The organism is Corynebacterium sp. Marseille-P8863 (assembly GCF_946902955.1).
Taxonomy (GTDB): domain Bacteria; phylum Actinomycetota; class Actinomycetes; order Mycobacteriales; family Mycobacteriaceae; genus Corynebacterium; species Corynebacterium gottingense.
In genome coordinates, this window is the sequence record NZ_CAMPQC010000004.1 from 56,790 (window position 1) to 113,076 (window position 56,287).

Consider the following 56,287-nt stretch of genomic DNA (forward strand, 5'->3'; position numbering starts at 1 on the left):
CGGGGTGGTGAGCTCCTTCCGTGTGCGCAGGCACTGGAAGAGGGCACCGTCGCAGCCCGCGCGGGAGAAGATGAAGACGATGGCCGGGAGCATGTCGCGGCTTCCCAGCGCTGCGACGACCTGCGGGCGGCCGACGGGTTTGACCTTGTCCTGGGCGCGCTGGGCGCCGCTGCGGCGGCCGGTCGAGCGGGCGCGGAAGCTGCGACCCTCCTTGAAGTCGCTGCGTCCCTCGTCGCGGGAGCCGGACTCGATGCGCTCGATCGCGTGGACGAGGGCGCGGTTCACTTTCCCGCCCTCTGTGTCATCGGTACCGCCAGTGTCGGGTTCGAACAGCGGGAAGATCTTGCGGCCCACCATCATGTACTGGCTCAGCGGGACCGGGCGGTGCTCGGAGACGATCACGCGGGTATCACCGCGCACCGCGTCGAGCCACTCGCCGAACTCCTCGGAATTGGACACGGTGGCGGACAGCCCGACGAGGCTGACGGACTCGTCCAGGTTGAGGATGATTTCCTCCCACACGGCGCCGCGGTCCCGGTCGGCGAGGTAATGGATTTCATCCATCACCACGTGCGAGAGCCGGTCAAGCTGCCGGGAGTCCGCGTAGATCATGTTTCGTAGCACCTCGGTGGTCATCACGACGATTTCGGCGGACCCGTTGATTGAGGTGTCGCCGGTGAGGAGGCCGACGGCGTCCTCGCCGTGCTCGGCGACGAGGTCGTGGTACTTCTGGTTGCTCAGCGCCTTGATGGGCGTGGTGTAGAAGCACTTCGTGCCTTGGTGCAGGGCCAGCGCAACGGCGAACTCGCCAACAATCGTCTTGCCGGAGCCGGTCGGTGCGCACACGAGGACGCCGTGGCCGCGCTCGATGTCTGCGCAGGCCTCCACCTGGAAGTCGTCGAGTGGGAAGGGCTTAGCGTCGCGGAACTCCGGCAGAAACGCTACGGGGGCGGAAGCCTCAGTGGCCCCTGTGGTCTCGGCGGTGTTGTCCTCCGAAAGACTTTGGTTGTCTGACTGTGAGGGGGTAACGCTGGAATCCATGCCCCTTACAGTACGTCGTTGAATGGATCTCCGTGACCGTAGGTGTGCGAGCCACCGCGGCCCGGGGCGGGCGGGGCGCTCGGGGCCGCCGGCGGTGCCGACGGGGAAACCCTCGACGGCGCGCTTGGCCGGGAAGTCGCGCCGACGGGCTGTGCGCGCCCGATGGAGCCGGAGGAGGTGACGGGGCCGGACGCTTGCTCGTCGTCAAGGTCCATCCACTCCGGGCGCGACTGGTTCGTGCGCTTGTCATGAATGCGGCAGAACTGGAAGGCCATCTCCACTAGCACGGTGATGGACAGCGCGAGCGCGACCATGGAGAACGGATCCTGCCCCGGGGTCATGATGGCGGCGAAGATGAAGATGAGCACGATGATCAGGCGGCGCTTGCCCGCGACGTGCTCGTAGCGCAGCACGCCGACGAGGTTGAGCATCACGATGATGAGCGGCAGCTCGAAGCTCACGCCAAAGATGACGATCAACGCGAGCAGGAAGCTGTAGTAGTTGCCGCCGGTGAGCGCGCCGACTTGCACTTCGGTGCCGATGGACATGAGCACGTACAGGCCCTTGTCCAGCACGAAGTACGCGAGCACAGCGCCAGCCACAAACAGCGCGACCGCCAGCGTGACAAAGGTAAAGGTGTAGCGGCGCTCGTTCTTGTGCAGCCCCGGGGTGATGAAGTTCCAGATCTGCGTCAGCCACACCGGGGAGGCCAGGACGAGACCGGCGAGGGCGCCGACCTTCAGGCGCAGCATGAACATCTCGAACGGGCTGGTGGCAAGCAGGCGGCACTCGCCGTCGCCGGCCAGGTCTACGCGCAGTTCGCTGGGCAGGTTGCAATAGGGGCCGCGAATGATCTCGCCCAACGGAAAGATGCCCGGCGGGGCGGTCTGATACCAAATGAAGCCGACAATAGTGCCCACCAAAATTGCGGCCATGGACACCATGACGCGCCGGCGTAGCTCCTGGAGGTGCTCCACCAGGCTCATCTCACCGGTCGGGTTTTTCGGCTTCCTCGCGCGCTTGAGCTTCAGCGCCAACGCTTTTCCCCTCTCTGTCGCGAGCGGTTACTGCTGCGCGGGCGGGGTCTGGTTGCGCTGGTGCTCCGGCTTGTCCCAGAAGCTCTCCGGTTGCGCAACGGACTGGGTCTCCGCGTTGCGGCCGGACTCGATCGCGTTCGGCTGAGCCTTGGGTGCCTCGCCCGCGTCGTCGTGCTTCATCTCATCGACCTCGGACTTGAAGATGCGCGCGGAGCGACCCATCGATCGCGCGAGGTCCGGCAGCTTGTTTGCGCCGAACAGCAGTAACACGATGACCAGGATGATGAGGAGCTCGGTCCAACCAATGTTTGGCATGGTTTCTCTTTCCACGGGTATCGGCGATGCCCTGCAACGAAAACATCGACATCGAATGTTTGAATTTCTGAATATCTAACGCGTCATCTTAACGCGTCGAGCGCGCGAAGTGAACGCTCGCGCACCGTGTCCACCAAGCTTTCCGGTTCCACCAGGCGCAGTCGGTCCGCGTGGGCCAGGCAGAACCTCACCAGCCAGTCCTCACTGCCAAAGCGAAACGTCGCAGGCACCCACGCTCCGGTGCCGCCCACCTCGTCGATCTCCAGTTCCCAGTAGTCGGCCATCCACGTCGCGTCGCTGCGCACCAGCAGTTGCGCGAGTGGCGCATCGGCCAGTCCGAAAGGGTTGTCGGGGTCAAGGGGCGCGACGCTTATCGACGCCTCCGCGTCCCCCTCCCCCTGCCTGACCTCACGAATTCGGTCGAGCCGGAAGGACTTGACGCGGTCGCCGTCGAGCGCCTGCAGGTACGCCTGCTCATCGCGCTGAAACACGCCGACCGGGGAAACGGTTCGCTCGGTCACCCGGTCCGAGGAAGCGGAATAGTAGCGGAGCTCGAGCTGCTTGCCGGCGTCGATTGCCTGGCGGATCTCCTGCGTGACGGACCCCAGGCCGCCGACCTGGTCCACGTCCGCTACCCCGCGCTTCCGGTTGACGCGGCGGATCTTGTCCGCGGCGGAGCGCACGGCGTCGACGTTGACCAGGCCGGGCAGCGTCTCGAGCGATTCGAGCAGGAGCAGCAGTGCGTGGGCCTCGGTGGGCTTGAGGTGGAGTGGCGCGGTGAGACCCTGGTCATCCAGGACGGTCACACCGCGCCAGGTGTGCTCGAGGTCGAACATCTCGCCCGGGCCGCGCCCGACCCCGGAAAGCAGGAGCCGGTTGAGGTCGTCGCGGACCTCGTCCACGCTGGACCCGAGGTCGCGAGCGATCTCCATGAGCGATTTCCCCTGGTGCCGCGTGATGTACGGCAGGAGGTTGAGGAGGCGGACGAGCCTGGTTGACCCGGTGGAGTTTGCGTGACCCGCGGGGTGCTTGCTCCCCGATTCCTCCGGCGACGGGGCCTTGTCGCTCGTTGCGCTGCGGAGCGGGGCGTCGTGGGGCGTGGCGGATTGTTTGAGTAGGGCGATGACCTGTTCGCGGACCGCTTCCGGCTGCACGGCGACCAGGTCGGCGGCGTGGGCCGCCGATGTGCGCACCACCCAGTCGAACTCGGCGTCGTGCAGACGAATCTCGTCGCGGTCCGCACGGGAGTCGCCCCGGGCGCCCGGCGCGCGAGTGCCGGCGGCGGCGAGTTCCTCACAGGTGCCGCGGCGTACGGTGACGATGGCGTCGGTGACAGGTCCGCGCAGCACGTCGCGAACCAGCTCCCCGGTGTTCTCGGGCGACTGGTGGAAGTCTTCGGTCTCGCGCACGAGGGTCACGTTGGCGACGCGGACCAGCCGGAAGATGCGGTCGGCGTCGCGCTCGATGTCCCATCCTACGAGGTAGGCGCGGTTGTTCAGCGAGACGATGTCCCACGGGTCCAACGTCCGGCGCTGCGGGTGCCCTCCGCCGGCTGGGGTGAAGTCGAACGAGACTCGCTTCTGCAGCTCAATCGCGGCGAGGAGGTTGTGGAATGCCTGCGGGTCGATCCGGTTGGCGTCGCCGGCCGCAGAGGTCAACGGCGCGCTGTCAAACACGCGGGTCGCGCCGGATGCCGCGAGCTTGGTCCAGCCGGAGCGGGCAAACGCGCCGAGAGAGCCGCCGGTGCTGAGATCCACCGCCAAGCCCACGGCGCTTGCCTCTTCTTCGGTGAGGTCAACGGGTTCCAGCTCGTAGCGGTCCCGGTCCATGGTGAGGGTCCCGCCGGAATACGAAATAGGCACTCCTGCCCGGCGCAGCGCCTCAACATCGCGCCGGATCTTCACGCGTAGCGCTTCGGTCTCCAGGTCTTGGTAGCCGTCCACGTTGCGGGCAACCCACTCCGATTCGCGGTCGTGCGAGGACCCCAGCATGGCAAAGGCCAGGTTCGCCTGCCGGACTTCCGGTTCGAGCTCTGCCACGTAACTGCCTTTCTCCCTCGTCCCCGGTCCGGCTAGTCGGCGGCGCCCATCGCGCGGATCTGTGCGATGAACTCGTCGACACGCTGGTCCTCGGTAGCGAAGGGGTCGAGCAGCTCCAAGGTGCGGGGTTCCGGGCGGTTGGTTTTCAGGTGGACCCAGTCCACATTGTGGTCCATCCCCGCCGAGCGCGCAGCGCTGAGGAACCGGCCGCGCAACGACGCGCGCGTCGTCTCCGGCGGTGCCGTCGCGGCGTGGGAGATCGCTTCGTCGGTGGTCCACCGGCGCACGAGGCCCTTGCGCTCCAGGAGGTAGAACAGCCCGCGCTCGCGGTTGATGTCGTGGTAGGTCAGGTCGATCTGCGCGAGCTTTGGATGGTCCCACTCAGCCCCAAGCTTGTCTTTGACCTGGAGCAACAACTTTCGCTTGATTACCCAGTCAATCTCTTGGTCCACGCCGGAGAAGTCTTGCGACGCAATCGCGTCCAGGGTGCGCTGCCACAAGTCAATGACGCGTGCCATTTCCTCGTTCGGCGTGCCCTCGTCCGGCCGGGACTCCAACCAGCGCCGTGCGGCATCCAACGTGGCCTGCTGGACCTCGAGCGCGGTGACTGTGCCCCCGCTCTTGAGCGCGAGTGGCGTCTGGCCCGTGGGGTCCGCCGCGATGTCGCGGATGTGATCGATGGCGTTGTCGAGCGTGAAATCCGGGAGGTCGAAACCAGCCTCGAGCATCTCAATGACCAACAGTGTCGAGCCGACCTTGAGCGCGAACGTGGGCTCCGCCATGTTCGAGTCGCCGACGATGACGTGCATGCGCCGGAAGCGGTGGGAATCGCCGTGGGGTTCGTCGCGGGTGTTGATGATCGGCCGGGTACGGGTGGTGGCCGAGGAGACGCCCTCCCACACCTGGTCCGCGCGCTGCGAGAGGACGAAGCGCCCCTTCTTGATCATCCCGGCCCCGCAGAGAAGTTGGCGGCTGATGAGAAACGGCAGCAGTTGCATGCCGAACGACTTCAGGGCGAGCTCGCGGCTGATCAGGTAGTTTTCGTGCGTGCCGTAGGAGTTGCCCTTCGAGTCCACGTTGTTTTTGAACAGGAAGACTTTGCCACCCACACGGTCCCGCTCGAGCGCCTGCTCTGCTTGCGTGGCGAGGTCGCTGAAGATGACCTCGCCAGCCTTGTCGTAGTTGAGCAGCTGGGTGATCGAGTCACATTCGGCGGTGGCGTACTCGGGGTGCGAGCCAACGTCGAGGTAGAGGCGCGAGGCGTTGTCGGTGAAGATGTTGGAGCTGCGGTGCTCGGCGACGACCGGGCGAAAGAGGTAGCGGGAGATTTCCTCGGGCGTCAGCACGGCCTTGCCGCGCTCGAACGCGGTGACGCCGAACTCGGTCTCCACGCCCATGATGCGGCGGGGGTAGACGGTGGCCATGCGGGTTACTGCCCGCCCTTCTGCACGAACGAGCGCACGAATTCCTCGGCGTTGGTGTCCAGCAGGGCGTCAATCTCGTCGAGGATGTCGTCGGTGCCAGAGGTGTTCAGCTGGGCCTGCCCGGCATCAACGGCGCCCTCGTCCGCGCCGTCGTCGCCTTGGTTGCCACCTTGTACAAACTGCTGCTTAGACATGTCAGACATGGTGCGATTCTAATCCTTTCAGTAGTGATTCGACGGTCTCGGCGCGCTCGATAAGCTCGCCGACCTCCGCCCTGGTCAAGCCGTCGACCTCGTCCATGGGGAACCGGATCGGCTGGTCGCCCACCGCAAAGAGGACGGACTGCCAACTCGACGCGATGATGACCTCGCCGAACTTTTCGCTCACCTTGCCGCGGAACCACGCTCGGGAGTCCTCCGGCGGCACGGTCACGGCGCGGCGGATGACTTCCTCGTCCACGAGCGTGCGCATCTGTCCCTTGCGCACGAGGGCGTGGTACAGCGACTTCGCGGGGTCAATGTCGGCGTATTGGATGTCAATCAGCTTGAGCTTCGGGTCCGAGATGGGTACGCCGCGCTCCAGGTACCGGCTGATGAGGGCCCACTTCGCCGTCCAATCGAGGCGGTCCGCGGTAGACAGCGGGTCGCGCTCGAGGTCGTCGAGCACCTCGCTCCACAGGCGCAGGACCTTTGCATCGACCTCGTCAAGGTCCGGGAGCGCTGCGGCACGCTCGCGGTACTCGCGGAGGAGCTCGATTGCGGTGAGCCGGCGTCCGTCGACAAGCAACAGGCGATGGGTGCACGTTGGGTCGTGGGAGACCTGCTTGATCTCGTCGACGGCGTTGGCGAGCCGCAGGTCGCTGAAGTCGACGTCAGCCTCGATGCAGTCGAGCACGAGCTTGGTCATCCCCAACTTGAGAAAGTTGGAGAACTGGCTCATGTTCGCATCGCCAACGATGACGTGCAGGCGGCGGAACTTCGTGGCCAGTGCGTGCGGTTCGTCGCGCGTGTTGACGATGCCGCGGTTGAGCGTGGTTTCCAGCGAGACTTCCTGCTCGAAGTAGTCCGCGCGCTGCGAGATCTGGAAGCCGTCGCGCTCTGACTCCTGACCAATGCCCACGCGGCCTGCGCCGATGATGACCTGGCGGGTGACAAAGAACGGGACGAGCGCCTGGGTGAGCCGCGAGAAGTCCGTCTGGCGGGAGTACTGATAGTTCTCGTGGCTGCCGTACGACTGGCCTTTGCCATCAACGTTGTTTTTGTAAAACTTCAGCGGCGGGCACGGCGCGGTCTTGTCCAGCACGCTGACCTGCTGCTCCCACAGCTCGCGGATGTCCGCAGCGGCCTTGTTGAGGACGTAGTCCCCGGCAGCGTCATAGATCATCGCGTCCCATGCGTTGGACACCTCCGGCGAGGAGTACTCGGGGTGGCCGTGGTCGACGTAGTAGCGCGCGCCGTTGGTGGTCACCACGTTGGCCACGCCCATCGCGTTCGGGTCCACCACGGGAACCGTGCGGTAGCGCTGCAGATCGAACCCGCGGGTGTCTTTGAGCGGTGCTTCCTCCTCGTAGTCCCAGCGGGAGCGGGCGGCCGTATTCATCGCGGCATACGCCACCACCGCGTGCGTCGAAGTGAGCAGCGGGCTTATCGACGGGTCGTCCGGGGTCGTGATCCCGTACTCGGTCTCGGTCCCCATGTAACGTGTCATACTGAACTACCGTACTCGTTGGTATGCCTATTTGTGTGAAAAATGCATACTGGCGTATTTTATTTACATGAGTTCTGAGACCCTCGCAAGCGACCCAGGTGTAGTGCCGAAGGAACGTAAATTCTTCGGTCAGCCCTGGGGACTCGCTAACCTCTTCGGCATTGAGCTGTGGGAGCGCTTCAGCTTCTACGGCATGCAGGCCCTCCTGGCCTTCTACATGTACTACTCCACCACTGAAGGTGGTCTGGGCATTGACCAGACCACGGCGCTTAACCTCGTGGGCGCTTACGGTGGCTTCGTCTACATGATGGCGCTGGTCGCCTCGTTTGTGGGTGACCGGTTGCTTGGCGCGGAGCGCACACTGTTCTACTCCGCGATCCTGGTGATGGTCGGACACATCGTCCTCGCCCTTGTGCCTGGCGGTCTAGGCCTTGCCACTGGCTTGGTGTGCATCGGTATAGGCTCCGGTGGAGTCAAAACGTCCTCGCAGGTGGTGCTCGGCGATTTGTACTCGCGTGAGGATCCCCGCCGAGACGCTGGCTTCTCCATCTTCTACATGTCGGTCAATATTGGTTCCCTATTTGGCCCGGCGTTGACTGGCCTAGTGTGGGGCAAGGCCGGTTTCCACTGGGGCTTTGGGCTTGCCGCGATCGGAATGGCAATGGGACTGACGCAGTACATCATCATGCGGAAGTCTTCCATCGGCGCTGTCGGATCTGAAGTTCCAAATCCACTGCCGCGCGAGCGGCGTGGTGTGTGGGCGATTGGTGCAATTGCTGTCGTTGTTGTCGTAGTCGCGCTGCTGGTCACCGGCATTGTTCCGCTCGGATCGCTGTCGTGGATCGTGTTTGCTATCGCTCTTATCGCCACGATTTACCTGTTGTGGGAAATGTTCCACTCTGATGAAGTTACCCCTGCTGAGAAGTCGCGTCTAACCGGCTACATTCCGCTCCTGTTTGGTTCTGTGGCGTTTTTCGCGATCTTTCAATCCCAATTCACTGTGGTCGCGGTCTACTCCGATCAGCGCGCTAACCTGAATTTCTTGATGTGGGAGCTCACGCCGGCCCAGGTACAGGCGTTTAACCCTTTCTTCATCGTGGTCTTCTCCCCCATCTTTGCAGCCATGTGGACTGCGCTGGGGCAGCGCCAGTGGTCATCTGCGGTGAAGTTTGGTGTGGCAAACTTGGTTACAGGTAGCGCGCTCTTCTTCTTCCTGCCGTACGCGGGTGGTGGTCCGAAGTCGACGCCGCTGCTGGTCTTGGTGCTTATCCTCTTTATGTTCACGATGGGCGAGCTGCTGTTGTCTCCTGTGGGCAACTCGCTGGCAACGAAGGTAGCACCTGAGGCGTTTAAATCTCGGCTGTTTGCTGCCTGGTTGATGTCGCTGTCTATGGGCACGGCGCTATCTGGCGTGCTCGGCTCGCTGTACAACCCTGATGATGCCTCCGCCGAGCGGACGTTCTTCATTACGCTGTCGGTGATCACCATTGTGCTTGGCGTAGTGTTGATCTCGATTCGTCGCTGGGTGCTGAAGAAGTTCGTCGACGTGCGCTAGCGCGCCTCGCTTCACGACGCCACCGCGTCCCCATCCCAACCAAGAAAGCCGGCCCCTTGGGGCCGGCTTTCCTCGTTACCTCAGTGCCGCGACGAGCGGGGCGTGCGCTACCAGCCGCGCTCTGCCAGGCGGTGCGGCGCGGGCAGGTCAGCAACGTTGATGCCCACCATCGCCTCGCCCAGGCCGCGGGACGCCTCGGTGACGACGGCGATGTCGTCCCAGTTGCGCACGGCCTTGACCACTGCCTTGGCGCGTGCCTCCGGGTTCCCGGACTTGAAGATGCCGGAGCCGACGAAGACACCGTCGGCGCCGAGCTCCATCATCAGCGCGGCGTCGGCAGGCGTTGCGACGCCGCCGGCGGTAAACAGCGGTACCGGCAGCTTGCCGTGTTCCGCGACGTAGCACACCAGCTCGTAGGGTGCCTGGAGCTCCTTTGCGGCGACGTAGAGCTCGTCGCGGTTGGCGTTATAGGTGGCTTGCAGCGCTGCGATCTCGCTGCGGATGGCGCGCATGTGCTTCGTGGCTTCGGAGACGTCACCGGTGCCGGCCTCGCCTTTGGAGCGGATCATCGCGGCGCCCTCGTTGACGCGGCGCAGCGCCTCGCCGAGGTTGGTGGCGCCGCAGACGAAGGGGACGTCGAAGGCGCGCTTGTCCACGTGGTGGGCGTAATCGGCGGGGCTGAGCACCTCGGACTCGTCGATGTAGTGGATGCCCAGGTGCTCGAGGACGCGCGCCTCCATGGTGTGGCCGATGCGGGCCTTCGCCATCACCGGGATGTTCACGGCGTTCAGGATGCCCTCGATGAGGTCGGGGTCGGACATGCGGGCAACGCCGCCTTCGGCGCGGATGTCCGCGGGAACGCGCTCGAGCGCCATGACTGCCACGGCACCGGCCGCTTCGGCGATCTTCGCCTGCTCCGGCGTGACGACGTCCATGATCACGCCGCCTTTGAACGAGTTGGTGAGTTCTGCAAACTTGGTGAAATCTGTCATAGTGCTCCATTGTCTGGGCGCAACTGGTAGATTCCAAGGTCCAGTATCATTTTCATTCCTTGTACCAGTTGGTGATCATGTGCTCCTCAGCGTCTCCCCCGAGCTGCCTATCCCCTTGCCCACGCAGATCGCACAGCAGATTCGGCTCGCGGTTACCAACGGCACGCTGCAGCCCGGAGACACGGTCTCCAGCACACGCGCACTCGCCCGCCAGCTCGGAGTCTCCCGCGGCACGGTCGTTACCGCCTACGACCAACTCATCAGTGAGGGCTTCCTCCTCGCCGCGCAGGGCGCACCGACGCGGATCCACCCGGCGCTCACGCTTGCGCCACCGGCGCAGGGGCCGCAGCGCGACACGCGCCCAAGGACGACACCCCGGGCCCGGGTCTCATTGCGGCCGTCTGCGGGCAGCGCCGGAGCAGTTCGACCGGCCGCGTGGCGCAAGGCCTGGAGGGACGCCCTCAACGCGGACGGTGCCAGCCTGGATAAGACCGGAGAACCAGAACTCAGAGCCGCCATCGCCGAGCACCTGCGCCTCGCGCGCGGCATACAGGTCGACCCCGCACACGTGGTGGTCACCGGAGGATCGCGCGAAGGGCTGCAGCTCATCCTGTACACGCTGGGTTCGGGGCTGCGCGTGGGTGTTGAAGACCCGGGCCACCCCGGCCTGCGTCGCGTGATCCCCCTCGGCGGACACGAGGTGGTCCCCTGCGCCACCGATCCCGGTGGGGTGGTCGTCGGCGAGCTTTCAGACCGCCTCAACGCGCTCTTGGTCACTCCGTCCCACCTGTACCCCTTCGGCGGTGCGATGAGCGCCTCGCGCCGCTCCGCACTGCTCAACTGGGCGACGCGGACCGGCGCCGAGCTCATCGAGGACGACTTCAACACCGAGCTGCGCTACCTCATCTCGCCGCAGCCCCCGCTCGCGGCGCTGTCGCCGGGGGCCGACGTGCTCACGCTCGGCACGTTCTCCACGCTCCTCTCCCGCAAGCTCGCCGCGGGGTATGTCGTGGCCTCCCCCGCGCTCGCTCCCGCGCTGCGGGAGACCCGAGAGCTCCTGGGAATGCCGGTGGCCACGGTGACGCAGCGCGCCATCGCGCACCTCCTCGACCGCGGCTACGTGCGCCGGAACGCGCGTGCAGCGCACAACCGGCTCGCGCGACGTCGCAAAGCCGTTGCCGCCACGGTGGTCCCCGCCCTGGAAGCGCGCGGCGCGCGAGTGACCGTGCCGGAAGCAGGCGGCGCAGACGTCACCGCCGAGTTTCCCACCGTTGCACTGCGGCAACAGTTCGAGGACCAACTTGCCGCCAGCGGCGTGGAGTGCGGCCACGAGTCCAGCCTGTGGTCGGGCGGTGGGGATGGGCTTGTCCTGAGCTTTTCGCACCTGACGGATGAGGACTTCGAGTACGCGCTCGGGGCCATCCACCAGGGAAAGACCGCCTGACTCAGCCCCCTGCGGCCGCGACCTCAGCGCGACGCGGGGGCTCGCCGGCAGGGGCTCCCGTCTTCCGGCGAACCGCCCAGGCGAAGATCGCGCCGGTGATGTTGTGCAGTACCGCGGCGACCGCGCACGGGGCGAGCAGCGTGGAAACGCTCGTCATCGCCACGGATAGCGCCACATCGCCCTTGGCCAGGTACGCGATCACGTTCGAGGAGGTGCCGCCGGGAACCGAGCCCAGCATGAGCAGCCCCACTGCGAGCGCAGGGCTCAGGCCCAGGAGCTTGACCACCGCGACCGCGCCGAGCGGCATGATCACGAATTGCGCGACGACGCCAATGGCGATCGGGACGGGCCGCTTCGCCACCTCCTTGAAGTCCGGGATGGTCAGCGTGAGCCCCATACCGAACATGATGATCATCAGGAAGTACGTGATGAAGCTGGTCAGCGGGAGGAACGGCCCTGGCGCGACAAACGCGAGCACCGAACCGAGTAGAATAAAGGCCGGGAACGCGGCGACGGCGATGGCTGCCGAGCGATCTTCCTGTGTGCTCATGGCGAACTCCTACTCACTCTGTGGGATGAAATTCCGCATAACGAAATATGGGTGAGTATAAGTGATACCGCGCACACTTTTGGGCGTTTCGCCCGATTGCTACCCGACGACCTCCGCGGCCACCACTCGCTTGCCCTGCCGGCCCGAGATGCGTGCCCACTCATCGGGGTTCGCCGTGTTTGGCATATCCTCGCTCTCGTCCTGCTCAGCGCGCACGGCCGCCCGGAGATGCTCCGCGGTAATCCCCTTCTGCACCGCGCCGGGCTGCTTATCGACGCCCACCGCCCCGATCCAGTCCTTAATCGCCAGCTTCTTCGCGCGGTCCACCACGTTGGCGATCATCGCGCCGGAGATGAAGTCGGAATAGTGGAGGAGCTGCGATGTGCCGTCGACAAGCTCCAAGCGCACAAACGGACGCGGGGCGAACATGGCGTCGGCGGCCGCGGCGATGAGCTCCTCGGGTGCCGCAGCGAGCGGGATAGCTGGCGTGATGTAGCGGGCGAGAATGTCTTCGGCCTCCGCGCGGTTCGGGCGCGAGACGCGGACCTTGATGTCCAGGCGTCCGGGGCGCAGGATGGCGGGATCGATGAGCTCCTCGCGGTTGGTTGCGCCGATGACGATCACATTGGCGATACCCTCGACGCCGTCGATCTCGGTGAGCAGCTGCGGCACCACGGTGGTTTCCATGTCGGAGCTGACCCCGGAGCCGCGGGTGCGGAAGATGGACTCCATCTCGTCGAAAAAGACGATGACGGGGCGGCCGCCCTCGGCCAGCTCGCGGGCGCGCTCGAAGATAAGGCGGATGCGTCGCTCGGTCTCACCGACGAACTTGTTCAGCAGCTCGGGGCCCTTGACGTTGATGAAGTGGGCCTGTCCCCCGTCGCCGATGCGCTGCGACAGCGAGTTGGCCACGGCCTTGGCAATCAGCGTTTTGCCGCACCCGGGCGGACCGTAGAGCAGAAGCCCCTTCGGCGGGGTGAGGTCGAACTCTCGATAGAGGTCCGGGTGCGAGAACGGGAGCTCGACCGAGTCCTGGATCATCTCAATCTGCGAGCTCAGTCCGCCGATGTCGGCGTAGGTGACGTCCGGAACCTCGTCGAGGGAAAGCTGGTTGACCTCGGTCTTAGGGATGCGCTCGAAGGCGTACCCGGCGCGGGTGTCCACCAGGACCGTATCGCCTGCGCGTGCGTGCTCCCGGAGTGGCTGCGCGAGGTAGACCAGGTGCTCGGCACCCTGTTGGTCCGCAATGATGGCGCGCTCTGTGCCGATCTTCTCGGACAGGGTGGCGAGCTGACCGACGGCTTCGTACCCGCAGGACTCGACGACGATGGCGCCGTCGGCCAGGCGGACCAGCGTGCCCGGGCGCAGCGCGTCCGGCGACACGGTCGGCGCGACCTTGACGCGCATGCGGCGTCCGGAGGTAAACACCTCGGCCTCGTGGCCGCGCGGGGATCCCTCGAGGAACACCCCGTACGTCGACGCCGGCTCGCCGAGTGCTTCCACCTGCGCATACAGGTCGTTGAGCTTGTCGCGGCTCGCTTTAAGCAGCTCCGCCAACTTCTTGTTCCGCGAGCTCATCGCCTGATTCTCGCGCTTGAGTTCCCGCAGCTCCGGGCCGAATGCGTCGTCGTTGATTGTGTTGCCAGCCATACCCACCACACTAGTGGGTGCCGGTAACAGCTACTTGCGTGCCCGGCGTTGCGGGCGCGGCGGCGTGACGCCGTCGGCAAGCCTGCGGGTCCACACGAGAAATGCCGTGTGCGCGTTCATGCGGTGCTCCGGACGGGTGGCCAGGCCCTCCACCTTCCACTCACGCAGCAGCGTTTCCCAGGCGCGCGGCTCGGTGAAGCACTTCGCCTCGCGGATCGCTTCCATGATGTTCATCAGCTGCGGCACGGTGGCCACGTACGTCATGAACACGCCGCCGGGGATGAGTACGTTTTTCACCGTGTCGATGAAGTGCCAGGGCTCGACCATGTCCAGGATGACGCGGTCGACCGGGCCGTCGAGGTCCTCGGTGGTGATCTCGCCGAAGTCGCCCAAGCGCGGGGTCCACCACTCCGGGGTGCCGTTGAAGTAATCGGCCACGTTGTCCTTGGCAAAGGCGAGGTGGTCGTCTCGGATTTCGTAGGAGAACACCCGGCCCTCGGGGCCGACCGCGCGCAACAGCGACATGGTCAGCGCGCCTGAGCCCGCGCCCGCCTCCAGCACGCGCGCGCCCATGAAGATGTCGCCCTCCACCAGGATCTGCGCGGCGTCCTTGGGGTAGATCACCGCGGCGCCGCGCGGCATGGACAGCACGTGGTCGACCAGGAGGTGGCGGAAGCACAGGTAGTCACTGCCAAGCGTGGATTTGACCACCGAGCCTTCGTCCGCACCGATGATGTCGTCGTGCATGACGATGCCCTTGTGCGTGTGGAACTGGCCGCCCTCGACCAATTGGATCGTAAAATGACGGCGTTTCGCGTCGGTGAGCTGGACTTTGTCTCCTGCTTGGAACGGGCCTGAATACATGCGCCTAAGTATGCCCTACTCGGCTCGCGCACCGTAAAACGCGGTGAGCGAGCGGACGAAGTACTCCATGTCGCGCGCGCCGCACAGCTCGCGCGCTGAGTGCATCGACAGCAGCGGCACGCCTACGTCGACGGTGCGGATGCCCATGCGCGTCGACGAGATCGGCCCGATCGTGGATCCGCAGGGCACGCTGTTGTTGCCCACGAAGGTTTGCGAGGGCACCTCGGCCGCGCGGCAGGCGCGGAGCCACTCCGCCTCGGTGACCGCGTCCGAGGCGTAGCGCTGGTTCGCGTTGATCTTGAGCACCGGCCCCCCGTTGAGGCGCGGCCGGTGCGTTGGGTCGTGCTTCTCCGGGTAGTTCGGGTGGACGGCGTGCGCGGCATCCGCGGAGACCTGGAACGATTCAGCAAACACGTCGAAGGGCTCGCCGACCTCGCGGGCGATGCGGGTCAGCACGCGCTCGAGGAGCGGGCCGCCGGCACCGGTGGTCGACGCGGAGCCGACCTCCTCGTGGTTGAATGCGGCGAGCACCAGGATGTCCTGGGCAGCGTTCTTCGCGGCCAGCAGCGCCTCGAGCGACGCCCACACGCTGGAAAGGTTGTCCAGGCGCCCGGCGGCGAGCATGTCCCCGAGCAGCTCGCCGCGCTGCGCGTCGGCGGTGATGAGCTCGTGGGACACGATGCGCTGCGGGTCCACGCCGGCAGATTCACCGACGAGCTCCATGAGCGGTCGATCCCCGCCGAGGACCGGCGGCGTGTGCGCCTGGCGCTCCACGGTGGGCGCGTCGGCGCGGTAGAGGTGGATTGCCAGGTTGGGCACGCGGGCGACGGCGCCGGTATCCACGAGATGCTGCGCGCCATCATCGGTGACCACCCGTCCGGCAAATCGCAGGTCTCGGTCCAGCCACGTCTGCAGGATTGGTCCGCCGTACACCTCCACCGCCACCTGGCGCAGGCCCTCGCGCTGGAAGTCCGGCTGCGGTTTGGCCATCAGGCCCGGCGAGTCCGTGTGGGAGCCGACGATGCGGAAGCGCGGGCGCGGGTGCTCGGGGACCCACCACGCGAGCACGGCGCCGCCGTCGACCAGGACGTGGCCGCCGGGTGCCGCCGGGTCGGCGGGGGCGGGCGACGTGGCGTCGATAAGCGAAAAGCCCTGCGCGGTGAGTGCCTGCGCGACGTTGTACGCGGCGTGGAAGGCGCTGGGGCTGGTGTGGAGGAAGTCGATGAAGCGAGCGTGCATACCTCCACTCTAAGATGTGGGACACGATGACTCCACGACCGCTCGCACTTTCCCCGTCCCGCGCCTCCGACTACCAGCGCTGCCCGCTGCAATACCGGCTGCGCACCATTGACAAGATTCCGGAGCCGACCACGGAAGCACAGGTCAAAGGCACATTGGTGCACGCGGTGCTCGAGGAAATGTTCGGCTGGCCGCGCGAGGCACGCACGTTCCCGGCCGCCGTCAAGCGCATCAAACCGGCGTGGGAGGAAATGTGCGAGAAGGACCCGAGCTGCGCGGAGCCGATTGACAACGAACTGGCGCTCTTCCAAGCCGCACGCGAGCTGCTTCGCGGGTACTTCCACATGGAAAACCCGCTCGGTTTCGACGCGCACGAGCAGGAAATGTACGTGAACACCGTCCTGCCCAATGGGGTGCCCGTGCGCGGATTCATCGACCGTGTGGACATCGCGCCCACGGGCGAGGTTCGCGTGGTGGACTATAAGACCGGGAAGAAACCACTGCCCCGCTACTCGCAGGACGCGCAGTTCCAGATGCGGTTTTACGCGCTCGTGTACTGGCGGCTGTTCCAGACCATCCCCACCCAGCTGCGGCTGATGTACCTCAAGGTTATGGACTCGATGATCCTCACCCCGTCGCGCGAGGAGCTGGAGTACTTCGAGCGCGACCTCGCGGACCTGTGGGCGAAGATCGAGGCGGACGGGAAGGACGGTCACTTCCGGCCGAAGAAGTCCAAGCTGTGCGGCTGGTGCGCATTCCAGGACCTGTGCCCGGAGTTCGGTGGGACGCCGCCGAAGTACCCGGGCTGGCCGGGCTCCGCGGCGGACGGCCGCGCGGTAGACGGCCCCGCGGCGGAGGAGGCGTCGCAGGACTAGAACAGCCCGGAGACGCGACCCTCGCTGTCGACGTCGATGTTGTTCGCCGCCGGCTTCTTCGGCAGGCCAGGCATGGTCATGACGTCGCCGGTCAGCGCGACGACGAACCCGGCACCGGTGCGCGGGACGAGGTTGCGCACGTGCAGCGTGTGTCCCTCCGGGGCGCCGAGCAGCTGCGGGTCGTCCGAGAACGAGTACTGTGTCTTGGACACGCACACCGGCAGCGTGTCAAAGCCGTTGTCCTTGAGCATCTTGAGGTCGCGCAGGGCGGCCGCCGAGTACTGGACGTTGTCTGCACGGTAGATCTCGCGCGCGATGGTCTCGATAGAGGCCTCTATACCGTTGGCCGGGTCGTAGAGCTGCGTGGACGTGCCCTCGGTCAAGTTGTCCAGCAGCGTGGTCGCCAGCTCCGTGGCCCCCTCGCCGCCCTTGGCCCACACGTCGGCCTCCGCGATGGCCACGCCGGTGCGCTCCGCCCAGTCGCGGACCCACTTAAGCTCCGCCGGCGTGTCCGTGTCGAAGCGGTTGAGGGCGACCACCGGGGTCACGCCGAACTTGCGGATGTTGTCCACGTGGCGCTCCAGGTTGGCAATCCCCTGCTCCAGCGCGTCCACGTTTTCCTGCTTGAGCTCCTCGCGCGCGATGCCGGCGTTGTACTTGATCGAGCGCACGGTGGCAACGACGACTGCACCGGCGACGTCCAGGTCGCCGTAGCGGGCCTTGATGTCAAAGAACTTCTCCGCGCCCAGGTCGGAGCCGAAGCCGGCCTCCGTGAGCACGATGTCTGCGTACTGCATCGCGGTGCGGGTGGCCAGCAGCGTGTTGCAGCCGTGCGCAATGTTGGCAAAGGGGCCGCCGTGGATAAACGCGGGCGTGCCGCCGAGGGTCTGTACCAGGTTCGGGTGAATCGTCTGCTTGAGCAGTGCCGCCATCGCCCCCTCCGCGCCGAGGTCGCCCGCGGTGACCGGCTTCTGGTCGTAGGTGAGGCCAACGGTGATGTTGGCCAGGCGCCGCTTGAGGTCCTGCAGGTCCGTGGCCAGGCCGAGGATAGCCATGATCTCCGAGGCGGCGGTGATGGTGAACCCGGTCTGCACCGGAACACCGCTGGTCGGCCCGCCGAGGCCGGTGACCACGTTGCGCAGGGAGCGGTCGTTGACGTCCAGGCAGCGCTGCCAAGTGACGCGGCGTGGGTCGATGCCCAGCTCGTTGCCCTGGTGGATGTGGTTATCAATCAGCGCCGCGAGCGTGTTGTTGGCCGAGGTGATGGCGTGGAAGTCACCGGTGAAGTGGAGGTTGATGTCCTCCATCGGCACGACCTGCGCGTAGCCGCCACCGGCCGCGCCGCCCTTGATCCCCATGACGGGGCCAAGGGAGGGCTCGCGCAGCGCGACCATGGCGTTGTGGCCGAGGAGCGAGAGGGCGTCGGTAAGCCCGATGAGCACCGTGGACTTGCCCTCCCCGGCGGGGGTTGGGGACACGCCGGTGACCAGGACAAGCTTCGCCTTCGGCTGACCCGGGTGCTTGGTCACGTCGACCTTGGCCATGTGCGTGCCGTACGGGATGAGCGCGTCGGCCGAAACGCCGGCCTTCGCCGCAATGTCCGAGATGGGCGCGAGTTGGTGCGCCTGCGCGATCTCAACGTCGGATTTCGGGGTGTGGTTTTGGGACGCAGATTGCGTTGCTGTGGTGTCTGACATACCACCACAGTACCCGGTGCCAGGGACGCCACCCCCCGTGCGATGTGTCGTTAGAGCACGAGCGCGCCGATGCCGTACCCCAGCAGGATCGCCGTGGAGATGCAGACGACGCCGGGGGCGATAAACGGGTGGTCAAAAACGTATTTGCCGATGCGGGTACTGCCGGTGTCATCCATCTCCACCGCCGCGAGCAGCGTCGGGTAGGTCGGCAGCACGAACAGCGCCGAGACCGCCGGGAAGGCGGCGACGGCGGTGAGCGGGCTCACTCCGATGGCGAGCGCTGCCGGCATGAGCGCCTTCGCCGTTGCCGCCTGCGAGTACAGCAGGCACGCGGCGAAGAAGAGGACCACGGCCAGCAGCCACGGCTGCGCCTGCAAAACGGTGCCGGCGACCGCCTGGATGTCGTCGATGTAGTAGTTGATAAACGTCGTGCCGAGCCACGCCACGCCCAGGACGCACACGCAGGCGGACATCCCGGAGCGGAACACCTGGGTGGTGAGCACCTCGGCCGCTGCGTGCTTGGTCACCCAGAGGATGATGGCGGCGGCTGACAGCATGATCGCCATGATGGCCTCGTTGCGCGGCACCGTCGGGTTCGGAATGAGCCCGATCTGGTCCGAGATCAACGTGGCGTAGGCCATCACGATGAGGATCGCGGCGACGAAGATGCCCACCGAGGTTTTCGCGCCCGCCTTCGGTGCGAACTCCGCGGACGCCTGCGGCTGCGCGACGAGCCCGTCAGCCACACGCTGCTGGTACACGGGGTCGTCCTCGAGATCCTTGCCCAGGCGGTTGGCCAGCCACGCCGTGGGGAAGATGGCCAGCAGCGTCGCCGGGAGCATCACCGCGAGTAGTTGCAGATAGCCCACCCCGTGATCCTCCAGGAGAGAGGCCATGAACACGACGGCCGCGGAGATCGGCGAGGCCACAATAGCCATCTGCGAGGCAATGACCGCGACAGAAAGCGGCCGCGACGGACGCACCTTGCCCTCCTTCGCCACCTCAACGATCACGGGGAGCGTAGAGAAGGCGGTGTGGCCGGTGCCCGCCAGCACCGTCATCAGCCAGGTGACCACCGGCGCGTACACGGTCACCCGCTTCGGGTTGCTGCGCAGGAACCTCTCCGCCAGGTACACCAGATAGTCCATTCCGCCGGCGAGCTGCATGGCGGAGATCGCCGCGATCACGCACATGATGATGCCGATGACGTCGAACGGGATCGCTTCCGCGCTCACCGGGATGCCGGTCGCGCCGAGGAGCAGCACCCCGAGCCCGCCGGCGAAACCGATAGCGATGGACCCCATCCGCGCGCCCAGCACAATGGCGCCGAACAGGATGATGATGTGCACGACGAGCAGCAGCGACACAGACCATTCCCCTCACGAGTTCAACGAATATAAATCGCGTACCATTATCGCCCGGATGGTACGACCATTCCAACTCGCGGTGCGTGCCCCTCCCCTGCAACGCGGGTGCCTGCGCCTATCGACGCCACGCCACCGGCACCCGCGCACCCCCGATCAATGTGGCGTGCTCGTTGTCGGCCTAGTCTTCGTCGACGTAGAGCTTCCCGCGGTACTCCGGGTGCATGAGGTTTTCCTTGCTTAGCACCGCGTCGAGCTCCTCCTCGCTGAGCAGCCCCTTCTCCAGGACGAGCTCGCGGACGCCGCGGCCGGTCGCCGCGGCCTCTTTGCCAATCAGGTCGCCGTTGTGGTGGCCAATCACCGGGTTGAGGTAGGTGATGATGCCGATCGAGTTGGCAACGTAGGCCTCGCACACCTCCGTGTTGGCGGTGATCCCGGTGACGCACTTCTCGCGCAGCGTGCGCGCCGCGTTGGAGAGCAGCGAAATCGAGCTGAACAGTGACTGCGCGATCACCGGCTCCATCACATTGAGCTGCAGCTGGCCGGCCTCCGCCGCCATGGAGACGGTGAGGTCGTTGCCAAACACTTTGAAGCAGGCCTGGTTGACTACCTCGGGGATGACCGGGTTCACCTTCGCCGGCATGATCGACGAGCCGGCCTGGCGCTCCGGCAGGTTGATCTCATTGAGGCCGGCGCGCGGCCCGGAGGACAGCAGGCGCAGGTCGTTGCTGATCTTGGACATCTTCATCGCAGCGCGCTTGATCGCGCCGTGCATCATGACGTAGCCGCCGGTATCCGAGGTCGCCTCGATCAGGTTCGGGGACGCCTGGATCTCCAGCTCGGTGACCTCGCGCAGCGCCGCAACAACCTGGTCGCGGTAGCCCTTCGGCGTGTTGATGCCGGTGCCGATGGCGGTCGCACCCAGGTTGATCTCCAGGAGCACGTTCGCCGCGTTGACCAGCGTGCGGTTCTCCTCGCCCAGGTTCTCGCCGAAAGCGGTGAACTCCTCGCCCAGCGTCATCGGGACGGCGTCCTGGAGCTGCGTACGTCCCATCTTGATGATGTCCGCAAACTCATCGCCCTTGGCGCGGAACGCCTTCTGCAAGAGGTCGAATTCCTCGATGAGGCCCTGGACGGCGTAGTACAAGCCGAGGCGGAAGCCGGTCGGGTACGCGTCGTTCGTCGACTGCGACATGTTCACGTCGTCGTTCGGGTTGATCTCGCTGTACTCGCCTTTGTCCTTGCCAATGTGCTCCAGCGCAAGGTTCGCCACGACCTCGTTGGTGTTCATGTTCACCGAGGTGCCGGCGCCGCCTTGGAACGCGTCGATCGGGAACTGGTCCATGCAGCGCCCCTCTTCCAGGATCTGGTCGCAGGCCCACACGATCGCCTCCGCTTTCGCCTTGGGCAGCGCGTGCAGGCGGCGGTTGGCCAGCGCCGCAGCCTTTTTCACCTGCACCATGCCGCGAATAAAATCGGGCACATCATTGATCGTTTCGCCGGAGATTTGGAAATTCTCCATGGCGCGCAGGGTGTGGATGCCGTAGTAGACGTCCGCCGGGACGTCCATCGTGCCGAGCAGGTCTTCTTCTTTGCGAGTCGTCATGCGGACCATCGTACGGAACGGACTTTTACCGCTCATCATTTGCCCGCTTCGGGGGTGAAAACTAGAGGCGCGCGATGCGCAGCTCAGTGGCGATCGTGCCCTCTGTGCCCAGCTCAGCCAGCTGATCCATCATCTGGTTAGCCGTCGCGCGCGGGACCATCGCGCGGACCGCAACCCAGTTCTCGCGCGACAGCGGCGAGACCGTCGGCCCCGTGATGCCCGGGGTCAGCGCCAGTACCGCGTCGAGGTTATCGCGGCAGACGTTGTAGTCGATCATCAGGTAGTTGTGCGCGTTGAGGATGCCCTCGATGCGGTTGAGGACCTTCACGTGGGCGTCGTCAAGCTGCATGCCCTGGCGCTTCACGACGACCGCCGCGCTGGAAATAATCGGCTCGCCGAACGGAGCGAGCCCCTGCTGGCGGAGGGTGGCGCCCGTGGAGACGACGTCCGCGATCACGTCGGCGACGCCGAGCTTGATTGAGATCTCCACTGCCCCGTCGAGGCGGATGACCTGGCTGGGGGTGATCCCGCGCTGGGCGAGGTAGTCCTCCACGAGGTGTGGGTAGGAGGTGGCGATGCGCTTGCCTGCGAGGTCCTCGACCGCCCACTGCTCACCCTGCTTCGCGGCAAAGCGGAAGGTGGAGGAGCCGAACCCGAGGTCCAGGACTTCCTCGACCTGCGCGCGGGAGTCTGCGGCGAGGTCGCGGCCGGTAATTCCCAGGTCGAGGTGGCCCTGGGCAACGTAGATGGCGATGTCCTTCGGGCGGAGGAAGAAGAACTCGACGCCGTTGGGCTCGTCAACAATATTGAGCGCCTTGTTCGCGCCGCGGCCCTTGTACCCGGCCTCCTTGAGCACCTGCAGCGCGTGCTCCGAGAGCGAACCCTTATTTGGAACGGCGAGCTTGATCAACGATTTCTCCATGGGTGGTTCTCCGCTGGGGATCTAGAGGTACTTGTACAGGTCGTCCGGGGTGAGGCCGCGCTTGAGCATCATCACCTGCGTCCAATAGAGCAGCTGGCTCATCTCCTCGGCCAGCTCCTCGTCCGACTGGTATTCGGCGGCGATCCAGACCTCGCCGGCTTCCTCGATGATCTTCTTCCCAATGAAATGCGCGCCCTTGTCCAAGGCGTCAACCGTGCCGGACCCAGCCGGGCGGTCTGCGGTCCTTTGGGTCAGTTCTGCGAAAAGGTCATCGAAGGATTTCACGCCTTCAAACCTTAGCGGACCTCGCGCGCCGCCGTGGCAAACCAGGAAAAGAGATCCTCCGCGGTGGCGCCGACAAAGCGAGCCGGGTCGAATTGGTAGACCCCACTCGGGACCGGGTCGCCGAGCCCGAGGACGCGGCACCCGGACTCCGCGGCGGCGGACATGCCAGTCCAGGAATCCTCCACGACGAGACACTCCGCGGTGGGAGCACCAACCCGGCGCGCTGCCTCTTCGTACATGTCGGGTGCCGGCTTGGGGCGGGTGACCTCGTCGCCCGTGATGGAGTCCGTGAACAGTGCCGCGCCGATGGCCGCGATACAACGGTCCGCCAGAGTGCGCTCCGTGTTCGTTGTGACAAACATGGGCACCCCGGCAGCGCGCAGCTGTTCGAGCAGGGGGCGGATGCCCGGGTTGAGTTCGATACCGCCGGCCAACTTCTCGGCCATGCGCTGGTACATCCAGGCGCGGAGCTCGTCCTGCTCGCCGTTGGCAAGCTCGTAGCCCGCCCACCGCGCGCAGATACCCAGGGATTCCGCGAAGCTCGCGCCCTCAGTCTTCTTGCGCTCTTCAGGGGACAGCCTGCGTCCGAGCTTCTCCGAGAGTTCGAACGTGGCCTCCGCCCAGAGGGGTTCGGTGTTGATGAGAGTGCCGTCCATGTCCCAGAAGATGGCTGCTGGAGCGGCGATCGCGCTACTCAAAGTCGGGCAGCTCCCCGAGGGCCTCATCGTCCGCGCCGGACGCGATTGCGGCGCGACGGACCACGTCCGCAAGCTCCGACTTCTCCTCCGGTTCGAGCACCGCGTACTCGTGCTTGGCGTTGAACTGCTCCAGGTTGTCGTAGAACGGCTGCACGAGGGCCTTTAACCGCTCTCCGTCCGGCGATGACTCAATGAGGTCGAATGCGTCAAGGAACATCTCGATGATCTGCTTGAGCTCCGGCAGCGCCTCCGGGTCGAACGGCTGCTCCCACAGCTCCTTGTCGCTTTCTTGCAGGTAGGAGCCGGTGGCAAAGGTGCGGAGGTCATCGATGAACTGGTCAACGTCCGGCTGCAGTCGGGCGCGAATCGAGGTCTCTGGTTGCGTCATGCTTCCCATTGTGATCGACTACGCGAAAACGCGCACCCCGAGCAGGCCGTCGATCGCGTTCACCAGGATGTTGTCGTGGTCGCCGCGGGCCATGTCCAACACCCGCAGGGCGCGCGGGGTGTCCAGGTCGTCCGCCAGCGCGGTGCGCAGCTCGTTGACGTTGGCCAGTGCTTCCGCCTCCGTGACGGGTTGCGCGAGTCGCTCCTGCCAGCGGGCCAGGCGCTGCTCTGCGGCCTCGAGGCCGCGGTAGGAAAAGTCACGGTCCTCGCGGTAGTGCCCGGCAAACACGGCGAGTCGGATCGCGGCGGCGCTGTGCCCTTGCGCGGTCAGCTTGTGCACGAACACGAGGTTGCCCAGCGACTTGGACATCTTCACGCCGTTGAGGGCGATCATGCCCGAGTGCACGTAGTGGCCCGCCATGCGCGGTTCCGCGTAGGCCGCCTCCGCGTGCGCGGCGGAGAACTCGTGGTGTGGGAAAGCGAGGTCTGAACCGCCGCCCTGGATGGCAAAGGTGCGCCCCAGCCGGTTCGTGGCAATTGCGGAGCACTCGACGTGCCATCCGGGGCGCCCCGGGCCGATCTTGGTCTGCCACGCGGGCTCGCCCTTGCGGGGGCCGCGCCACACCAGTGCGTCGAGCGTATCCTGCTTGCCTTCGCGGTCGGGGTCGCCGCCGCGCTCTGCAAAGAAGGTTTCCATCGTCGCGCGGTCGTAGTTGGACTCGTAGCCAAACTGCTCGGTGGCGTGAATGGACGCGTACACGTCGCCCTGGTCGAGGCGGTATGCGGAACCGTTGTCCAGCAGCGTTTGCACCATGGCGGCAACTTCGTCGACAGCTTCCATCGCGCCGATGAAGTCGCGCGGCGGGATCACGGAGAGCTCCTCCATGTCACTGCGGAACAGGGCAATCTGGCTGCGGCCGAGCTCGCGCCAGTCCACGCCGTCACGATCCGCGCGCTCGAAGAGGGGGTCGTCCACGTCGGTGACGTTCTGGACGTAGTGCACCTTGTGGCCGTTGGCCAGCAGCTGTCGGTGCACCAGGTCAAAGGTCAGGTAGGTCGCGGCGTGCCCGAGGTGCGTGGAATCGTACGGGGTAATGCCGCAGACGTACATGCCCACCTCTCCGTTGGCGTTCGGCGAGACGTCGACGGCATGAACGTGTTGATCCGCGGTGTCGTACAGCTGCAGGGGGCGAGGGATGCCAGCAACAGCAGCGACATGAGGAGTAGGCCAGGATTGCATGGCCACTACCCTACCCACTGCTGCCGGGGGCTCCGCTAATCGACGCTGTGCGCTGGCCCCATGGCTCTTAGCCTGCCGCCATCACGCCGGTTCCCAGCAGCAGCATGACCACGAGGCCGAGCGGGATGCGGTACGCGGCGAACCAGGCGAAGGAGTGGTTGGACACGAACTTCAGCAGCCAGGCGATGGAGACGTAGCCAAGGACGAACGCGATGGCGGAACCAATGAGGAGTTGGCTGCCGCTGGCGGCTTGTCCGCTTTCGGGGTTGAAGGCGTCGGGAAGCGAAAAGAGGCCCGACGCGAGCACTGCGGGAATGGCGAGCAGGAAGCTAAAGCGGGTGGCCACCTCGCGTTCGAGGTTGAGGAACAGGCCGCCGGAGATGGTGCCGCCAGAGCGGGAGACGCCCGGAATCAGCGCGAGGCACTGCCAGAAGCCCATGAGCACGGCGTCCTTCATGGTCAGGTCCTCGAAGCCGCGGGTCTTGGTGCCGCGGCGCTCCGCAAGAATGAAGACGAGCGAGAAAATGATGAGCACCGTCGCGGTAATCCAGAGGTTGCGGAAGTTGTCTCGGATGAGGTCCTTGAGCAGGACGCCCAACACAGCGACGGGGATGGTGCCGGCGATGACCATCCAGCCCATGCGGTAGTCAAAACCGCGCTTGTCCTTGTTTGCAAGGCCGACGAACCAGCCGGAGAGGTAGCGCCAGATGTCCTTGGCAAAGTAGACCAGGACCGCGAGCTCGGTCCCCAGCTGAATGACGGCGGTGAAGCTCGCGCCGGCGTCTTCGCCCCAGAAGAGCTGCGAGACGATGCGGAGGTGCCCGGACGAAGAGACCGGAAGGAACTCGGTGAGCCCCTGCACGATAGAGAGGACGATGACCTGAACCCAGGACATGGATTCGGCCAACTGTGTCGGATCAGTCATGGCAGAACACACTACCCGCGAGTGGCTGCAGGGACCGAACACACACGGCCGGAGCGAAGCTGGCAGGTTGCTAGGGTTAGGGGTTGTGAAATACGGAAAGAGATTTGCCGTTGCGCTCGCGGCCGCGACGTCCTTGGCGCTCGTCGCCTGCGGTTCGGATGTGACGGGTGACCAGCTGGAAGAAAGCATGGGCAACGCGACGCCCGATCCGTCGCCGCAGGCCGCGGACCCCGCCGGGACGGTCTTCCCCTTCGACGCCATCGAAGACCTCGACACCACCGACGGCGTGATCGCCGTCCGCACCGCCAATGCACTCACGGTGGGCACCCTCGACCAGCTGCGGGACGGCAGCGCCGCCGCGCACCCGCTTTCCGGCGAGTGCGGCGATGTCTCTGCAAACGCGGGCACGTTCGCGCTGGGCTGCGGCACCTCGATCATGCTGGTGCGCGCCGATGACCCCGGGCAGGCGGACACGCTCGATGTGGATGAGCGCGTAACGTCCGCGACGGTGACTTCCAGTGGTGACGTGCTCGCCGGCAGCAACAGCGAGCGCGATGTCTGGCTCTACCGCGACGGTGAGCTCGCGGACACCTTCTCGGTGGCGCGCGAGACCGACCAGCTCCAGGCCGTACCCGTCGACGGCCAGGCGGACAGCGTCGTGCGTACCAACCGCTTCGACACCACCGTCCAGGACATCGATTGGGGCAACGGGCGCCAGGGCGGCACACTGCGCGCAGGTCTCGGTGTGGGCAAGATCGCCGCCGGGGCGAATGGTCTGCTGCTTGCCGCCGACGCCACGGGCGACCAGCTCCTCGTCTACACCACCGACGACATCATCCGTCTGCACCAGATGGCCCCGGTCCCGGAGAGCCCGTGGGACGCCGCCTGGGACAACAGCAACCAGGTCGCGTGGGTCACCTCGACGGCGACGAACACCGCCACCGGCTACGACATCTCGCGCGGCGTTCCGCTTCAGCGGGGTGAGCTGGCCACGGTGGGCGATGCGCAGAGCATTGCCACGCTTGACGACGCCACGCTGCTCATCGCCTCCGCCTCCGGCGGCGGCCTCCAGGTCGTTGAGCCGGACGAGCTCCACCTCGACGAACTGCCGGCGGCGACCGCAGCGGCCGACGCCCCGACCCAACAGTCTCCTTCCTCCCAGCACAACGAGGGTTAATCATGACGTTTCTCAAAAAAGCAATGCACTCCCTGCCCGACGGTACGCAACTGACGAAGGCTTCCGAAGCGGCCTACGACGCGGCGTACGCCGCCGCGCTGAAGGCGATGTTCCTCCTTCCGCCCGAGCGCATCCACGGGATCATCAACGCAGGCTTGCGCGCGCTGCACGTGGCGAGCCCGGTGAACCGACTCGCGGAGCGCGTCGTGCGCGTGCACGACTCCGCGCTCGAGCAGGAGTGCTTTGGCGTTCGTTTCCCCGCGCCGCTGGGCCTTGCCGCCGGCTTTGACAAGAACGCGTCGTCCCTCGACGCGTGGGGCGCGCTCGGCTTTGGCTACGCGGAGGTCGGGACGGTCACGCCGAAGGCGCAGCCCGGTAACCCGGCTCCGCGCCTGTTCCGCCTCCCCGCGGACAAAGCGATCCTCAACCGCATGGGGTTCAACAACGACGGCGCCCTGCCCGCCGCGCTGAACCTGGACGCCCGGAAGTCGGACGACATTGTGGGCATCAACATCGGCAAGAACAAGACGGCGACCGACGCGGTGGCGGACTACCGGGCCGGCGCCACCGTGCTGGGGCCGCACGCTGATTACTTGGTGGTAAACGTGTCCTCGCCAAACACGCCCGGCCTGCGCGACCTCCAGGCGGTTGAGGAGTTGCGCCCGATCCTCTCCGTCGTTGCAGAGTCCACCGCCACTCCGGTGCTGGTCAAGATCGCCCCGGACCTCTCCGACGAGGACATCGACGCGGTCGCCGACCTGGCCGTGGAGCTGGGGCTCGCCGGCATCGTGGCCACCAACACGACCATTTCGCGCGAGGGCCTGCGCACCCCCGCGGATGAGGTGGAAGCGATGGGCGCCGGTGGCATCTCAGGCGCGCCGCTGAACGATCGCGCCCTTGAGGTCCTGCGCCGGCTGCACGCGCGCGTGGGCGACCAGCTGACGCTCATGAGCGTTGGGGGTATTTCCACGCCGGAGCAGGCGTGGGAGCGCATCGCCGCAGGCGCCAGCCTTCTCCAGGGCTACACCGGGTTCATCTACGGCGGTCCGGCCTGGATCAGCCGTATTCACCGCGGGATCGCGGCGCAGGTGCGCGCCCACGGGCTGGAAAACATCGCGCAGGCGGTGGGCAGCGAGCTGCCCTACCTGCGGTAGTCGCTCCCCCGCTTACGCCCGTGGGCGTGTAGTGCGTCGCAGCACGATGGCGCAGAGTAACGCTGCGACGCCCCACAGGGCGGGCCAGTACGTCTGCGTGTAGAAGAGCGTGTGCGTAGGCAACGCGACGCCCAAGCCGATGAGCACGAGCGCGATAATAAGCGCGGCGACCTGCGTGCGCGAACCCTCGTGCGAGGTGCTCACCGTAGCGAACGCGCCGATGATCACCGCAGCGATGAGGACGGTCAGGGTTTGGAGTGTGAGGGCAAAGAGCTCCTCACCACGCAAGACCGAGAGAATAGTAAAGAGGAAGAGCGCGGCGGCGAGCGTGATAAACGCTCCGCCGACGCGAAGTTGAAGCGGGGCCATGACGGATCGGTCTACTTGGTCTCGGTCCAGCCCCACGCGATCGCGCGGCCCACGCTGTGGAAGTACAGGTTAAAGCCGAGCTGCGTCGGGTTCGCGATCTGGTCCGCCGGCAGCTCCTCCACGTCGACCGCGTGCACCGCGAACAGGTAGCGGTGCGGGCCGTGCCCCACGGGCGGGTTCGCGCCGTAGAAGCCAGGCGCGCCCGAATCACCAACCAGCTGGATCGCACCGACGCCCAAGTCCTCCTTGGACGCATCGCCGGTCGCAATGGACTGCGTGCTCACCGGAATGTTGAACGCGGCCCAGTGCCAGAAGCCAGAGGTCGTCGGCGCGTCTGGGTCGTAGCACGTAATGGCCAGGGACTTGGTCCCCTCCGGAAGGTCGGACCAGGCCAGCTGAGGCGACGTGGCATCGTCGCCGACCAGGGAGTCGGGCAGCTCGGCGCCGTCCTCGAAGTCGGTGGAGCTAAGCGGGAACGACGGCAGGTCCTTCAACGCTGCGTACGGGTCCGGGCCGGGAAAACGGTCTGAAACGTAGGAAGCAGTCATACAGATATTTCTACCCCAGCGCTGTGACTTTCGCCATGATTTTCACTAAAAGTTCTGTGGGAACACGGCGTGATGCGTGATGGGCGGGAGCGGCAGAATGCCAAGGGTGTGGTTTGGAAGCGCAATTGTGTCCATTGCACCCTAAAAAGCGGTGTTGTGCAGGCGATTTGTGTGTTTTACGCCGTGCACCTTATAGTGTTTCAAGTGCCCAGCCGAGAGGCTGAAACACCCGGCCCGGGTGGCGGAATGGCAGACGCGCTAGCTTGAGGTGCTAGTGTCCTATTAACGGACGTGGGGGTTCAAGTCCCCCCTCGGGCACAACCGACCGGCCTCCTACGATGGAGGCCGGTTTTCTTTTTGTACAAGGAGGTTTGGCGGTGGCGAAGCGTCACCCTACAGCGCGCCCCTCAACCGGTCGGATCGCGCTGCTCGCGCTCGCTGCGGTGGGGTTCGTAGCCGCGTGGTGGCTCCTGGACGTCCCCTCCCTCCCCACGCTCCGCACGTGGGCGGAATCGACCGGCCCCTGGTTCCCGCTCGTTTTCTGGCTGCTCTACGTACTCATCACGCAGTTCCCCATCCCTCGGACGGTCATGACACTGTCTGCGGGCATCCTCTTCGGCACCGGGCTCGGCATCGCGCTCTCGCTGACGGCGACCACGGTCGCCGCGGTCATCTCGCTCCTCATCGTGCGATTCCTGCTGCGCGATTGGGTCGAGCCCCGCCTCACCCACCCCGCCGTGCAAAAGATCAACGCGCGCCTGGAGCAGCGCGGCTGGCTGGCCGTGACCAGCCTGCGCATGATCGCTGGAGTCCCCTTCTCCATCATGAACTATGCCGCAGCACTCACCCGCGTACGCGTCCTTCCCTTCGCCATCGCCACGCTCCTCGGCTCAGCGCCCAACACCGTGCTCGTCGCAGTCTTCGGAGACACGCTCACGGGCCACGCCAACCCGTGGGTCATCGTCGCCGTTGTCGTGTTAGCAGTGCTGGGTGTCGGGGGCTTGCTTATCGACGCCACCCTGCCCACCCGCGACACGCCCACCCCGAAGAGTAAAGGCCTGAACGTAGACCAGGCGTAACATCTCGGTCATGATTGCAGTCCACGCGAGGTACCGGGGAAGGGATAAGGCGCGCGCCGAGGTCGTGCGGCGCTCGGCTGAGGCGCTCGCGACGCTGCCTGGCGTCGGCGAGTTTGAACTGTGCAGCGTGGAGGACATCCGCGCCGATGTCGTCGGGCCCGAGCACGCGCTCAACGTGATCATGGCGCTACTCTCCGACGGCGACTGGGCCATCGGCCTGGGGATCACGGGACACGGACGCGCCGTCTTCGCGGCGACAGATGCGGTGGGCACGCGACCCGCGCAGGTGAAGGTCGTAGTGGACACGCCGGACCCGGGCACCTCCGCAAACGACATCGAGGCGACGTTCGCGCTCCTGGGGTATGTGCTGCACAAGCGCACCCTGGAAGGCCGAGAGGCCACCTCGCTGGTGCGAGGTGGCCTCAATCAGAACGAAGCGGCTGCGGAGCTAGGCATCTCTAAGCAGGCGATAAGCCAGCGGCTGCAGGCCGCCGGCTGGCAGGCGGAGCAGTCGGGGTGGAAGCTGGCGCTGAACCTGCTCACGCAGGCGTCGCAAAGCGCTTAATGCGCTACCCCTGGTACGGGCGATTCGGTTCGTCGGCCGGCAGCGGATCCTGCGGGCCCGCACCGAGTTCACGGCGACTGCTTCCCGGGGCAACCTGCGGGGCGTCTTGCGTCGGATCCGGGTCGTCGACATGCTTGTTGGCCACCGCGCGGGCCTCGGCGAGCGCCTTAGCCAGCTCCGGGTCGGTCGAGGTGTCGAACCAGGAGTCCGTGTTTTCCGCCTCCGCCATCTCCTTGGTTTCCTCGTCCACGTTTGCAGGTTCGTAGCGGAACACGCCGTCCTCGCCCTTGCCCGCGAACGCCTGCGCAAACTGCTGCAGCGAGTCGCCGAACTGGGACGGGATCATCCACATCGTGGCCGCTTCGTTTTCCGCGATCTTGGGCAGCTTCTCCAGGTACTGGTACGCCAGGAGCTCCGGTGTGACGCCTGAGGACTTCACGGCCGCGTTGACCTTCTGGATCGCGCGTGCCTCGCCCTGTGCGGCCAAGTACTTCGCGGCGCGTTCGCCCTCTGCGCGCAGGATCATAGCCTGACGCTCCGCCTCCGCGTTCAGAATGGCGGCGTGCTTCTCGCCCTCGGCGGAGAGGATGCGTGCTTGCTTCTCGCCCTCGGCAGTTTTGATGTCGGATTCGCGCCTGCCCTCTGCGGTGAGGATCATTGCGCGCTTTTCTCGGTCCGCCTTCATCTGCATCTCCATGGACTGCTGGATCGACGGCGGCGGTTCAATGGCCTTAAGCTCAACTCGGCTGATACGAAGGCCCCACTTGCCGGTGGCCGCGTCAAGTTCGCCGCGCAGGCGGCGGTTGATGGTTTCGCGGGAGGTCAACGTCTCTTCAAGCGTCATGCCGCCAACCACGTCGCGCAGTGTGGCGGTAGAAATCTGCTCCACGCCGACGAGGTAGTTGTCCACGCCGTAGATGGCCTTGGCGGGATCGTTGATCTGAAACGTGACCACCGTGTCGATGGCGACGGTGAGGTTGTCCTGCGTGATCACGGCCTGCGGCGGGAAGGACACGACGCGCTCGCGGGTGTCCACGCGTGCGCGGACGGAGTCAATGAACGGGATGAGGAGGGTCAAGCCACCGGAGACCGTGCGGGTGTAGCGGCCAAGCCGCTCGATCACCGCGGCTTCACCCTGTGGAATCAGTTTCACCGATGCGAAGAGGAGCGCCGCCACCAGCGCAATGATGACGACGAGGACAATAGTTGGGCCCATCTAACGTTCCTTCCAGACGACCGCGACAGGGCCGTCAATGTCTGCCACTGTGACAATATCGCCGGCGACGATCGTGTCCGCCGGATCCAGCGACCTCGCGGACCAGATGGAACCGTCCATCCGGACCTGGCCGCCGGTGGGGCCGAAGGCCTCGAGCACCTCCGCGCGCTGCCCCACCAGGGCTCGCGGGGAATCGTCGTACACCTTCGGCTGGTGGTAGCGCTTGTGCAGGTAAGGCCGCAAGAAAAACCAGAACGCCGCCGAGGAGGCGGCGAACGCGAGGACTTCCGCCCACAGCGGAACCCCGGCCAGTGCCACCCCGGCGGTAGTGAGTGCGCCGGCCCCGAGCATGAGTAGCGTGAACTCACCCACCGCCAATTCAAGGCCGGCGAGGACAGCTGCTGCGACAAACCAAACGAGTGCTCCCACGTGCTCAAGGTTACAGGAGCTTACAGATCCTCTTTGGACAACTCTGGATTGGTGACAAAGTCGACGAGCCGTTCTACGGCGCCGATCAGGGTCGAGTCGAGATCGCGGAACGTCTCCACCGCCGAGTACACACGGCGCCACCCATCCTTCGGGTCCGACCAGCCGAGGCGTTTGCACACGCCCGTCTTCCAGTCCTCCCCGTACGGCACGTCTGGCCAGGCGGGGATTCGCAGCTTCTCCGGCTTCACCGCGGCCCAAATGTCGATGTATGGGTGCCCCGTCACGAGCACGTGTTCGCCGACGTTGCGGACCAGGCGCGACTCCTTCGTGCCCTCGACGAGGTGGTCTGCGAGCACGCCGATTCGGCGCCCAGGCCCCGGCTGAAACTCGTCTAGGCGCGCCTGGAGGTTGTCCAACCCTTCGAGGTACTCCACGACGACGCCTTCGACGCGGAGGTCGTGGCCCCAGACCTTTTCCACAATCGCGGCGTCGTGAATGCCCTCGACCCAGATCCGGCTCGGCATGGCCACCTTCGCGCGGACATTTTCAACCTTTCGGGACCCCGAGTTGGAGCGCTTCGGCCCGGAGTCCTGCTTGGGCACGTAGCGGGTGAGCGTGACGCGCTGTCCCTCCACCATGAACGCGCCGGGCAGCATCTTAAACAGTCGTTCGGTGCCGTAGCGGTCTTCGAGGCGGACGAAGTCGCCGTCGTAGGTGCGCTCAAAGCCGATGACGGCCCCAACGAAGTCGTTGCCCACGATCTCGACGATGATCCCGGGCTTTGCCGGCATCTCCGGGTAGGTCGGGCGCTTGCGTCGCGCATGACCCTGAAAAATGTCTGCTCCGTAGCGGTCGTCATAGCTCATAGTGACCAGAGTGTATCTTCCCCAACCCCCAGTTCCTGTTAGGATACCCCGGATGCAAACTCGTGCCGAGGTCTATTCACCGCTCCAGAACACCGCCGTGTGGCTCGCCGCATGGCTGTATAACGTCGAATCCAGCGACGAAACGATGGACGCCTTGCGCGACCTCGGCGGCACCCACGAATACCTCGGCGGACCGTTATTGCCGCTGCTTCGCGACGTCCGCGCCGCCGCCGACCTGGACACCCCGGGTCCAGCGGTCCGCCTCATCCTCTGGGGACCGGGCCAGGCCGCCGGACTCATCGCAGGCAGCCCCGCTATGGAAGCTCTCACCCCGGCCGGCGCGATCGTCGTCCGTGGCGCGGACCAATCGCACATCCTCGTCCCCGAGTACACGGGCGCGTCCGTGCACTGGCGGTGGTTCGAGGAGTCCCGCCGGCTCCCGGAGCCCGCGTGGCTCAGCCCCGGCGAGGCCGACGCGCTCCTGTCCCAGGCAACCAACCAGGCAGCAGTGCTTATCGACGCCACCCGCTCCGCCAACCCCGCAAACCAAGTACTTCGCGAACTCCCCCACCCGCGCCTGACTGTGGGGACGCTCGCGGACTTCTACGACACACCCGGCTTGCCCGCGGGTGTCACGCCGCGCGCGGCGAAGCTGTTCGCCCGTGCTGACCGGGTGGCGGCGATCATTGAGACAGTGACCGACCGGTTGGACGATCACTCCTTCGACCCCCAGCTCTTCGCGCTGTGGCGCCATATCCGCACCGCCCGCATGGCAGGCGTCGCCGACGCGGTGGTGGACTACCAGCGCGAGTACGCGGGGTCCACCGGCGGTGCTTAGCCGTTGAGCGCGCGGGCGGGCCGCTTCTGCGGCTCGCAGCACCCTTCGCAGCACGGGGCGCCGTTGCGGGTGCAGCCCTGGACGGTGAGCGTCGACAGGCTCGCTGGTTGCTCGCCCCGGGCGACCGCCTCCGCGATGTCGACGACCATGGACGCAAACTCCTGGGTCAGCCCGACGGTCGCGACGCGGTCCAGCGTGACCCCGCGGTTGTCGCAGGCGTGCTGCAGCTCAGTGTCCAGGTCCCACACGACCTCCATGTGGTCCGTAATGAACCCGATGGGGACGCAGATGAGGTGCTGCACGTTGGCGTCGGCAAGCGCCTCCGCCCGGTCCACCACATCCGGCTCGAGCCACGGCGTGGCCGGGTTGCCCGACCTGGACTGCCAGACCACTTCGTAGTCGGGCGCGCCAGCGCGCTCCGCGACGAGCCGCGCGGCCTCCGCGACCTGCCGGGAGTAGAGGTTTGCGTTATCGGGGCCGCCCGAGGCGACATCGGCCGCCGTGGGCACGCTGTGGGCAGTAAACAGCACCCGGTAGTCCTTCCCCTGTGCCTGAGCGAGCGCGTCCTTGAGGCCTGCCGCCACCTGGTCGATGAACGCCTCGTTGCCGTAGAACTGCCACAGCTTGGTGAACTCGACCTCGGGTGCCACTTCGCGCATGCGCTGGATGTCCTCGTCGTACTGCCTGCAGGCGGAATAGCCGCCCCACGCGCTCGTGGCGAAGACGAGGACGCGGCGCGCGCCGTCTGCGGCGAGCTGCTTCGCGGTGTCCTCGGCAAACGGGTGCCAATTGCGGTTGCCAAAATAGACGGGCAACTCGATCCCGCGGCGCTCCAGCTCGGCGTTGATGTTGTTGATCAGCGTGCGGTTCTGCTGGTTAATGGGGCTCACACCGCCAAAGTGGAAGTAGTGCTCGCCGACGGTAGCCAGCCGTTCCTTGGGAATGCCCCGGCCGCGCGTGACGTTCTCCAAAAACGGAATAACCTCGTCCTTTCCCTCGGGGCCGCCGAAGGAAAGGACGAGGAGTGCATCGTAGTCAGATAGCTTCATGCCACTGATGGTAGTTCGGTGGCAATCCGCGGCGTCACACCGCTTCGCCGCCTAGAGCAAACGCACCGCGTTCGGGGCCATTCCGGAATAGCGCACCGGGGAAATCTGCACGTTCTGCCCGGCCTGCGGGGCCTCGATCATGGTGCCGTCGCCAAGATAGATGGCCACGTGCTGGTTGCCGCCCGGACCCCAGAACAGGAGGTCGCCGCGCTGCGCCTCGCTCGCCGGCACCTGGGTGCCGCGCTGGTACTGGTACCCGGTGTAGTGGGGCAGCGAAATGCCCACCGCAGCGAAGGCGTAGAGCACGAGGCCCGAGCAATCGAAGCCCGCCTGGCTGCCGCCGTCCACGCCCGTGGTCGGACCGTTGGCGTCACCGCCGCCCCACACGTACGGGGTGCCGATGGCGGATTGGGCGCGGGCGATCACGGTCTCGATGGAACCGGAGCTAGAGGCGCTCTGCGAGCCGCTGGCCTTGCTCACGGCGCTCTGAATCGTGTCCGAGACCGTTGCTGCGGAGTCGACCTCCGGGAGCACGGAGTTGACATTGTCAGTGGTGCCAGTGGATGCGGATTCTTCGTCCGAGGTCTGGTTCACCTGCGCGGCCCCACCGGCGCCGAGCGCGTCGCTCAGCCCGCCGGCGAATGCCGCGATGACCTCGCTGTCGCTCGAGGAGCCGTACGGGCTTTCCAGGCTTGTGTGGTTGGCTTGGGTCGCGCCAACCATCGCGGCGGCGGCGATGATGCCTGCCGCCGCGGCGATGGTGTCTTCGGAGATGTTCAGGTCACTGGACATGCCGCTGAAGGACGGCGCTGCCGCGTCGGGTGCGCCGGCTGCGCCTGCCTCCGGCTCGGATTGCAGGCTCTCCCCGTTCGCTGCGGCGGCGTTGGTGAGGGCTTGCGCGACCGTCTCCGAGCTCAGCTGTGCGACCGAGGGATCGATGTCCGCCGCGTGCTGCTCGACGCGAAGCACCACGTCCTCGGGGATCTCGTCAGCAGTGACCTGCTGCTCAGGGGCGGCAGCGGACGCTTCAATGCTCGGCTGCGCGGCTTGGCCCTGCGCGGACTGTTGCTGCGCCCCCTCCGACTCAGCCGTCTGGGAGGTTGCAAGTGCCGCCGTCTCGCCCGAGTCCGCCGCCTCAGTCGGGCTACCGGACTCGCTCGCATCGGTCTGGGGGGCCGATCCCGACGCCTGGCGCTGCTCGGCTAACGACGCCTGAGCGCTGTCCAACTCGGACTGCGCCCGATCACGCTCCCGACGCTGCTCGGCCAGGGCCTCGCTGGTGGAGGCGAGCAGCTCGCGGGCCTCGGCCTCCGCGGCCTCCGCCTCGCTGGCGGTCGACTCGGCGAGCTGGCTCGCTTTGCGCTGGATCGACGCCTCGTTGGCTGCCTCGGTGCGTGCGCGCTCGACCTCGTCGAGCTTCGCCCGGCGTTCGTCGCTGCGCTGACGCAGGTACAGCGAACGGTCGAGCACGTCCTTCTGGGCGTCACCGCTGGTGGCCATGTCGAGCCCGCCGCTCTGGCCGGCGCCGCGGTACTGCGACCGCGTGACCTCGTCGAGCGCTGCTCGCGCCTCCTCGACGGCGTGTTCCGAGGCCTCCAGGCGCTTCTTCGCTTCCTCTGCACCCTGGCGAGCCTGCTCGGCGCGGCCTTGGGCGTCCTTGAGGTCCACGAGCGCCTGATTGACCTTTTCCTGCAGGTCGCCGATGTTCAAATTCAGGTCATCGATGTTGGACTGCGCCTGCGAAATGCTGGTGACCAGCTCCGTCATGGACGCAGGTTGCGCGGTTGCCACTGGGGTGACCAGCGTCGCCGCGAGAGACAGAGTTGTGGAACACGCGATCGTGCCGAGCGCAATGCGCGCGCGACCCGACCGGGTGAACCTCGATGGTTCTACCACGGAATGGGGCTCCTCACGCCGCGCGCCCAGGCATGACAAATCAAGCGAGGAGCAAAGTGCTTCTCGACGATTCACCGCCACAGGTGACTAGCCTGCAGCCTTGACGCGCAGCCCTAATGGGTTGACTACTGATGCAGGCACGCGAGCCTTCAGCCCCACCTTCGTTACCGGCCTGGTTCTTGGCGTGCTTCCCCACATGCCCGAACCGGGGCCTTGACCGAATGACGAGTTCAGTCAAGGAGTAAGGCCTGAAACGATTGGTGTTGCATTCAGCTCACGAGCCGACAGCAAGACCATACGACACGTAATCAACTTGTTGCACAATCTTTACCAAAAACCACAACAGTCAAGGCTTTTCACATGACCTGATAGCGCCAGGTACAGCAGATATAGCCGATACGAACAAGTAGTGTGAAGTTCGACACATTTCCCGGCAGGGGGAACAAGTCGCCATGGCCGTTGCGCTGGGATCGCGATGTGGCTGCGTATCCCTTGATGCAAGACAGAACCGTCAAGGCGAACGACTTGACTTATTGAGGGGGTGGCTAACGGCGTGCGCGCCAGGCGGACAACGCCGCGATGCACGCAAGCGCGAGCACCACCGATCCAACGGCAATCCCCCACGCCACGGAGTGTCCCTGCGCCGCCTCCGCGAACGCGACGACCCCTTGCGGGTAGTCAGGCTGGGCCACCATTGCGGTTTGCCCGCGCTCGATCGCCGCCCGGCTGAGCGAATCGCTCACCGCGATAGCGGCGTTCGGCGTCCGGACCACGACCGTGTCGTAACCGGTGCCATTGAGGAGGTCCTGTGCGACGTCGCGAAGGTCTGCAATCTGCGGTGGGGTCTGCTCAAGCACAACGAGCCCGGCCGCCCCCATGTCGTCGGACGGTGCTTGCGTCAGCGCGTCGCGCATTGCGGCTTCGAGCGGTAGGTTGACGGGGTTTTCCGTCCCAAAGGCGATCCCATCCTCCTGGAGCTGAGCTTCCAGACTCGCCATGTCAACGTCTACTGGAATCACGTCGTCCCTTTCCGCTCTCATTCGCCGTCGTTTCGAAGTGTAATCGGCTCGCCGTCGCGCTTGGCGCTCCGGTCTTCCAATGCGCGACCGGAAACCTATCACGCGTTTGGGGGTAGGCAGTGTGGTCAGAGTGAGCACGGTCCGCCCTCACCGTCGCTGCGTTTGCCCAGGTGCTGTGGTTATCCGAGCGCGTTTGCCCCCGCGGATGAGGGGATTTGGGTACTCGGGGGCGTCGATAAGCGCGCCCTAGCGCAAAACATAACGACCGTACTGTTATTATGGCGACGGAACCGTGAGAGGTCGCATATCATTATTGGTTGACCATCACGTGTCATAGTTCCCAGATTTGCATTACGACGAGAAATGGAGCTCACTGTGGCTGAAAGCAAGAACTCCTTCAACGCTAAGCAGACCCTCGAGGTCGGCGGTAAGTCCTACGACTACTTTGCCCTCGATGCGGTTGACGGCATGAAGAAGCTGCCCTACTCCCTGAAGGTGCTCGGCGAGAACCTGCTGCGCACCGAGGACGGCAAGAACGTCACCGAAGACCACATCAAGGCAATCGCCAACTGGGATCCGTCGGCAGAACCGTCGATTGAGATCCAGTTCACCCCGGCCCGCGTCCTCATGCAGGACTTCACCGGCGTGCCCTGCGTCGTCGACCTTGCAACCATGCGCGAGGCGGTCAGCGATCTCGGCGGCAGCCCGGACCAGGTCAACCCGCTGAACCCGGCCGAGATGGTCATTGACCACTCCGTCATCATCGAGGCATTCGGCTCCGACGCTGCACTGGATAAGAACGTCGAGATCGAGTACCAGCGCAACGAGGAGCGCTACCAGTTCCTGCGTTGGGGTGCTGAGAACTTCTCCAACTTCCGCGTCGTTCCGCCGGGAACCGGCATCGTCCACCAGGTCAACATTGAGTACCTCTCCCGCGTCGTCTTTGACAACGAGGGCCTTGCCTACCCGGATACCTGCATTGGTACCGACTCCCACACCACTATGGAGAACGGCCTGGGCATCCTGGGCTGGGGCGTCGGCGGCATCGAGGCAGAGGCGGCCATGCTGGGCCAGCCGGTGTCCATGCTCATCCCCCGCGTTGTCGGCTTCAAGCTCACCGGTGAGATCCCGGTCGGCGTGACCGCTACCGACGTCGTGCTGACCATCACCGAGATGCTCCGCGAGCATGGCGTGGTGCAGAAGTTCGTCGAGTTCTACGGCAACGGCGTCAAGCAGATCCCGCTGGCGAACCGCGCCACCATCGGCAACATGAGCCCGGAGTTCGGCTCCACCTGCGCGATCTTCCCGATCGACGAGGAGACCATCAACTACCTCGAGCTGACCGGCCGCGACCAGGAGGACATCGACCGCGTCGAGGCATACGCCAAGGCACAGGGCATGTGGCTGGAGCAGGACGCCGAGGAGGCCGAGTACTCCGAGTACCTCGAGCTGGACCTCTCCACCGTCGTGCCGTCCATCGCCGGCCCGAAGCGCCCGCAGGACCGTATCCTGCTCTCCGAGGCCAAGAGCACCTTCCGCACCCAGCTGCCGGACTACAACACCGCTGGCAACGACGTCACCGAGCCGGTGCGCGCCGAGAAATCCGAGACCGTGGACTACAACCAGTCCTGGCCGGGTCACGGCGAGTCCGCCGCTGACGGCGCCGAGGGCCGCGCTTCCAAGCCGGTCATCGTCGAGTCCCCGCAGGGCGGCGAGTACACCCTCGACCACGGCATGGTTGCCATCGCTGCAATCACCTCTTGCACCAACACTTCCAACCCGTCCGTCATGGTCGGCGCCGCACTGCTCGCGCGCAAGGCTGCTGAAAAGGGCCTGCACGCCAAGCCGTGGGTCAAGACCATCATGGCTCCCGGTTCCCAGGTTGTCGACGGCTACTACGAGCGCGGCGACCTGTGGAAGGACCTCGAGGCAGTCGGCTTCTACCTCACCGGCTTTGGCTGCGCATCCTGCATCGGTAACTCCGGCCCGCTGCCGACCGAGGTCTCCGACGCCATCAACGAGTACGACCTGACCGCCACCGCGGTCCTGTCCGGTAACCGTAACTTCGAGGGCCGCATCTCCCCCGACGTGAAGATGAACTACCTGGCCTCCCCGCTGCTGGTTATCGCGTATTCCATTGCCGGCACCATGGACTTCGACTTCGACGCCCAGCCGCTCGGCCAGGACGCCGACGGCAACGACGTCTTCCTCAAGGACGTTTGGCCGTCCACCGAAGAGATCGAGAGCACCATCTCCGGCATCATCTCCCGCGAGATGTACGAGGCTGACTACGCCGACGTGTTCAAGGGCGACGAGCAGTGGCAGAACCTGGACATCCCGCAGGGCAAGACCTTCGACTGGAACGAGGACTCCACCTACATCCGCAAGGCTCCGTACTTCGACGGTATGCCGGAGCAGCCGGAGGCAGTCGAGGACATCGCCGGCGCACGCGTGCTGGCCAAGCTCGGCGACTCAGTGACCACCGACCACATCTCCCCTGCTTCCTCCATCAAGCCGGGCACCCCGGCGGCGAACTACCTGGACGAGCACGGTGTGGCACGCCACGACTACAACTCCTTCGGTTCCCGTCGTGGTAACCACGAGGTCATGGTCCGCGGTACCTTCGCCAACATCCGCCTGCGCAACGAGCTGGTGGACGAGCAGGGCGGCTACACCCGCGACTTCACCCAGGAGGGCGCACCGCAGGCGTACATCTACGACGCCGCGATGAACTACGCAGAGAAGAACATCCCGCTCGTGGTCATCGCCGGCAAGGAGTACGGCACCGGTTCCTCCCGCGACTGGGCCGCAAAGGGCACCAACCTGCTCGGTGTGAAGGCCGTCATCGCGGAGTCCTTCGAGCGCATCCACCGCTCGAACCTCATCGGCATGGGCGTGCTGCCGCTGCAGTTCCCCGCGGGCCAGTCGCACGGCTCCCTGGGCCTCGACGGCACCGAGACCTTCGAGGTCACGGGCATCACCGCCTTTAACGACGGCGACACGATCCCGGAGACCGTCCACGTTGCAGCAACGAAGGACGGCGGCGAGAAGGTCGAGTTCGACGCAGTTGTCCGCGTCGACACGCCTGGTGAGGCAGAGTACTTCCGCCACGGCGGCATCCTGCAGTACGTGCTGCGCCAGATGGTCAAGAACTAACTCCTTGACCCTGTAGAGGGGTAACCCGGGCTTCCCGCCCGGGTGCCCCTCTTCGTTTTCTCACCACCGAACCATTCATCCCACACCCCTATTACAGGAAGGATTGCACCGCGCATGCCCATCGTCAGTGAAGGCGAACTCGCACGTCGGCGCCAAGAAATCATTGATGCCGCTCGGCTCTGCTTCGCCCACTACGGCTTCGAAGGCGCTACCGTGGCCAAGCTCGAACAGGCTACGGGCAAGACGCGCGGGGCAATCTTCCACCACTTTGCGGATAAGGAAGCGCTGTTTCTCGCCATCGCGAGCGAGGACGCGGAGCGGCAGGCGGCGGTGGTGAGCAACCAGGGCCTGGTCGAGGTGATGCGCGACATGCTCCACCACCGCGAAAAGAACGACTGGTTTGTCACCCGCGCGGAGATCGTCCGCAAGCTCCGCACCGACCCGGAATTTGAGCAACGGTGGCGCGCTCACCAAGAGGTTCTGGACCAAGCTGTCCATGATCGCATCGTGTCCAACCGAGCCATGCGCGAGGACGTCTCCATCGACGTCGTCCAGACTTACCTGGAGACGGTGTTCGAAGGATTCGTGGTCAAGCTCGCTGCGGGCGAGCCCGTCGAGCGCCTGGAGGCCATGCTCTCGCTCGTCGAGCAGTCGGTCCGTAAGCCGGTTAGTGAAAAATAGACCAAGCGGTATAGAATTACCGCTATGTCCAAGCTGCTTTTCCTCTCCCTCCGACAAGGCGAGCTCGCACCCGAGATCGCGCGTGCCGAATACCACGACGTCCTCAACGCCGCCGGCTTGAGCGAGGTTGACGTCGAGCTCAAGATCCTGGACCGGGTCGACGAGGAAGTTGGCTCGCTGGAAACCATCAGCGGGATCATCATCGGCGGCAGCTCGCTCAACGTCAGCAACGCCGAGTACTCACCGTGGCAGCGCCACATTAGCGAGGTGCTCGCGGGCGTCGTCGAATCGGGCCTGCCAGTATTTTTCGTCTGCTTCGGCATCTCGTGGCTGGTTGATCACCTCGGTGGCACCGTCGGCCACACGCATCCGGAGAACTCAGGCCCGACAAGCGTTGCGCTGACGGCCGCCGGCCGCCACGACAAGCTGCTGCGCGGCGCCACGGAGCAGTTCACAGCACTCACCGGGCACACCGAGAACCCGGACGTAGACAGTCTCCCGGAGGCGCTTACCGTCCTCGCCACCGGACCTACTTGCCCCGTTCAGATGGTCCGCTACGGCGACCAAGTGTGGGCCACCCAGTTCCACGCTGAAATGGACGCCGCCGCGATGCACACCCGGATGGACTTCTTCTACAACTACGGGTACTTCCCCGCCGAGGACTACGCCCGGATCGTCACCGATTTGCCCAACCACGACGTTGCCTGGGCCAACGCGATCCTGCGGAACTTCGCGCAATACTGCTTCGACCGCAGCCCGGCCCACGCGCCGAAGGTGTAGCAGGAGCCCTGGAGGGAGTCCCGCGGCGGATTAGCGCCCGATCTCGCGCACCGGGGTCTGCCCGTTCTGGAACTCAAATGGGTTTGCAATCCCCTTGACGCTGTCGCGACCAGCCAGCTCGGCGATCACCTCAGCGACGAGCTCGCGCGAGGTCTGCGGGTGTCCCTGGGCGTCGTCGCCCTCGAGGTCGATGGTGGCGTAGCCGGGCACGGGGCCGTCGACAAGCATGCCCGGACCAAGAATGACCTGCTCGAGGTCGCTATCCATGATGCGCACATCGACCGCCTTTTTGGACTCGACGTAGGCGTACCACGCGCCGTCATCATCGGTGGTGGCGAAGCGCGCGCCCGCGTAGGACACCATGAGGAGTCGGGGCGTGTGCTCGGTGAGCTGCTCGAGCGCTTCCACGACGCGCAGCGCCGCGTCGCGGTCCACAGCGTAGGTCGCCTCGGCAGAACTACCACCCGCTCCCGCGGACCACACCACCACATCAAACTTGGACAGCAGCGCCGCCCACTGCTCTACGGTGAGCTCCGTGATGTCGCGCACCGTTGCCTGCGCGCCCGCCTGCTCGATGCGGGCGACGTGATCGGGATTGCGCACAAGGCCGGTGACCTCGTGGCCCTGCCGGACCAGCAGCGGCACCGAGTGGCGGCTCACGTGACCGCCCGCGCCGATGACGAGCACACGCGCGGTGCGCTCAGGCGTTTCCGACGCCGTGGTGGCAAACGGTTGGGGTATAGAAGCATTAGGGGTGTTCGCTGAATCAGTCATGCAATCCACCGTAGCCAACTCGAAGTTGCGTTGCTGTGGCGCAACTCTCACCCGCGTCCGTACGTGCCACTATGATGGTCCCTCATGCACGCAATTATTACGACTACCGGCCCGGACCGTGTTGGCATCATCGCCGCAGTCGCAGGCGCCGCGGCAGAACGCAACCTGAACATTCTCGACGTCTCGCAGACGCTCATGGACAACTACTTCACCATGGTCATGCGCGTCGCATTGCCGGACGATACCCCGGATATGGGCGAGCTCCAGGACCACCTGGCCCAAGTGGGCGACGCACTCGGGGTGGTCGTGCGCATTCAGTCCGAGGACCTGTTCACCGCGATGAACGAAGTCTAAGGGCGGCGCGATGGCTACAGACTTCGACTTCAAATCCGGCCACATCCTCGACGTCATCAAAATGATCGAGGACTACCGCCTAGACATCCGCACCGTGACCATGGGCATTTCGCTCATCGGCTGCACCCGCTCCACCATGGACGCCACCTGCCAGGCGGTGTACGACCGCGTCACCGCACGCGCCGCCCGCCTCGTCGAGGTATGCGAGGGCATCGAGCGCGAGCTGGGCATCCCGATCGTGAACAAGCGCATCTCCGTCTCCCCCGTCTCGCTCGTCGCCGCCGGCGTGGATGGCAACCCGGTCGACATCGCACGAGCCCTGGACAAGGCGGCGTCGGAGCTCGGCGTGAACTTCGTCGGTGGTTACTCCGCGCTCGTGGAAAAGGGCACGACGTCCTCGGACCGCCGTCTCATCGACTCGATCCCCGAGGCCCTGAGCGTGACCCAGGCCGTCTGTGGCTCCGTGAACGTGGGTACCTCGCGCGCTGGCATCAACATGGACGCCGTGGCGCGCATGGGCGAGGTAGTCAAGGAGGCCGCCGAGCTGACCAAGGACGAGTCCTCCATCGCCTGCGCGAAGCTCGTCGTGTTTGCCAACGCCGTGGGAGACAACCCGTTCATGGCTGGCGCATTCCACGGCATTGAGGAGCCGGACACCGTCGTCTCTGTCGGCGTATCCGGCCCGGGCGTCGTGGACAACGCGATCACCCCGCTCAAGGGTGCTTCGCTCAACGAGATCGCCGAGGAGATCAAGAAGGCCGCGTTTAAGATCACGCGCGCCGGCCAGCTCGTGGGCAATATGGCCGCCGAACGACTCGGCTTGCCGTTTGGCATCGTCGACCTCTCGCTCGCCCCGACAGCGGAGGTCGGCGACTCCGTGGCGCACATCCTCGAACACATCGGGCTCGAGCAGGTGGGCACCCACGGCACTACGGCGGCGCTCGCCCTGCTCAATGACGCGGTGAAAAAGGGCGGCATGATGGCCTGTTCCCGAGTCGGTGGCCTGTCCGGCTCCTTCATCCCGGTTTCCGAGGACCAGGGCATGATTGACGCCGTGCACTCCGGCGCAATTTCCATGGACAAGCTCGAGGCGATGACCTCGATCTGCTCCGTCGGCTTCGACATGATCGCCATCCCCGGCGACACCCCGGCCGAAACCATCGCGGGCATGATTGCCGACGAAGCCGCGATCGGCATCATGAACCATAAGACCACCGCCGCACGCCTCATCCCAGTCCCGGGCACGAAGCCGGGCGACGAGGTGAACTTCGGCGGACTGCTCGGCTACGCGCCAGTCATTCCGGTGAACACGAAGGGCAGCGCCGAGATGATCCGGCGCGGCGGCTTCATCCCGGCGCCGGTGCACGGTTTTAGGAACTAGTGGCGCTTCCTCCCGATGAGGAAGTAGGCCGCCCAGCCAAGCGTGTTCACCGCGCCGATGATGGGTGCCCACAGCCACTTCGGGCCGCGCACCTTGCCGTCTTTCGCACGCGCCAGGTCGCGCAGCGCAAGCGCCTTGCCGAGCGCGTCAATGGCGGCCAGAACGCCGACGATGGTCTTCTGGTCGCTCGACATGGCGTTCCACGCGTCGCGGAACATGGTGATGAGGTCGTTGTTCTTCGTCATACCAGCGACTCTAGCCGGGCGAACTCAACCCGCTACGCCAGCTCCACGATCTCCATGTACTCGTCGCTCCACAGGTCCTCGTCGCCCTCGGGCATGATGATCACGCGCTCCGGCTCGAGCGCGCGCACCGCCCCCGGGTCGTGGGTGACCAGGACGACGGCCCCGGTGTAGGTCTTGAGCGCGTCAAGCACCTGCTCGCGAGATTGCGGATCCAGGTTGTTCGTGGGCTCGTCGAGAAGCAGCACATTGGCGCGGGAGGAAACGAGCGTGGCGAGCGCGAGGCGCGTCTTCTCACCGCCGGAGAGAGTGCCAGCCGGCTGTTCGAGCTTGTCGCCCGAGAACATAAAGGCGCCGAGCAGGCCGCGCAGATCCTGCTGGCCGGCGTCGGGGCAGGCCTCGATGGTGTTCTCCCACACGCTCTTGTCGCCGTCGATCGTGTCGTGCTCCTGCGCGAAGTACCCGATCTTCAGCCCGTGACCCGACACGAGGCCACCCTCGCCGTCAGTGCGCTCCACACCTGCCAAAAGCTTCAGCAGCGTCGTCTTACCCGCGCCGTTGGTGCCCAGCACGACCACGCGCGAACCCTTGTCAATCGCCAGGTCAACCCCGGCAAAGACCTCGAGCGAGCCGTACATCTTGGTCAGCCCCTTGCCATGCAGCGGAGTCTTGCCACACGGCGCGGGCTCAGGGAAGCTAATCGACGCAAACTTGTCTGCCACCCGAACCTCATCGAGTTGCTCCATCATGCGATCGGCGCGCGCGAGCATCTGCTTCGCCGCAGCTGCCTTCGTGGCCTTCGCACCGAGCTTTGCCGCCTGCTTCTGCAGCGCAGACGCCTTCTTCTCCGCATTGGCCCGCTCGCGGCGGCGGCGCGCCTCGTCGAGCGCGCGTGCGTCCTTGTACTTGGCAAAGCCCATGTTGTACACGTCCGCCTCGGCGCGGACGGCGTCGAGGAACCAGACCTTGTTGCACACGGCGTCGAGCAGTTCGACGTCGTGCGAGATCATGATGAGGCCGCCCTCGTGCTTGGACAGGAAGTTGCGCAGCCAGCTAATCGAGTCGGCGTCGAGGTGGTTCGTGGGCTCGTCGAGAAGCAGCGTGGTCTGCGACTTGCCCGACCCCTGGCGCGAGGCGAAGAGAATCTGCGCGAGCTCCACGCGGCGGCGCTGGCCACCCGACAGGGTCTTCAGCTGCTGGTCCAAGATTCGGCTGGGCAGGCCGAGGTTGTCACAGATCTGCGCCGCCTCCGCGTTCGCCTCGTAGCCACCGAGCGCCTGGTACCGCTCCTCCAGGCGGGAGAACTTGGCAATCGCCTTGTCGCGCTCCGCCCCGTCGGTGGTCTCCATGATCTCCTGCTGCTTGGCCATCGAGCGCTGGATCTGGTCGAGGCCGCGAGCGGAAAGCACTCGCGCGCGTGCGGTCTGCTCGATGTCACCCTCTTTGGAGTCCTGCGGCAGGTAGCCGATCTCGCCCGAACGCGTCACCGAACCGCCATACGGTTCCGTTTCCCCCGAGAGGATGCGCATGGTCGTCGTCTTGCCCGCGCCGTTTCGCCCCACCAGCCCGATACGGTCGCCCGGCTGCACGCGCAGGTGCTGACCGGGCGCAGACAGGAGCGTGCGTGCGCCGACGCGGACTTCGAGATCATTGGTGACAATCACGGGATCACTGTAGCAAGCACCCCCAAATCGACACCGCAGGGTCAGCCGGGTCAGCAATGCAAAAGGTCCCCCTCACGGCGCGAACCGTGAGGGGGACACCGAGGGGTGCTACACCGCGAACCCGAGAGCGCGGAGCTGCTCGCGGCCCTCTTCAGTAATCATCTGCGGGCCCCACGGCGGCATCCATACCCAGTTGAGCACGATGTCGTCCGCCTCGGTGTTGCCCACCACGGCCTGCTGCGCCTGCTCTTCGAGCACATCTGTCAGCGGGCATGCCGGCGAGGTGAGCGTCATGTTGATGCACGCGATCGTCTTGCCGTCGCGCTCCTCAATCCACAGGTCGTAGACCAGGCCGAGGTCGACGACGTTGATCCCCAGCTCCGGGTCGATCACGTCGCGGAGGAACGCCTCCACCTCTCCGGCCAGCTTGAGCTGTGCATCGGTCTGGGGCGGACGCTCGCCCGCGCCGCCGAAGTTCGACGCGGAGCCGCCTTTGGCAGCGTCAGCGTCGGCCGCAGTGGTCTGTTCGTTGACGTTGTCTTCAGCCATGTCCTAGCTCTCCTTTTTCTCCAGGGCCTCGTGCGTTGCCGCCTCGAAGGCTTTCCACCCGAGCAGTGCGCACTTCACGCGCGCCGGGAATTTCGCCACGCCACCGAACGCAACGCCGTCGCCAATCAACGCCGGATCGCCCTCGATGGTGCCGCGCGAGGTGATCATTTCCTCGAACGACCCCAGCTTCTCCATCGCCTGCTCGACGGGGAGTCCCTTCAGCTCCTCCGCCATCACGCTTGTCGACGCCTGCGAGATCGAGCAACCGGCCGCATCGTAGGAAACATCCTCCACCGTATTCCCATCCTCGGACAGGTGAACGCGCAGCGTCAGCTCGTCGCCGCAGGACGGGTTCACGTGGTGCACTTCCGCCTCGTACGGCTCGCGCAGCCCGGCGTACTGGGGGTTCTTGTAGTGGTCCAGGATCACTTCCTGGTACATCGATTCAAGGTTCATCGTGCGAAAAACTCCTTCGCCTTGCCAATCGCTGCCACCAGCGTATCCACTTCTTCCTTCGTGTTGTACAGGTAGAAGCTTGCGCGCGAGGTGGATTGCAGGTTCAGGCCGCGGTGGGCAGGCCACGCGCAGTGGTGCCCGGTGCGGATTGCCACGCCTTCGGAGTCCAGCACCTGACCGAGGTCATGCGGGTGCACGCCGTCGACGGTGAAGGAGATCGCCCCGCCGCGCCGCTCTGCGGTGAGCGGCCCCGCGATCTGCAGCCCCTCGATGCCCTGCATCTGCTCGAGCGCGTACGCGGTGAGCTCCTGCTCGTGGGCATGGATGGCGTCCATGCCGACCTCGTTGAGGAACTCGACTGCGGCACCTAGCCCCACGACCTGGCTGGTCATCTGGGTGCCCGCCTCAAAACGCTGCGGTGCCGGCGCGAAGGTGGTCTTTTCCATCTTCACAATCTCAATCATCGAGCCGCCCGTGAGGAACGGCGGCAGCTGATTGAGAATGTCGCCCTTGCCGTACACGGCGCCGACGCCCGACGGACCGCACATCTTGTGGCCGGAGAATGCAGCGAAGTCAACGTCGAGCGCGTGCAGGTCGACCGGCATGTGCGGCACCGATTGGCACGCGTCGAGCACCGTCAACGCGCCGACGGCCTTCGCGCGGCGCACCAGCTCGTCCACGTCAGCGACAGCACCTGTGACGTTCGACTGGTGCGTAAACGCCACGACTTTGACGGTCTCGTCTAGTTCGAGCGAGTCCAGATCGATCCGCCCGTCCGGCGTCATGCCGTACCACTTCAGGGTCGCACCAGTGCGCTCGGCGAGTTCCTGCCACGGCACGAGGTTGGCGTGGTGCTCAAGCTCGGTGATGACGATGGTGTCGCCTTCACGTACCGCGAGATCGCCCGCGCGCTCGTCGCCAAGCACATAGGCGACGAGGTTGAGTCCCTCAGTCGCGTTCTTTGTAAACGCGATTTCGTGGCCGTCCGCGCCGACGAACGCCGCGATGGCATCGCGCGCCGTCTCGTAGGCATCCGTGGCTTCTTCAGCAAGCTGGTAGGAGCCGCGGTGCACCGGCGCGAAGGTGTTGAGGACGAAGTCTCGCTCGACGTTCCACACGCGTTCCGGTCGCTGCGACGTCGCACCGGAGTCGAGGTAGACGAGCTTCTTGCCGTCCCTCACGGTGCGCGACAGGATCGGAAACTCCGCGCGGATCGCCTCCACGTTGAGTGTTCCGTTGTCGTTGACGTATCCCATTAGATGAACTTCTCGTAGCCTTCTGCCTCGAGCTGGTCTGCCAGCGATGCGTCGCCGGTCTGCACGATCTTGCCGTCAGCAAACACGTGCACGAACTGCGGCTGGACGTAGTTGAGGATGCGCTTGTAGTGGGTGATCATGAGGACGCCGCCGTTGGTTTCCTCCTGGTACTTGTTGATGCCCTCGGAGACGATGCGCAGCGCGTCAACGTCAAGACCGGAGTCGGTCTCGTCCATGACAGCGAACTTCGGCTTCATCAGCGCGAGCTGCATGACCTCGTGGCGCTTCTTCTCGCCGCCGGAGAAGCCCTCGTTGACCGAGCGCTCGGAGAAGGAGGCGTCCATCTGCAGGGACTCGCGGGCGGCGTTGAGCTCAGCAACCCACTCGCGCAGCTTCGGGGACTCGCCACGCACCGCGGTGACGGCGGAGCGCATGAAGTTGGACGAAGACACGCCCGGGACCTCAACCGGGTACTGCATTGCCAGGAAGAGGCCGGCGCGAGCGCGCTCGTCGATCTCCATCTCCAGGATGTTCTCGCCGTCGAGCAGCACCTCGCCCTCGGTGACCTCGTACTTCGGGTGGCCCGCAAGGGTGTAGGCCAGGGTGGACTTGCCGGAGCCGTTCGGGCCCATGATTGCGTGAGTCTCGCCCGCCTTGATGGTCAGGTTCACGCCCTTGAGGATCGGCTTCGGCTCCTGACCTTCCTCCGTGGGCAAGACGTTGGCGTGCAGGTTTTTAATTTCAAGCGTAGACATTCGGTGTTTTCAGCTTTCTTTATTCGGTGACGCGGGTGTTACAGGTGTACAGCGACGTAGCTGGGGCGCTTAGGAGTTGCTCCGCTCAAGCTCGCCGGCAACGCGGGCGATGAGTTCGTCCCGGACGGACTCGACAGGGATCTGGTTGAGGACCTCGTTGAAGAATCCGCGGATGATCAGGCGGGTCGCCTCGTCCTCCGGGATGCCGCGGGAGCGCAGGTAGAACAGCTGCTCGTCGTCGAAGCGTCCCACGGTCGCTGCGTGGCCGGCGCCGGCGATCTCGCCGGTCTCGATCTCCAGGTTGGGAATCGCGTCGGCTCGTGCGCCATCGGTGAGCACCAGGTTGCGGTTCGTCTCGTAGGTGTCGGTGCCCTTCGCGTCGGAGCGAATCAGCACGTCGCCAACCCAGCAGGTGCGGGCCTCCGGTAGCGACGACTGCTTGTCGCCCTGCAGTGCGCCTTTGTACAGGACGTTGGAGCGGCAGTTCGGGACGGAGTGGTCAACGAGCATGCGGTTCTCGATGTACTGGCCCGCGTCCGCGAAGTAGACGCCGGTCAGCTCCGCGTCGCCGCCTGGCGCTGCGAACTTCACACGCGGGGTTATGCGGACGACCTCGCCGCCGAACGTTGCAACGTGGTGGCGCAGCGTGGCGTCGCGCTCGACCAGCACGGACTGCTGTCCGATGTGGACAGCATCGGAGTTCCACTCCGCATCCACAATCGCGTGGACGCGGGAGCCCTCGCCGATGTGCCAGTTCACGTTGTCGGCGTGGGTACCGGTGCCCTCGTAGCGCAGGATGACGTTCGCCTTGGAGTGCGTGCCCGATTCAACCAGGATGTTGCCGAACGTGGTGACATCCTCCCCAGCACCGGTCACGGTGATGGTCACGTCTTCGTCCAGCTCGGTATCGGCCGGGATGGACACGATGTAGCCGGACTTCGCAGAGGACCAGGCCTGCGCTGCGACGCGATCGACGGCGCCGCCAACCACCTTGAGGCGATCGTCGTCAATTGCGACCTCTTCGACGCTGACCGCTTCGGGGGCGTCGATCTTTACCTGCGCCTTTGCGGCGTCAGCGAACTTGCCGTTGTGCAGACCACGAAGGCGACGCAGGGAAATGAAGCGCCAGACCTCGTCGCGACCGCCCGGGACCGGGAAGTCGTCGACGGTGAAGGACTGGAAGAGGTCACCCTTGTTGTTGTGCGGGGTGGCGTTTTGTACGGGATCAACAGAGACGGTCATTGGGGTTAGCCCACCGATCCTTCCATTTGCAGCTCGATGAGACGGTTCAGTTCAAGGGCGTACTCCATCGGGAGCTCCTTGGCGATCGGCTCGACAAAGCCGCGCACGATCATAGCCATTGCTTCTTCCTCCGGAATGCCGCGGCTCATGAGGTAGAACAGCTGCTCCTCGGAGACCTTGGAAACCTTCGCCTCGTGGCCGAGGGTGACTCGGTCATTACGAATGTCGTTGTAGGGGTACGTGTCGGAACGGGAGATGTCGTCCACCAGCAGGGCGTCGCACTCCACGTTGGAGGTGGAGTGGTGCGCGTTCGCGTTCACCTGAATCAGGCCGCGGTACGCGGAACGTCCGCCGCCGCGAGCCACGGACTTGGACACCACGGACGAGGAGGTGTGCGGTGCCATGTGGGTCATCTTCGCGCCGGTGTCCTGGAACTGGCCCTCACCCGCAAACGCGACGGAAAGGACCTCGCCACGCGCGTGCTCACCAGTCATCCACACGGCCGGGTACTTCATGGTCACCTTCGAGCCGATGTTGCCGTCGACCCATTCCATGGTGGCGCCCTCTTCGGCCTTCGCGCGCTTGGTCACCAGGTTGTACACGTTGCCGGACCAGTTCTGGATCGTGGTGTAGCGGCAGCGGCCGCCCTTCTTCACGATGATCTCCACGACCGCGGAGTGCAGGGAGTCCGACTTGTAGATCGGGGCGGTGCAGCCCTCGACGTAGTGGACGTACGCGTCCTCATCCACGATGATCAGAGTGCGCTCGAACTGGCCCATGTTTTCAGTGTTGATGCGGAAGTAGGCCTGCAGCGGGATGTCCACGTGGACCCCCGGCGGAACGTAGATAAAGGAACCACCAGACCAGACAGCGGAGTTCAGTGCCGAGAACTTGTTGTCGCCGGCCGGAATCACCGTGCCGAAGTGCTCCTTGAACAGCTCCTCGTGCTCGCGCAGCGCGGTATCGGTGTCGACGAAGATAACGCCCTTCTCCTCCAGGTCCTCGCGGATCTGGTGGTAGACCACCTCGGACTCGTACTGAGCCGCAACGCCGGCGACGAGACGCTGCTTCTCCGCCTCAGGAATACCGAGCTTGTCGTAGGTGTGCTTAATGTCCTCCGGAAGATCGTCCCACGAGGCCGCCTGCTCCTCCGTGGAGCGCACGTAGTACTTAATGTTGTCGAAGTCGATGTCGGAGAGGTCTGCGCCCCAGGTCGGCATCGGCTTCTTGTCAAAGATGTCGAGCGCCTTGAGGCGCTGGTTGAGCATCCATTCCGGCTCGTTCTTGATCCCGGAGATGTCCTTGACAACGTCCTTGTTCAGACCGCGCCGTGCGGAGGCGCCGGCCACATCGGAGTCGTGCCAGCCGTAGCTGTAGGCGCCGATGGAGTCGATGATCTCATCATCATTCATCGGCTTGTCCAGGCCGGGTGCGGGGTTAGCTTTCGTCATAGTCTCCGCTCCTTTCGTTTATGGTTCCCGCCGCCGTAGCGGTAGCGGCGAGTGGAATGTTGGTTGTGCAGATGCCGTTGCCGTCTGCGATCAGCGCGAGCGGCTGCACGTGTTTGCCCACCAGAGCCGAGATCGCCTCGTGCTCTGCCTCGCAGATCTCCGGGTGCGCGGACGCAACTTCGGAGACTGGGCAGTGGTGCTGGCACAACTGGATTCCGTTGCCAACGGCGCTCACCGTTGCCGCGTACCCATGTTGATCAAGCACCTCGGCGACAGCTTCAACGGTAGCCTGCGTGCGCGCCGCCTCGCTGTCTCCTTTCGGCGATGTGTGGGCCCCGGAGGCCCCGTCGACACCCCGGAGGATCTTGTCAATCCGGGCGCGGGCAAAATCGCGCACGGCCGCCTCACCCCCGAGTGTCTTAATCATTTCGACGGCCTCGACCGCGAGGTCGTCATATTGCGTGCCAAATGAGCGCCGCCCGCTGTCAGTGAGCCGGAAGTGCTTGGCAGGTCTCCCCCGCGTCGCTTCTTCTCCGGCGATGGCGCGCGGACCGCACGTCTCCGCCAGTTCCGACTCAATGAGTTTGTCAAGGTGGCGGCGCACACCGGCGGCAGAAAGGCCTAATTGCGCGGCTATGTCGGTGGCGGTCACCGGGCCAAGCGTGAGAAGCGCGCGCATGACTTCGCCGCGGGTATCGCTCCCCGCAGCGTGGTGCTGCTCGGCCATTGCTTCACCTCAGCTTCCGTGTCGCTCGACGTCTCCGCGAATTCCGGTGACAAAAGGACGATCCTTTCGCCTTTACACAACACTAGTGTTTCCAAAATATTTCCGCTGCGGCGGGTCCCCAGCGTGTCGCAAAGCATTGCCGCTCTTCGAGCACCCGGGCCTTAGAATGCGTGATGTGACCCCTGCACGCCACGCCCCCGAGACCACGCGGCCGTCCACGCTTGTCGACGCCCTGCCCCGATTCGGTGCGCCCGGCTCCCGCTCAGCCGCGCTGCACCGCGCTGGGATTTCGGACGAGGGGGTTCGCGCGTCCGTCGTTGAGCTCAACCGCTTCGCACTCCTTCGCTGGTTGGGTGCGGTCGGCACGCTCCTGATCGGCCTCGGTGGGCTGGGCGGCGGCGCGCTGCCCGTGGTGGACAACCCCTGGTTCGACCTCCCCGGCGGCGCGTTTATGGGGAGGATGCTGCAAGCCTCGTCCTCCCTCGTGCTCATCGGAGTCGGTTGCCTCGTGGTCGCGTGGCTGCTCATGGGGCCGTTTGTCGGTGCCGGGTCCAATCACGCGCGAATCAGCGCCCGGGTGGTGTTTCGGACCTTTCTTGTGTGGGCGGCGCCCCTGCTGCTCACCGCGCCCTTGTTCACCCAGGACATCTACTCCTACCTCGCCCAGGGATCCATCGTTCGGCAAGGGCTGGACCCCTACGCCGCGGGCCCCGTCGAGCTGCTGGGCACCGAGGACCGGCTCGCCCGATCCGTCCCGTTCATTTGGGCACACTCCCCCAGCCCGTACGGCCCCGTTGCGCTCGGGATTGCTTCCGCGGTGTCATGGATCACCCAGGATTCGATCTACTTCGGGGTTCTGTGCCACCGCGTCTTGTCGCTCGCGGGCGTGGTAGCCGCGGCGTGGGGTATCCGCGCGCTGGCCCGGCGGTGCGGCGTACATGGCGCGACCGCACTCTGGCTGGGGGTCTTGAACCCGCTGGCAATCCTGCACCTCATTGCCGGCATCCACAACGAGTCGATCATGCTCGGGTTCCTTCTCGTCGGTATGGAGGTAGGGCTACGGGCTATCGACGCGCTTGCGGCCGGCGGGCAGCGGCGTCGGGGGTGGGCGCTGTTCCTCCTCTCGGGGGCGCTCCTGTCCTGCGGCGGGCTGGTCAAGGTCACCGGGTTCATCGCCCTCGGGTTTACGGGCATGGCGCTGGCGCGGGTGTGGGCGCGAGGTGGGGGCAAGCGGGCGTCGATAAGCGCAATCTGCACCGCGGCCCTCGTCCAGGCGGGGTGCCTTGCGGTGACGGCTGGGCTGATCTCCTGGTTCACCGGAATCGGGCTTGGGTGGGTCACCGGGCAAGGCGGCGCGGCGACGATCCGCAGCTGGCTGTCGCTGACCACGGACATCGGCGTGATCAGCGGTGTTACGGGGATGCTGCTGCAGCTGGGCGATCACACGGAGGCGATCTTGGGCATCACGCGCGGCGTGGGGCTCCTCGTGGCCGGCGCGTTCCTCGTGCGCATGCTCTGGGCGACATTCCGCGGCTCCATCCACCCTGTCGGCGGGCTGGGTGTGGCAACGCTCGTCCTCGTCCTGCTCTTCCCAGTGGTTCACCCCTGGTATCCGCTCTGGGGGATCCTGCCGCTCGCGGCGTGGGCGAATCGCTTCTTCTTCCGGGCTGCCGTCGCGATCTACTCTGCGCTTTTTAGCTTCTTGGTGCTGCCGCGCGGGCTCGCGCTGCCGCCGGGGACCGTCGCGACGATTTATCTCGCTGCCGCGGTGTGGTTTGCGGTCATGTGCGCCGCAGCGTGGTTCTGGTACCGCCGTACGGCCGGGAGAGGTCTACACTAACCAACCATGCCAAGCATGGAACCTGAAGCCCTCGTGCTCAACGAGGTAGTCAAGCAATTCGGGCCCAAGCGCGCAGTCGACGAGGTCTCATTCACCGCTCAACGCGGCGAGCTTCTCGCGCTGCTGGGGCCAAACGGGGCGGGCAAGACCACCACCATCGAGATGTGTGAGGGGTTCACGCAGCCGACCTCCGGGTCCATCCGAGTCTTAGGGTACGACCCCGCGACCGAGCCACAGCGGGTTCGAGACCGCATCGGCATCATGCTCCAGGGCGGCGGATCATACTCCGGGGTCAAGGTGCGGGAGATGCTGCACCTCGCGGCGTCCTACAACGAGGACCCGCACGACCCCGACTGGCTCATCGAGCTGCTCGGGCTCGAGGGGGTAGCGTCAACGACGTACCGCAGACTTTCCGGCGGGCAGCAGCAGCGACTCTCCCTCGCCCTGGCCATTATCGGCAGGCCCGAGCTCCTCTTCCTCGACGAACCCACCGCAGGCATGGACGCGCAGTCCCGGCTCGCGGTGTGGGAGCTGGTCAATGCGATGAAGCGCGATGGCACCACGATCGTGCTGACCACCCACCTGATGGACGAGGCCGAATCGCTGGCAGACCGCGTGGTCATTGTGGATCGGGGGCGCGTCGTTGCCACCGGCGAGCCGGCGGAGCTCACCTCCCACGAGGACTACCCGCTCGTATCGTTCGGAACCGCGCAAGCGCTGGACTTGGAAACGTTCAACGACTCGCTGCGCGCGTTCGGCGCTGCGGACCGAGAAGCGGAAAACGTCAGGCCGCTCTCCTACCGCGTGCGCGGCGACGGCAGCCCCCAGCTGGTTGAGGCCATCGCGCACGCCGCGGCCCAGCAGGATGTCCTGCTGCGCGAACTCAGCGTGTCGCATCGAAACCTTGAGGACGTCTTC

Annotated in this window: 53 protein-coding genes, 1 tRNA gene and 1 pseudogene (2 of these 55 only partly in view); 16 read left to right on the top strand and 39 right to left on the bottom strand. The window is 65.5% G+C overall.

Translation table 11 applies throughout. The annotated features are described in order from the left end of the window. The 7 genes from OVO38_RS04205 to dop all read right to left on the bottom strand — a co-directional run. Positions 1–1,041 carry the 5' portion of a DEAD/DEAH box helicase gene (locus OVO38_RS04205; RefSeq protein WP_267207827.1) on the bottom strand. Its footprint begins 1,827 nt before the window's first position, so 1,041 of the gene's 2,868 nt are visible here — the first part of the coding sequence; its start codon is at positions 1,039–1,041; the stop codon falls past the left edge of the window. Positions 1,042–1,046: 5 nt separating this feature from the next. Further along, the gene (gene tatC / locus OVO38_RS04210; RefSeq protein WP_267207885.1) at positions 1,047–2,027 is read right to left on the bottom strand and encodes a twin-arginine translocase subunit TatC; all 981 of its coding nucleotides are present in this window, start codon (positions 2,025–2,027) and stop codon (positions 1,047–1,049) included. Positions 2,028–2,105: 78 nt separating this feature from the next. Continuing rightward, complete coding sequence (tatA, locus tag OVO38_RS04215; protein WP_095276619.1) at positions 2,106–2,393, bottom strand: Sec-independent protein translocase subunit TatA; 288 nt, start codon at positions 2,391–2,393, stop codon at positions 2,106–2,108. A gap of 83 nt (positions 2,394–2,476) precedes the next feature. Continuing rightward, positions 2,477–4,432 carry a helix-turn-helix transcriptional regulator gene (locus OVO38_RS04220; RefSeq protein WP_267207828.1) on the bottom strand — a complete coding sequence of 652 codons (1,956 nt, stop codon included), beginning with the start codon at positions 4,430–4,432 and terminating at the stop codon, positions 2,477–2,479. Between the two features lie 32 nt (positions 4,433–4,464). Then, positions 4,465–5,856, bottom strand: a complete 1,392-nt coding sequence (gene pafA, locus OVO38_RS04225; protein ID WP_267207829.1) for a Pup--protein ligase — start codon at positions 5,854–5,856, stop codon at positions 4,465–4,467. Between the two features lie 5 nt (positions 5,857–5,861). After that, on the bottom strand, positions 5,862–6,050 hold the full coding sequence (locus OVO38_RS04230; protein WP_267207886.1) for a ubiquitin-like protein Pup: 189 nt from the start codon (positions 6,048–6,050) through the stop codon (positions 5,862–5,864). 1 nt (position 6,051) lies between these two features. Next, positions 6,052–7,563, bottom strand: coding sequence for a depupylase/deamidase Dop (dop, locus tag OVO38_RS04235; protein ID WP_267207830.1), 1,512 nt, complete (start codon positions 7,561–7,563; stop codon positions 6,052–6,054). A gap of 67 nt (positions 7,564–7,630) precedes the next feature. On the opposite strand from dop, the gene OVO38_RS04240 reads away from it, so the two are divergent. Further along, the gene (locus OVO38_RS04240; RefSeq protein ID WP_095276604.1) at positions 7,631–9,118 is read left to right on the top strand and encodes a peptide MFS transporter; all 1,488 of its coding nucleotides are present in this window, start codon (positions 7,631–7,633) and stop codon (positions 9,116–9,118) included. Between the two features lie 107 nt (positions 9,119–9,225). Here the strand turns inward: OVO38_RS04240 and pdxS are convergent, their stop codons facing one another. After that, on the bottom strand, positions 9,226–10,110 hold the full coding sequence (gene pdxS, locus OVO38_RS04245) for a pyridoxal 5'-phosphate synthase lyase subunit PdxS (RefSeq protein ID WP_095536145.1): 885 nt from the start codon (positions 10,108–10,110) through the stop codon (positions 9,226–9,228). A 79-nt stretch (positions 10,111–10,189) separates the two neighbouring features. Here pdxS and OVO38_RS04250 point away from each other — a divergent pair, with 79 nt between their 5' ends. After that, positions 10,190–11,554: a PLP-dependent aminotransferase family protein gene (locus OVO38_RS04250; protein ID WP_267207831.1), complete on the top strand. Its 1,365-nt coding sequence runs from the start codon at positions 10,190–10,192 to the stop codon at positions 11,552–11,554. A 91-nt stretch (positions 11,555–11,645) separates the two neighbouring features. On the opposite strand, the pseudogene OVO38_RS04255 reads toward OVO38_RS04250, so the two are convergent. From OVO38_RS04255 to OVO38_RS04270, 4 genes and pseudogenes are all read right to left on the bottom strand, one after another. Beyond that, positions 11,646–12,104 (bottom strand): annotated as a pseudogene (locus OVO38_RS04255) (bile acid:sodium symporter family protein); the annotation flags it as partial. Positions 12,105–12,203: 99 nt separating this feature from the next. Beyond that, positions 12,204–13,754, bottom strand: coding sequence for a proteasome ATPase (gene arc / locus OVO38_RS04260; protein WP_267207833.1), 1,551 nt, complete (start codon positions 13,752–13,754; stop codon positions 12,204–12,206). Between the two features lie 30 nt (positions 13,755–13,784). Further along, entirely contained in the window at positions 13,785–14,618 is an 834-nt protein-coding gene (locus OVO38_RS04265; protein WP_095276590.1) for a tRNA (adenine-N1)-methyltransferase, read from the bottom strand. A 15-nt stretch (positions 14,619–14,633) separates the two neighbouring features. Further along, positions 14,634–15,857, bottom strand: coding sequence for a M18 family aminopeptidase (locus OVO38_RS04270; RefSeq protein WP_267207834.1), 1,224 nt, complete (start codon positions 15,855–15,857; stop codon positions 14,634–14,636). A 26-nt stretch (positions 15,858–15,883) separates the two neighbouring features. On the opposite strand from OVO38_RS04270, the gene OVO38_RS04275 reads away from it, so the two are divergent. Continuing rightward, a complete protein-coding gene (locus tag OVO38_RS04275) occupies positions 15,884–16,732 on the top strand; it encodes a PD-(D/E)XK nuclease family protein (protein WP_416358568.1) in 849 nt (282 codons plus the stop codon). Here OVO38_RS04275 and OVO38_RS04280 read toward each other — a convergent pair. The 9 genes from OVO38_RS04280 to OVO38_RS04320 form a co-directional block, all read right to left on the bottom strand. Next, complete coding sequence (locus OVO38_RS04280) at positions 16,729–18,429, bottom strand: formate--tetrahydrofolate ligase (protein WP_267207836.1); 1,701 nt, start codon at positions 18,427–18,429, stop codon at positions 16,729–16,731. The two genes, OVO38_RS04275 and OVO38_RS04280, sit on opposite strands and share 4 nt — an antisense overlap. Before the next feature lie 50 nt (positions 18,430–18,479). Then, positions 18,480–19,787, bottom strand: a complete 1,308-nt coding sequence (locus OVO38_RS04285; RefSeq protein ID WP_095536831.1) for an anaerobic C4-dicarboxylate transporter — start codon at positions 19,785–19,787, stop codon at positions 18,480–18,482. 187 nt (positions 19,788–19,974) lie between these two features. Beyond that, complete coding sequence (aspA, locus tag OVO38_RS04290; RefSeq protein ID WP_095548237.1) at positions 19,975–21,399, bottom strand: aspartate ammonia-lyase; 1,425 nt, start codon at positions 21,397–21,399, stop codon at positions 19,975–19,977. Positions 21,400–21,460: 61 nt separating this feature from the next. Then, positions 21,461–22,309, bottom strand: a complete 849-nt coding sequence (gene hisG / locus OVO38_RS04295; RefSeq protein ID WP_267207887.1) for an ATP phosphoribosyltransferase — start codon at positions 22,307–22,309, stop codon at positions 21,461–21,463. Between the two features lie 33 nt (positions 22,310–22,342). After that, positions 22,343–22,606 (bottom strand): phosphoribosyl-ATP diphosphatase, encoded by a 264-nt coding sequence (locus OVO38_RS04300; protein ID WP_095536592.1) that lies wholly within the window; start codon positions 22,604–22,606, stop codon positions 22,343–22,345. An 11-nt stretch (positions 22,607–22,617) separates the two neighbouring features. Further along, complete coding sequence (locus OVO38_RS04305) at positions 22,618–23,331, bottom strand: HAD family hydrolase (protein WP_416358569.1); 714 nt, start codon at positions 23,329–23,331, stop codon at positions 22,618–22,620. Beyond that, a complete protein-coding gene (locus OVO38_RS04310; RefSeq protein ID WP_095536154.1) occupies positions 23,297–23,701 on the bottom strand; it encodes a hypothetical protein in 405 nt (134 codons plus the stop codon). Before OVO38_RS04310 ends, OVO38_RS04305 begins: the two co-directional genes overlap by 35 nt. Positions 23,702–23,710: 9 nt before the next feature. After that, on the bottom strand, positions 23,711–24,931 hold the full coding sequence (mshC, locus tag OVO38_RS04315) for a cysteine--1-D-myo-inosityl 2-amino-2-deoxy-alpha-D-glucopyranoside ligase (protein ID WP_267207838.1): 1,221 nt from the start codon (positions 24,929–24,931) through the stop codon (positions 23,711–23,713). Positions 24,932–24,998: 67 nt separating this feature from the next. Continuing rightward, positions 24,999–25,856 carry an undecaprenyl-diphosphate phosphatase gene (locus tag OVO38_RS04320; RefSeq protein WP_095536156.1) on the bottom strand — a complete coding sequence of 286 codons (858 nt, stop codon included), beginning with the start codon at positions 25,854–25,856 and terminating at the stop codon, positions 24,999–25,001. An 85-nt stretch (positions 25,857–25,941) separates the two neighbouring features. Here OVO38_RS04320 and OVO38_RS04325 point away from each other — a divergent pair, with 85 nt between their 5' ends. Beyond that, positions 25,942–27,033, top strand: a complete 1,092-nt coding sequence (locus OVO38_RS04325; protein ID WP_233126964.1) for a hypothetical protein — start codon at positions 25,942–25,944, stop codon at positions 27,031–27,033. Positions 27,034–27,035: 2 nt separating this feature from the next. Further along, a complete protein-coding gene (locus OVO38_RS04330; protein WP_416358570.1) occupies positions 27,036–28,187 on the top strand; it encodes a quinone-dependent dihydroorotate dehydrogenase in 1,152 nt (383 codons plus the stop codon). A 12-nt stretch (positions 28,188–28,199) separates the two neighbouring features. On the opposite strand, the gene OVO38_RS04335 is transcribed toward OVO38_RS04330, so the two are convergent. Both OVO38_RS04335 and OVO38_RS04340 read right to left on the bottom strand, forming a co-directional pair. Further along, complete coding sequence (locus OVO38_RS04335) at positions 28,200–28,556, bottom strand: hypothetical protein (RefSeq protein ID WP_095276562.1); 357 nt, start codon at positions 28,554–28,556, stop codon at positions 28,200–28,202. A gap of 11 nt (positions 28,557–28,567) precedes the next feature. Next, positions 28,568–29,104: a YbhB/YbcL family Raf kinase inhibitor-like protein gene (locus tag OVO38_RS04340; RefSeq protein ID WP_095545745.1), complete on the bottom strand. Its 537-nt coding sequence runs from the start codon at positions 29,102–29,104 to the stop codon at positions 28,568–28,570. Positions 29,105–29,336: 232 nt separating this feature from the next. Between OVO38_RS04340 and OVO38_RS04345 the strand changes: the two genes are divergently transcribed. The 3 genes from OVO38_RS04345 to OVO38_RS04355 all read left to right on the top strand — a co-directional run bounded on the left by OVO38_RS04345 (position 29,337) and on the right by OVO38_RS04355 (position 30,748). Continuing rightward, positions 29,337–29,422, top strand: a tRNA-Leu gene (locus OVO38_RS04345). A 59-nt stretch (positions 29,423–29,481) separates the two neighbouring features. Next, positions 29,482–30,183, top strand: coding sequence for a TVP38/TMEM64 family protein (locus tag OVO38_RS04350; protein WP_267207839.1), 702 nt, complete (start codon positions 29,482–29,484; stop codon positions 30,181–30,183). Between the two features lie 10 nt (positions 30,184–30,193). Further along, positions 30,194–30,748, top strand: coding sequence for a MarR family transcriptional regulator (locus OVO38_RS04355; RefSeq protein WP_095536158.1), 555 nt, complete (start codon positions 30,194–30,196; stop codon positions 30,746–30,748). 4 nt (positions 30,749–30,752) lie between these two features. Here OVO38_RS04355 and OVO38_RS04360 read toward each other — a convergent pair whose 3' ends face one another. Genes OVO38_RS04360 through OVO38_RS04370 form a run of 3 tightly spaced genes read right to left on the bottom strand, consistent with a single transcriptional unit; the run spans position 30,753 to position 33,259 of the window. Beyond that, complete coding sequence (locus OVO38_RS04360; protein ID WP_095536159.1) at positions 30,753–31,964, bottom strand: SPFH domain-containing protein; 1,212 nt, start codon at positions 31,962–31,964, stop codon at positions 30,753–30,755. Then, positions 31,965–32,393, bottom strand: a complete 429-nt coding sequence (locus OVO38_RS04365) for an NfeD family protein (protein WP_267207840.1) — start codon at positions 32,391–32,393, stop codon at positions 31,965–31,967. Between the two features lie 20 nt (positions 32,394–32,413). Beyond that, entirely contained in the window at positions 32,414–33,259 is an 846-nt protein-coding gene (locus tag OVO38_RS04370; RefSeq protein ID WP_095545747.1) for a DUF3097 domain-containing protein, read from the bottom strand. Between the two features lie 52 nt (positions 33,260–33,311). On the opposite strand from OVO38_RS04370, the gene OVO38_RS04375 reads away from it, so the two are divergent. Further along, positions 33,312–34,097, top strand: a complete 786-nt coding sequence (locus tag OVO38_RS04375) for a hypothetical protein (protein ID WP_095548184.1) — start codon at positions 33,312–33,314, stop codon at positions 34,095–34,097. Here OVO38_RS04375 and OVO38_RS04380 read toward each other — a convergent pair. From OVO38_RS04380 to OVO38_RS04390, 3 genes are all read right to left on the bottom strand, one after another. Next, a complete protein-coding gene (locus OVO38_RS04380) occupies positions 34,094–35,146 on the bottom strand; it encodes a ferrochelatase (RefSeq protein ID WP_267207841.1) in 1,053 nt (350 codons plus the stop codon). The genes OVO38_RS04375 and OVO38_RS04380 overlap by 4 nt on opposite strands. A gap of 51 nt (positions 35,147–35,197) precedes the next feature. Then, positions 35,198–37,042 carry a DIP1281 family NlpC/P60 protein gene (locus tag OVO38_RS04385; RefSeq protein WP_267207842.1) on the bottom strand — a complete coding sequence of 615 codons (1,845 nt, stop codon included), beginning with the start codon at positions 37,040–37,042 and terminating at the stop codon, positions 35,198–35,200. Positions 37,043–37,587: 545 nt separating this feature from the next. After that, positions 37,588–38,040, bottom strand: a complete 453-nt coding sequence (locus tag OVO38_RS04390; protein WP_267207843.1) for a DUF6676 family protein — start codon at positions 38,038–38,040, stop codon at positions 37,588–37,590. A gap of 396 nt (positions 38,041–38,436) precedes the next feature. On the opposite strand from OVO38_RS04390, the gene acnA reads away from it, so the two are divergent. The 3 genes from acnA to OVO38_RS04405 all read left to right on the top strand — a co-directional run bounded on the left by acnA (position 38,437) and on the right by OVO38_RS04405 (position 42,678). Then, positions 38,437–41,217, top strand: coding sequence for an aconitate hydratase AcnA (acnA, locus tag OVO38_RS04395; RefSeq protein WP_203085490.1), 2,781 nt, complete (start codon positions 38,437–38,439; stop codon positions 41,215–41,217). 114 nt (positions 41,218–41,331) lie between these two features. Further along, positions 41,332–41,898: a TetR/AcrR family transcriptional regulator gene (locus tag OVO38_RS04400; RefSeq protein ID WP_095276521.1), complete on the top strand. Its 567-nt coding sequence runs from the start codon at positions 41,332–41,334 to the stop codon at positions 41,896–41,898. 24 nt (positions 41,899–41,922) lie between these two features. Then, positions 41,923–42,678, top strand: coding sequence for a glutamine amidotransferase (locus OVO38_RS04405; RefSeq protein ID WP_239213861.1), 756 nt, complete (start codon positions 41,923–41,925; stop codon positions 42,676–42,678). A 30-nt stretch (positions 42,679–42,708) separates the two neighbouring features. Here OVO38_RS04405 and OVO38_RS04410 read toward each other — a convergent pair whose 3' ends face one another. Beyond that, the gene (locus OVO38_RS04410) at positions 42,709–43,452 is read right to left on the bottom strand and encodes an NAD(P)-binding oxidoreductase (RefSeq protein ID WP_239213864.1); all 744 of its coding nucleotides are present in this window, start codon (positions 43,450–43,452) and stop codon (positions 42,709–42,711) included. 84 nt (positions 43,453–43,536) lie between these two features. Between OVO38_RS04410 and OVO38_RS04415 the strand changes: the two genes are divergently transcribed. Both OVO38_RS04415 and OVO38_RS04420 read left to right on the top strand, forming a co-directional pair. After that, positions 43,537–43,806, top strand: coding sequence for an ACT domain-containing protein (locus OVO38_RS04415; protein ID WP_095545754.1), 270 nt, complete (start codon positions 43,537–43,539; stop codon positions 43,804–43,806). 10 nt (positions 43,807–43,816) lie between these two features. Next, positions 43,817–45,187, top strand: a complete 1,371-nt coding sequence (locus tag OVO38_RS04420; RefSeq protein ID WP_239213867.1) for a PFL family protein — start codon at positions 43,817–43,819, stop codon at positions 45,185–45,187. Here the strand turns inward: OVO38_RS04420 and OVO38_RS04425 are convergent. The 9 genes from OVO38_RS04425 to OVO38_RS04465 form a co-directional block, all read right to left on the bottom strand. Continuing rightward, positions 45,184–45,432 (bottom strand): PLDc N-terminal domain-containing protein, encoded by a 249-nt coding sequence (locus OVO38_RS04425; RefSeq protein WP_239213878.1) that lies wholly within the window; start codon positions 45,430–45,432, stop codon positions 45,184–45,186. The genes OVO38_RS04420 and OVO38_RS04425 overlap by 4 nt on opposite strands. A 32-nt stretch (positions 45,433–45,464) precedes the next feature. After that, positions 45,465–47,093 carry an ABC-F family ATP-binding cassette domain-containing protein gene (locus tag OVO38_RS04430; protein WP_095554897.1) on the bottom strand — a complete coding sequence of 543 codons (1,629 nt, stop codon included), beginning with the start codon at positions 47,091–47,093 and terminating at the stop codon, positions 45,465–45,467. Between the two features lie 108 nt (positions 47,094–47,201). Further along, complete coding sequence (locus tag OVO38_RS04435; protein ID WP_095276499.1) at positions 47,202–47,642, bottom strand: metal-sulfur cluster assembly factor; 441 nt, start codon at positions 47,640–47,642, stop codon at positions 47,202–47,204. Positions 47,643–47,645: 3 nt separating this feature from the next. Next, positions 47,646–48,098 (bottom strand): Fe-S cluster assembly sulfur transfer protein SufU, encoded by a 453-nt coding sequence (gene sufU / locus OVO38_RS04440; RefSeq protein WP_267207844.1) that lies wholly within the window; start codon positions 48,096–48,098, stop codon positions 47,646–47,648. Next, the gene (locus tag OVO38_RS04445; RefSeq protein WP_095276493.1) at positions 48,095–49,354 is read right to left on the bottom strand and encodes a cysteine desulfurase; all 1,260 of its coding nucleotides are present in this window, start codon (positions 49,352–49,354) and stop codon (positions 48,095–48,097) included. The genes sufU and OVO38_RS04445 overlap by 4 nt, the downstream gene beginning before the upstream one ends. Next, the gene (gene sufC, locus OVO38_RS04450) at positions 49,354–50,109 is read right to left on the bottom strand and encodes a Fe-S cluster assembly ATPase SufC (RefSeq protein ID WP_095276490.1); all 756 of its coding nucleotides are present in this window, start codon (positions 50,107–50,109) and stop codon (positions 49,354–49,356) included. The genes OVO38_RS04445 and sufC overlap by 1 nt, the downstream gene beginning before the upstream one ends. 69 nt (positions 50,110–50,178) lie before the next feature. Next, positions 50,179–51,351, bottom strand: a complete 1,173-nt coding sequence (sufD, locus tag OVO38_RS04455; protein WP_095276487.1) for a Fe-S cluster assembly protein SufD — start codon at positions 51,349–51,351, stop codon at positions 50,179–50,181. A gap of 5 nt (positions 51,352–51,356) precedes the next feature. After that, positions 51,357–52,802, bottom strand: coding sequence for a Fe-S cluster assembly protein SufB (gene sufB, locus OVO38_RS04460; protein ID WP_095276483.1), 1,446 nt, complete (start codon positions 52,800–52,802; stop codon positions 51,357–51,359). Next, positions 52,789–53,529, bottom strand: a complete 741-nt coding sequence (locus OVO38_RS04465; RefSeq protein WP_095276480.1) for a helix-turn-helix transcriptional regulator — start codon at positions 53,527–53,529, stop codon at positions 52,789–52,791. Before OVO38_RS04465 ends, sufB begins: the two co-directional genes overlap by 14 nt. A gap of 166 nt (positions 53,530–53,695) precedes the next feature. Here OVO38_RS04465 and mptB point away from each other — a divergent pair, with 166 nt between their 5' ends. Together mptB and OVO38_RS04475 are read left to right on the top strand one after the other, a co-directional pair. Then, positions 53,696–55,369 (top strand): polyprenol phosphomannose-dependent alpha 1,6 mannosyltransferase MptB, encoded by a 1,674-nt coding sequence (gene mptB, locus OVO38_RS04470; protein WP_173783214.1) that lies wholly within the window; start codon positions 53,696–53,698, stop codon positions 55,367–55,369. A 6-nt stretch (positions 55,370–55,375) separates the two neighbouring features. Then, positions 55,376–56,287 carry the 5' portion of an ABC transporter ATP-binding protein gene (locus OVO38_RS04475; protein ID WP_095276477.1) on the top strand. 33 nt of this gene lie beyond the right edge of the window, so the window shows 912 of its 945 coding nt (coding positions 1–912); the start codon lies at positions 55,376–55,378; its stop codon lies beyond the right edge, outside the window.

Bases quoted from the DNA above. Each gene is read 5' to 3' on its own strand.
- tatC (WP_267207885.1), bottom strand. From the start codon at position 2,027: ATGAGCCTGGTGGAGCACCTCCAGGAGCTACGCCGGCGCGTCATGGTG.
- tatA (WP_095276619.1), bottom strand. From the start codon at position 2,393: ATGCCAAACATTGGTTGGACCGAGCTCCTCATCATCCTGGTCATCGTG.
- pafA (WP_267207829.1), bottom strand. From the start codon at position 5,856: ATGGCCACCGTCTACCCCCGCCGCATCATGGGCGTGGAGACCGAGTTC.
- OVO38_RS04230 (WP_267207886.1), bottom strand. From the start codon at position 6,050: ATGTCTAAGCAGCAGTTTGTACAAGGTGGCAACCAAGGCGACGACGGC.
- dop (WP_267207830.1), bottom strand. From the start codon at position 7,563: ATGACACGTTACATGGGGACCGAGACCGAGTACGGGATCACGACCCCG.
- OVO38_RS04240 (WP_095276604.1), top strand. From the start codon at position 7,631: ATGAGTTCTGAGACCCTCGCAAGCGACCCAGGTGTAGTGCCGAAGGAA.
- pdxS (WP_095536145.1), bottom strand. From the start codon at position 10,110: ATGACAGATTTCACCAAGTTTGCAGAACTCACCAACTCGTTCAAAGGC.
- arc (WP_267207833.1), bottom strand. From the start codon at position 13,754: ATGGCTGGCAACACAATCAACGACGACGCATTCGGCCCGGAGCTGCGG.
- OVO38_RS04265 (WP_095276590.1), bottom strand. From the start codon at position 14,618: ATGTATTCAGGCCCGTTCCAAGCAGGAGACAAAGTCCAGCTCACCGAC.
- OVO38_RS04270 (WP_267207834.1), bottom strand. From the start codon at position 15,857: ATGCACGCTCGCTTCATCGACTTCCTCCACACCAGCCCCAGCGCCTTC.
- OVO38_RS04275 (WP_416358568.1), top strand. From the start codon at position 15,884: ATGACTCCACGACCGCTCGCACTTTCCCCGTCCCGCGCCTCCGACTAC.
- OVO38_RS04280 (WP_267207836.1), bottom strand. From the start codon at position 18,429: ATGTCAGACACCACAGCAACGCAATCTGCGTCCCAAAACCACACCCCG.
- aspA (WP_095548237.1), bottom strand. From the start codon at position 21,399: ATGACGACTCGCAAAGAAGAAGACCTGCTCGGCACGATGGACGTCCCG.
- OVO38_RS04305 (WP_416358569.1), bottom strand. From the start codon at position 23,331: ATGAGGCCCTCGGGGAGCTGCCCGACTTTGAGTAGCGCGATCGCCGCT.
- OVO38_RS04310 (WP_095536154.1), bottom strand. From the start codon at position 23,701: ATGGGAAGCATGACGCAACCAGAGACCTCGATTCGCGCCCGACTGCAG.
- mshC (WP_267207838.1), bottom strand. From the start codon at position 24,931: ATGCAATCCTGGCCTACTCCTCATGTCGCTGCTGTTGCTGGCATCCCT.
- OVO38_RS04320 (WP_095536156.1), bottom strand. From the start codon at position 25,856: ATGACTGATCCGACACAGTTGGCCGAATCCATGTCCTGGGTTCAGGTC.
- OVO38_RS04330 (WP_416358570.1), top strand. From the start codon at position 27,036: ATGACGTTTCTCAAAAAAGCAATGCACTCCCTGCCCGACGGTACGCAA.
- OVO38_RS04335 (WP_095276562.1), bottom strand. From the start codon at position 28,556: ATGGCCCCGCTTCAACTTCGCGTCGGCGGAGCGTTTATCACGCTCGCC.
- OVO38_RS04340 (WP_095545745.1), bottom strand. From the start codon at position 29,104: ATGACTGCTTCCTACGTTTCAGACCGTTTTCCCGGCCCGGACCCGTAC.
- OVO38_RS04355 (WP_095536158.1), top strand. From the start codon at position 30,194: ATGATTGCAGTCCACGCGAGGTACCGGGGAAGGGATAAGGCGCGCGCC.
- OVO38_RS04360 (WP_095536159.1), bottom strand. From the start codon at position 31,964: ATGGGCCCAACTATTGTCCTCGTCGTCATCATTGCGCTGGTGGCGGCG.
- OVO38_RS04370 (WP_095545747.1), bottom strand. From the start codon at position 33,259: ATGAGCTATGACGACCGCTACGGAGCAGACATTTTTCAGGGTCATGCG.
- OVO38_RS04375 (WP_095548184.1), top strand. From the start codon at position 33,312: ATGCAAACTCGTGCCGAGGTCTATTCACCGCTCCAGAACACCGCCGTG.
- OVO38_RS04380 (WP_267207841.1), bottom strand. From the start codon at position 35,146: ATGAAGCTATCTGACTACGATGCACTCCTCGTCCTTTCCTTCGGCGGC.
- OVO38_RS04390 (WP_267207843.1), bottom strand. From the start codon at position 38,040: ATGGCGAGTCTGGAAGCTCAGCTCCAGGAGGATGGGATCGCCTTTGGG.
- OVO38_RS04400 (WP_095276521.1), top strand. From the start codon at position 41,332: ATGCCCATCGTCAGTGAAGGCGAACTCGCACGTCGGCGCCAAGAAATC.
- OVO38_RS04405 (WP_239213861.1), top strand. From the start codon at position 41,923: ATGTCCAAGCTGCTTTTCCTCTCCCTCCGACAAGGCGAGCTCGCACCC.
- OVO38_RS04410 (WP_239213864.1), bottom strand. From the start codon at position 43,452: ATGACTGATTCAGCGAACACCCCTAATGCTTCTATACCCCAACCGTTT.
- OVO38_RS04415 (WP_095545754.1), top strand. From the start codon at position 43,537: ATGCACGCAATTATTACGACTACCGGCCCGGACCGTGTTGGCATCATC.
- OVO38_RS04420 (WP_239213867.1), top strand. From the start codon at position 43,817: ATGGCTACAGACTTCGACTTCAAATCCGGCCACATCCTCGACGTCATC.
- OVO38_RS04425 (WP_239213878.1), bottom strand. From the start codon at position 45,432: ATGACGAAGAACAACGACCTCATCACCATGTTCCGCGACGCGTGGAAC.
- OVO38_RS04435 (WP_095276499.1), bottom strand. From the start codon at position 47,642: ATGGCTGAAGACAACGTCAACGAACAGACCACTGCGGCCGACGCTGAC.
- sufU (WP_267207844.1), bottom strand. From the start codon at position 48,098: ATGAACCTTGAATCGATGTACCAGGAAGTGATCCTGGACCACTACAAG.
- OVO38_RS04445 (WP_095276493.1), bottom strand. From the start codon at position 49,354: ATGGGATACGTCAACGACAACGGAACACTCAACGTGGAGGCGATCCGC.
- sufC (WP_095276490.1), bottom strand. From the start codon at position 50,109: ATGTCTACGCTTGAAATTAAAAACCTGCACGCCAACGTCTTGCCCACG.
- sufD (WP_095276487.1), bottom strand. From the start codon at position 51,351: ATGACCGTCTCTGTTGATCCCGTACAAAACGCCACCCCGCACAACAAC.
- sufB (WP_095276483.1), bottom strand. From the start codon at position 52,802: ATGACGAAAGCTAACCCCGCACCCGGCCTGGACAAGCCGATGAATGAT.
- OVO38_RS04465 (WP_095276480.1), bottom strand. From the start codon at position 53,529: ATGGCCGAGCAGCACCACGCTGCGGGGAGCGATACCCGCGGCGAAGTC.
- mptB (WP_173783214.1), top strand. From the start codon at position 53,696: ATGCGTGATGTGACCCCTGCACGCCACGCCCCCGAGACCACGCGGCCG.